The sequence below is a fragment of the Candidatus Centipeda massiliensis genome, assembly GCF_900290285.1.
GTDB lineage: Bacteria > Bacillota > Negativicutes > Selenomonadales > Selenomonadaceae > Centipeda > Centipeda massiliensis.
On record NZ_LT985755.1, the window covers coordinates 194,051 to 251,478 of the forward strand.

General features: G+C 56.3%; 52 protein-coding genes and 4 tRNA genes (2 of these 56 running past the window's edge). 22 read left to right on the top strand and 34 right to left on the bottom strand.

What is annotated here, in order from left to right; genetic code table 11:
- The 3 genes from C8273_RS06845 to C8273_RS06855 form a co-directional block, all read left to right on the top strand.
- Nucleotides 1-810: the 3' portion of a hypothetical protein gene (locus C8273_RS06845; protein WP_106627006.1), read on the top strand. It extends 618 nt beyond the left edge of the window; only the last 810 of its 1,428 coding nucleotides appear in the window; its start codon lies off the left edge, out of view; it ends in the stop codon at nt 808-810.
- 35 nt (nt 811-845) lie between these two features.
- Nucleotides 846-922, top strand: a tRNA-Pro gene (locus C8273_RS06850).
- A 2-nt stretch (nt 923-924) separates the two neighbouring features.
- Nucleotides 925-1,001: transfer RNA gene (locus tag C8273_RS06855), tRNA-Arg, on the top strand.
- 105 nt (nt 1,002-1,106) lie between these two features.
- On the opposite strand, the gene C8273_RS06860 is transcribed toward C8273_RS06855, so the two are convergent.
- Nucleotides 1,107-1,182: transfer RNA gene (locus C8273_RS06860), tRNA-Ala, on the bottom strand.
- A 92-nt stretch (nt 1,183-1,274) separates the two neighbouring features.
- Complete coding sequence (rfbB, locus tag C8273_RS06865) at nt 1,275-2,282, bottom strand: dTDP-glucose 4,6-dehydratase (protein ID WP_106627007.1); 1,008 nt, start codon at nt 2,280-2,282, stop codon at nt 1,275-1,277.
- A gap of 108 nt (nt 2,283-2,390) precedes the next feature.
- Between rfbB and C8273_RS06870 the strand changes: the two genes are divergently transcribed.
- The 6 genes from C8273_RS06870 to C8273_RS06895 all read left to right on the top strand — a co-directional run bounded on the left by C8273_RS06870 (nt 2,391) and on the right by C8273_RS06895 (nt 5,905).
- Nucleotides 2,391-3,908, top strand: coding sequence for a Y-family DNA polymerase (locus C8273_RS06870; protein WP_106627008.1), 1,518 nt, complete (start codon nt 2,391-2,393; stop codon nt 3,906-3,908).
- A gap of 18 nt (nt 3,909-3,926) precedes the next feature.
- Nucleotides 3,927-4,133 (top strand): hypothetical protein, encoded by a 207-nt coding sequence (locus C8273_RS06875; RefSeq protein WP_106627009.1) that lies wholly within the window; start codon nt 3,927-3,929, stop codon nt 4,131-4,133.
- Nucleotides 4,134-4,170: 37 nt separating this feature from the next.
- Nucleotides 4,171-4,247 (top strand) — tRNA-Pro (locus C8273_RS06880).
- A 64-nt stretch (nt 4,248-4,311) separates the two neighbouring features.
- Entirely contained in the window at nt 4,312-4,869 is a 558-nt protein-coding gene (locus tag C8273_RS06885) for a DNA-3-methyladenine glycosylase I (protein ID WP_106627010.1), read from the top strand.
- Nucleotides 4,848-5,576, top strand: coding sequence for an AzlC family ABC transporter permease (locus tag C8273_RS06890; protein WP_234343931.1), 729 nt, complete (start codon nt 4,848-4,850; stop codon nt 5,574-5,576). The genes C8273_RS06885 and C8273_RS06890 overlap by 22 nt, the downstream gene beginning before the upstream one ends.
- Entirely contained in the window at nt 5,573-5,905 is a 333-nt protein-coding gene (locus tag C8273_RS06895; protein WP_106627012.1) for a branched-chain amino acid transporter permease, read from the top strand. The genes C8273_RS06890 and C8273_RS06895 overlap by 4 nt, the downstream gene beginning before the upstream one ends.
- Before the next feature lie 78 nt (nt 5,906-5,983).
- Here C8273_RS06895 and C8273_RS06900 read toward each other — a convergent pair whose 3' ends face one another.
- Both C8273_RS06900 and C8273_RS06905 read right to left on the bottom strand, forming a co-directional pair.
- Nucleotides 5,984-6,730 (bottom strand): DUF4368 domain-containing protein, encoded by a 747-nt coding sequence (locus tag C8273_RS06900; RefSeq protein ID WP_159060743.1) that lies wholly within the window; start codon nt 6,728-6,730, stop codon nt 5,984-5,986.
- Nucleotides 6,731-7,021: 291 nt separating this feature from the next.
- Complete coding sequence (locus C8273_RS06905) at nt 7,022-8,020, bottom strand: IS5 family transposase (protein WP_106627014.1); 999 nt, start codon at nt 8,018-8,020, stop codon at nt 7,022-7,024.
- A 378-nt stretch (nt 8,021-8,398) separates the two neighbouring features.
- Between C8273_RS06905 and C8273_RS06910 the strand changes: the two genes are divergently transcribed.
- The 4 genes from C8273_RS06910 to C8273_RS06925 all read left to right on the top strand — a co-directional run bounded on the left by C8273_RS06910 (nt 8,399) and on the right by C8273_RS06925 (nt 13,780).
- Nucleotides 8,399-9,340, top strand: coding sequence for a CGNR zinc finger domain-containing protein (locus C8273_RS06910; RefSeq protein ID WP_106627015.1), 942 nt, complete (start codon nt 8,399-8,401; stop codon nt 9,338-9,340).
- 97 nt (nt 9,341-9,437) lie between these two features.
- On the top strand, nt 9,438-9,671 hold the full coding sequence (locus C8273_RS06915; RefSeq protein WP_106627016.1) for a helix-turn-helix domain-containing protein: 234 nt from the start codon (nt 9,438-9,440) through the stop codon (nt 9,669-9,671).
- Between the two features lie 3 nt (nt 9,672-9,674).
- Nucleotides 9,675-12,371 (top strand): N-6 DNA methylase, encoded by a 2,697-nt coding sequence (locus C8273_RS06920; protein ID WP_106627017.1) that lies wholly within the window; start codon nt 9,675-9,677, stop codon nt 12,369-12,371.
- A gap of 65 nt (nt 12,372-12,436) precedes the next feature.
- On the top strand, nt 12,437-13,780 hold the full coding sequence (locus C8273_RS06925) for a restriction endonuclease subunit S domain-containing protein (RefSeq protein ID WP_234343933.1): 1,344 nt from the start codon (nt 12,437-12,439) through the stop codon (nt 13,778-13,780).
- 44 nt (nt 13,781-13,824) lie between these two features.
- Here the strand turns inward: C8273_RS06925 and C8273_RS06930 are convergent, their stop codons facing one another.
- The 20 genes from C8273_RS06930 to rsmD all read right to left on the bottom strand — a co-directional run bounded on the left by C8273_RS06930 (nt 13,825) and on the right by rsmD (nt 31,003).
- On the bottom strand, nt 13,825-14,004 hold the full coding sequence (locus C8273_RS06930) for a DUF5049 domain-containing protein (protein ID WP_106627019.1): 180 nt from the start codon (nt 14,002-14,004) through the stop codon (nt 13,825-13,827).
- Nucleotides 13,997-14,224: a DUF4314 domain-containing protein gene (locus C8273_RS06935; RefSeq protein ID WP_106627020.1), complete on the bottom strand. Its 228-nt coding sequence runs from the start codon at nt 14,222-14,224 to the stop codon at nt 13,997-13,999. The genes C8273_RS06930 and C8273_RS06935 overlap by 8 nt, the downstream gene beginning before the upstream one ends.
- Nucleotides 14,217-14,861: a virulence protein gene (locus C8273_RS06940; protein ID WP_106627021.1), complete on the bottom strand. Its 645-nt coding sequence runs from the start codon at nt 14,859-14,861 to the stop codon at nt 14,217-14,219. Before C8273_RS06940 ends, C8273_RS06935 begins: the two co-directional genes overlap by 8 nt.
- Nucleotides 14,862-15,106: 245 nt before the next feature.
- On the bottom strand, nt 15,107-18,298 hold the full coding sequence (locus C8273_RS06945) for an efflux RND transporter permease subunit (protein ID WP_106627022.1): 3,192 nt from the start codon (nt 18,296-18,298) through the stop codon (nt 15,107-15,109).
- 12 nt (nt 18,299-18,310) lie between these two features.
- Nucleotides 18,311-19,450, bottom strand: coding sequence for an efflux RND transporter periplasmic adaptor subunit (locus tag C8273_RS06950; protein WP_407695411.1), 1,140 nt, complete (start codon nt 19,448-19,450; stop codon nt 18,311-18,313).
- Nucleotides 19,451-19,684: 234 nt separating this feature from the next.
- Nucleotides 19,685-20,401 carry a ribonuclease III gene (rnc, locus tag C8273_RS06955; protein WP_106627024.1) on the bottom strand — a complete coding sequence of 239 codons (717 nt, stop codon included), beginning with the start codon at nt 20,399-20,401 and terminating at the stop codon, nt 19,685-19,687.
- A gap of 4 nt (nt 20,402-20,405) precedes the next feature.
- Nucleotides 20,406-21,650, bottom strand: a complete 1,245-nt coding sequence (gene fabF / locus C8273_RS06960; protein ID WP_106627025.1) for a beta-ketoacyl-ACP synthase II — start codon at nt 21,648-21,650, stop codon at nt 20,406-20,408.
- A gap of 31 nt (nt 21,651-21,681) precedes the next feature.
- A complete protein-coding gene (locus tag C8273_RS06965; protein ID WP_106627026.1) occupies nt 21,682-22,629 on the bottom strand; it encodes an NAD(P)H-dependent flavin oxidoreductase in 948 nt (315 codons plus the stop codon).
- A 279-nt stretch (nt 22,630-22,908) separates the two neighbouring features.
- On the bottom strand, nt 22,909-23,145 hold the full coding sequence (locus C8273_RS06970; protein ID WP_006306294.1) for an acyl carrier protein: 237 nt from the start codon (nt 23,143-23,145) through the stop codon (nt 22,909-22,911).
- A gap of 34 nt (nt 23,146-23,179) precedes the next feature.
- Nucleotides 23,180-23,923 (bottom strand): 3-oxoacyl-[acyl-carrier-protein] reductase, encoded by a 744-nt coding sequence (gene fabG / locus C8273_RS06975; protein ID WP_106627027.1) that lies wholly within the window; start codon nt 23,921-23,923, stop codon nt 23,180-23,182.
- Nucleotides 23,924-23,961: 38 nt separating this feature from the next.
- Nucleotides 23,962-24,897, bottom strand: coding sequence for an ACP S-malonyltransferase (gene fabD, locus C8273_RS06980; protein WP_106627028.1), 936 nt, complete (start codon nt 24,895-24,897; stop codon nt 23,962-23,964).
- A gap of 10 nt (nt 24,898-24,907) precedes the next feature.
- On the bottom strand, nt 24,908-25,855 hold the full coding sequence (fabK, locus tag C8273_RS06985; protein ID WP_106627029.1) for an enoyl-[acyl-carrier-protein] reductase FabK: 948 nt from the start codon (nt 25,853-25,855) through the stop codon (nt 24,908-24,910).
- Nucleotides 25,855-26,859, bottom strand: a complete 1,005-nt coding sequence (locus tag C8273_RS06990; protein ID WP_106627030.1) for a beta-ketoacyl-ACP synthase III — start codon at nt 26,857-26,859, stop codon at nt 25,855-25,857. The genes fabK and C8273_RS06990 overlap by 1 nt, the downstream gene beginning before the upstream one ends.
- Nucleotides 26,852-27,865: a phosphate acyltransferase PlsX gene (plsX, locus tag C8273_RS06995; RefSeq protein ID WP_106627031.1), complete on the bottom strand. Its 1,014-nt coding sequence runs from the start codon at nt 27,863-27,865 to the stop codon at nt 26,852-26,854. The genes C8273_RS06990 and plsX overlap by 8 nt, the downstream gene beginning before the upstream one ends.
- Before the next feature lie 27 nt (nt 27,866-27,892).
- A complete protein-coding gene (gene fapR / locus C8273_RS07000; RefSeq protein ID WP_106627032.1) occupies nt 27,893-28,447 on the bottom strand; it encodes a transcription factor FapR in 555 nt (184 codons plus the stop codon).
- A gap of 186 nt (nt 28,448-28,633) precedes the next feature.
- Nucleotides 28,634-28,813 (bottom strand): 50S ribosomal protein L32, encoded by a 180-nt coding sequence (gene rpmF, locus C8273_RS07005; protein WP_006306287.1) that lies wholly within the window; start codon nt 28,811-28,813, stop codon nt 28,634-28,636.
- A 15-nt stretch (nt 28,814-28,828) separates the two neighbouring features.
- Complete coding sequence (locus C8273_RS07010; RefSeq protein ID WP_106627033.1) at nt 28,829-29,329, bottom strand: YceD family protein; 501 nt, start codon at nt 29,327-29,329, stop codon at nt 28,829-28,831.
- Nucleotides 29,330-29,384: 55 nt separating this feature from the next.
- Nucleotides 29,385-29,924 (bottom strand): ATPase, encoded by a 540-nt coding sequence (locus tag C8273_RS07015; protein ID WP_106627034.1) that lies wholly within the window; start codon nt 29,922-29,924, stop codon nt 29,385-29,387.
- A 36-nt stretch (nt 29,925-29,960) separates the two neighbouring features.
- Complete coding sequence (coaD, locus tag C8273_RS07020; protein WP_106627035.1) at nt 29,961-30,455, bottom strand: pantetheine-phosphate adenylyltransferase; 495 nt, start codon at nt 30,453-30,455, stop codon at nt 29,961-29,963.
- The gene (rsmD, locus tag C8273_RS07025) at nt 30,452-31,003 is read right to left on the bottom strand and encodes a 16S rRNA (guanine(966)-N(2))-methyltransferase RsmD (protein WP_106627036.1); all 552 of its coding nucleotides are present in this window, start codon (nt 31,001-31,003) and stop codon (nt 30,452-30,454) included. Before rsmD ends, coaD begins: the two co-directional genes overlap by 4 nt.
- A 123-nt stretch (nt 31,004-31,126) precedes the next feature.
- Between rsmD and C8273_RS07030 the strand changes: the two genes are divergently transcribed.
- Nucleotides 31,127-32,818: a DUF4127 family protein gene (locus tag C8273_RS07030; protein ID WP_106627037.1), complete on the top strand. Its 1,692-nt coding sequence runs from the start codon at nt 31,127-31,129 to the stop codon at nt 32,816-32,818.
- Between the two features lie 225 nt (nt 32,819-33,043).
- Here the strand turns inward: C8273_RS07030 and C8273_RS07035 are convergent, their stop codons facing one another.
- The gene (locus tag C8273_RS07035) at nt 33,044-33,442 is read right to left on the bottom strand and encodes an ExbD/TolR family protein (protein ID WP_006692566.1); all 399 of its coding nucleotides are present in this window, start codon (nt 33,440-33,442) and stop codon (nt 33,044-33,046) included.
- Nucleotides 33,439-34,128 carry a MotA/TolQ/ExbB proton channel family protein gene (locus C8273_RS07040; protein WP_106627038.1) on the bottom strand — a complete coding sequence of 230 codons (690 nt, stop codon included), beginning with the start codon at nt 34,126-34,128 and terminating at the stop codon, nt 33,439-33,441. The genes C8273_RS07035 and C8273_RS07040 overlap by 4 nt, the downstream gene beginning before the upstream one ends.
- A gap of 162 nt (nt 34,129-34,290) precedes the next feature.
- On the opposite strand from C8273_RS07040, the gene C8273_RS07045 reads away from it, so the two are divergent.
- Genes C8273_RS07045 through C8273_RS07065 form a run of 5 tightly spaced genes read left to right on the top strand, consistent with a single transcriptional unit; the run spans nt 34,291 to nt 39,221 of the window.
- Nucleotides 34,291-36,039, top strand: coding sequence for an ABC transporter ATP-binding protein/permease (locus tag C8273_RS07045; RefSeq protein WP_407695407.1), 1,749 nt, complete (start codon nt 34,291-34,293; stop codon nt 36,037-36,039).
- Nucleotides 36,029-36,886 (top strand): N-acetylmuramoyl-L-alanine amidase, encoded by an 858-nt coding sequence (locus tag C8273_RS07050; protein ID WP_106627040.1) that lies wholly within the window; start codon nt 36,029-36,031, stop codon nt 36,884-36,886. The genes C8273_RS07045 and C8273_RS07050 overlap by 11 nt, the downstream gene beginning before the upstream one ends.
- A 15-nt stretch (nt 36,887-36,901) precedes the next feature.
- Complete coding sequence (locus tag C8273_RS07055; protein WP_106627041.1) at nt 36,902-37,249, top strand: hypothetical protein; 348 nt, start codon at nt 36,902-36,904, stop codon at nt 37,247-37,249.
- A gap of 11 nt (nt 37,250-37,260) precedes the next feature.
- Complete coding sequence (locus C8273_RS07060) at nt 37,261-37,986, top strand: TVP38/TMEM64 family protein (protein ID WP_106627042.1); 726 nt, start codon at nt 37,261-37,263, stop codon at nt 37,984-37,986.
- Nucleotides 37,983-39,221 carry a metallophosphoesterase family protein gene (locus tag C8273_RS07065; protein ID WP_106627043.1) on the top strand — a complete coding sequence of 413 codons (1,239 nt, stop codon included), beginning with the start codon at nt 37,983-37,985 and terminating at the stop codon, nt 39,219-39,221. The genes C8273_RS07060 and C8273_RS07065 overlap by 4 nt, the downstream gene beginning before the upstream one ends.
- Before the next feature lie 56 nt (nt 39,222-39,277).
- Here C8273_RS07065 and C8273_RS07070 read toward each other — a convergent pair whose 3' ends face one another.
- Genes C8273_RS07070 through citD form a run of 5 tightly spaced genes read right to left on the bottom strand, consistent with a single transcriptional unit; the run spans nt 39,278 to nt 44,303 of the window.
- Nucleotides 39,278-40,603 (bottom strand): CitMHS family transporter, encoded by a 1,326-nt coding sequence (locus C8273_RS07070; RefSeq protein ID WP_106627044.1) that lies wholly within the window; start codon nt 40,601-40,603, stop codon nt 39,278-39,280.
- 26 nt (nt 40,604-40,629) lie between these two features.
- Nucleotides 40,630-41,496 (bottom strand): triphosphoribosyl-dephospho-CoA synthase CitG, encoded by an 867-nt coding sequence (gene citG, locus C8273_RS07075; protein WP_106627045.1) that lies wholly within the window; start codon nt 41,494-41,496, stop codon nt 40,630-40,632.
- Nucleotides 41,497-41,516: 20 nt separating this feature from the next.
- Entirely contained in the window at nt 41,517-43,076 is a 1,560-nt protein-coding gene (gene citF / locus C8273_RS07080) for a citrate lyase subunit alpha (protein WP_106627046.1), read from the bottom strand.
- Nucleotides 43,077-43,092: 16 nt separating this feature from the next.
- Nucleotides 43,093-44,004 (bottom strand): aldolase/citrate lyase family protein, encoded by a 912-nt coding sequence (locus C8273_RS07085; protein ID WP_106627047.1) that lies wholly within the window; start codon nt 44,002-44,004, stop codon nt 43,093-43,095.
- Nucleotides 44,001-44,303 carry a citrate lyase acyl carrier protein gene (citD, locus tag C8273_RS07090; protein WP_006306250.1) on the bottom strand — a complete coding sequence of 101 codons (303 nt, stop codon included), beginning with the start codon at nt 44,301-44,303 and terminating at the stop codon, nt 44,001-44,003. The genes C8273_RS07085 and citD overlap by 4 nt, the downstream gene beginning before the upstream one ends.
- Nucleotides 44,304-44,487: 184 nt before the next feature.
- Between citD and C8273_RS07095 the strand changes: the two genes are divergently transcribed.
- The 3 genes from C8273_RS07095 to citX are packed head-to-tail and all read left to right on the top strand — an operon-like array spanning nt 44,488 to nt 46,911.
- Complete coding sequence (locus tag C8273_RS07095) at nt 44,488-45,360, top strand: LysR family transcriptional regulator (protein WP_106627048.1); 873 nt, start codon at nt 44,488-44,490, stop codon at nt 45,358-45,360.
- Nucleotides 45,357-46,394 (top strand): [citrate (pro-3S)-lyase] ligase, encoded by a 1,038-nt coding sequence (gene citC / locus C8273_RS07100; protein ID WP_106627049.1) that lies wholly within the window; start codon nt 45,357-45,359, stop codon nt 46,392-46,394. The genes C8273_RS07095 and citC overlap by 4 nt, the downstream gene beginning before the upstream one ends.
- Nucleotides 46,395-46,404: 10 nt before the next feature.
- Nucleotides 46,405-46,911, top strand: coding sequence for a citrate lyase holo-[acyl-carrier protein] synthase (gene citX / locus C8273_RS07105; RefSeq protein WP_106627050.1), 507 nt, complete (start codon nt 46,405-46,407; stop codon nt 46,909-46,911).
- 113 nt (nt 46,912-47,024) lie between these two features.
- Here the strand turns inward: citX and C8273_RS07110 are convergent, their stop codons facing one another.
- From C8273_RS07110 to sdhA, 3 genes are all read right to left on the bottom strand, one after another.
- Nucleotides 47,025-55,514: a hypothetical protein gene (locus C8273_RS07110; protein ID WP_159060744.1), complete on the bottom strand. Its 8,490-nt coding sequence runs from the start codon at nt 55,512-55,514 to the stop codon at nt 47,025-47,027.
- A gap of 547 nt (nt 55,515-56,061) precedes the next feature.
- Nucleotides 56,062-56,814, bottom strand: coding sequence for a succinate dehydrogenase iron-sulfur subunit (gene sdhB / locus C8273_RS07120; protein ID WP_106627052.1), 753 nt, complete (start codon nt 56,812-56,814; stop codon nt 56,062-56,064).
- 15 nt (nt 56,815-56,829) lie between these two features.
- Nucleotides 56,830-57,428, bottom strand: the 3' end of a protein-coding gene (sdhA, locus tag C8273_RS07125; protein WP_106627053.1) for a succinate dehydrogenase flavoprotein subunit. Its footprint extends 1,213 nt past the window's final position; 599 of the gene's 1,812 nt are visible here — the last part of the coding sequence; its start codon lies off the right edge, out of view; it ends in the stop codon at nt 56,830-56,832.

A 57,428-nucleotide genomic window follows, 5' to 3' on the forward strand; every position in this document is an offset into this window, starting at 1 on the left:
TTCTATCCGGGGATGCCGGCAAAAGAGCTGCGCGATGCCATCGCCTACCGCTCGAACGCGCATTATGACAGCGGGCGCGCCAAAACGTCGAATAAATATGTCTTTTCCGATGTGGGAAACCTCCCCTCATTCGCCTTGCATCCGCCCTTGTCCATAGCAGAGGTACACTATGTAACATTCCGAGAAGAACCTGCGGGAACATGGGTGAATTGGGACTACTGGGAGCCCATGTCGAGCGGCATTCACCCGCTCGACACGATTGGATACATCACGCAGGCAGTCTACGCGGATCTCTATCCGACAAAGTACTACGGCTTTACACTGAGAGGACACGCTGAGAAACAAAAATGGATCATTGACACCGTTGATACGAAGCGGCATCCGGAACTCGCGTCAGTTACACCGGGCGATGTCATCAAATCCCTCAATGGGATTCCGGTCGACGGCTATCCGAAATACGTTGCCGAATACCTCATGTTCTACAGCGACCTTGGCGATTTGAACCTCGTACTTGAAAACAAAGAGTCAGGACTCTATGAGGTTACCGTATGCTCTTTGATCCATCTGCCGCTGCCGGCGATTGACTATGCGGCAGAGAACGAAAAGTCAAAGCTCCGCTATACGAAAAAATCAATCACGGAGTTCCGGCCGGACGGAGCCGTCCCCTTTGAGATCTTTGATCCTCTCGGGAATCCCGCCGCTCATATAGAATCTCCGCGGACGGATTGGATTCTCGAACATTTTCATGCACAGAGACCGCACACTATGCCGCTCGGCAAATATTTTGCCGCAGCCGCCCCGCAATATTGACTTTTCCCGCTGCGCTCATTATAATAGTGCGGTATCGGGATGTAGCGCAGTTTGGTAGCGCATCTGGTTTGGGACCAGAGGGTCGCAGGTTCGAATCCTGTCATCCCGACCATTGCACCTGTAGCTCAGTTGGATAGAGCAACGGCCTTCTAAGCCGTGGGTCGAGGGTTCGAATCCCCCCAGGCGCACCATTGAAGATAACCGTATCGCGTGCTGCGATACGGTTTTTTGCTGTGCTCATTTACGCACAAAAAAACGGATGTAAAACCTGCTCTTACATCCGCTGAAATTCAATATGGTGGAGACAAGGGGGATCGAACCCCTGACCTCTTGCATGCCATGCAAGCGCTCTCCCAGCTGAGCTATGCCCCCGCGCATTTCGCGCTGACAAAGGGTAGTATAGCGAAAAGCGCGTGCATTGTCAAGGCTGAATTTTCGGTGCACAGGTGCGCCGATTGCGTCCCTCACCCCTCTGCATTGCGTTTCTCATACGCCCCGCTCAAAATGTCTGCCCACCATGGTTCGTGTGCCTGATACCATGCGATCGTCGCCTGAATGCCGTCGTCGAACTTCGTCGTAGGCTGCCAGCCGAGCGTGCGACCAATCTTCGTCGGGTCAATCGCATAGCGGCGGTCATGCCCCTTGCGGTCGGTGACGTAGGCGATCTGCTCCTCCCCTTTGCCGAGTGCCTTTAGAATCGTACGGACGACCTCGATGTTTGACCGCTCATTGTGCCCACCGACATTGTAGACCTCCCCCTCCGCGCCGCGCCGCATGATTGCGTCGATGGCACTACAGTGGTCGTCAACGTGCAGCCAGTCGCGCACATTCAGCCCATCGCCGTAGACGGGCAGCTTCTCCCCCTGCATCGCGCGGATCATCATGAGCGGGATAAGCTTCTCGGGGAACTGATACGCACCGTAGTTGTTCGAGCAGCGCGAGATCGTCACGGGCACGCCGTAGGTGCGCGCATACGCCTGCACAATGAGATCGGCGGACGCCTTCGATGAGGAATAGGGACTCGATGCGTGGAGGGGTGTTTCCTCCGTAAAGAGGAGATCCGGACGGTCAAGCGGCAGATCACCGTAGACCTCATCGGTCGATACCTGATGATAGCGTTTGATGCCGTACTTGCGGCAGGCATCCAGCAGCACGCTCGTCCCAATGACATTCGTCTGCAGAAAGATCTCCGGATTTTCGATGGAGCGATCCACATGGGACTCCGCCGCAAAGTTCACCACAATATCCGGCTGCTCACGTTCAAAGAGTGCATAGACCGCCGCGCGGTCCGCAATGTCACCGCGCACAAACGAGAACTGCGGATTCTTCTGTGCCGCATCGAGTGTCGCCAGATTCCCCGCATAGGTCAGCGCATCATAGCAGATGATACGATCCTCCGGATGCTCACGCAGTTCGTAGTAGACAAAATTTGCGCCGATAAATCCCGCGCCGCCCGTGACAATAATCTTCATAGATTTTCGCTCCTTTTCTTCTTTAAAGATGATTCGACGCCCTTCCCCTTTTTCCTTTTATTTACAGAACACAAACAAATGTGCTATACTATAACAGGAGGGATGAACATGAAGGAGCGCACATATATCGCCATCGACCTCAAGGCATTCTTCGCCTCGGTCGAATGTATGGAACGCGGACTCAATCCGCTGACCACACATCTCGTCGTTGCGGACGAAAGCCGCACGAGCAAGACCATCTGCCTTGCCGTCTCCCCTGCACTCAAGGCACACGGCATCGGCGGACGCCCGCGCCTCTTCGAGGTCATCCGTGCCGTGGAGCAGGCGAATGCGCGGCGCAAGTACCGCGCTCCGCAGCGTACGCTCGTGGGCGAGACCACGGATGCCACCGAACTGGCAGCGCACCCGGAACTCGGGATTGCCTACCATGTCGCACCACCACGCATGGCACTCTACATGGAGTACAGCATACGAATCTACGAGATCTATCTGCGTCATATTTGCCCCGAGGATATCCATATCTACTCCATCGACGAGGTATTTATCGACGCGACGAGCTACCTCTATACGTGGAACATCTCGGCGCATGACTTTGCCATGCAGCTCATCCGAGAGGTGCTGCGCGAGACCGGTATCACAGCAACGGCGGGCATCGGCTCAAACCTCTACCTTGCAAAGGTCGCAATGGATATTGTCGCGAAGCATATCAAGCCCGACGTAGCCGGCGTGCGCATCGCGCAGCTGGACGAGATGAGCTATCGCAGACGACTCTGGACGCATCGCCCGCTCACGGATTTTTGGCGCGTTGGCAGAGGCTACGAGCGAAAGCTTGAGGAAAACGGACTCTATACGATGGGTGACATTGCGCGCTGCTCGCTCGGAGGTACAAATGCACGACACAACGAAGATTTACTCTATCGTCTCTTTGGCATACAGGCAGAGCTGCTGATCGATCATGCGTGGGGCTATGAAAGCACGCGCATGGAGGACATCAAAAGCTACCGCCCGAAATCACGCAGCATCCACAGGGCACAGGTACTTCAAACACCATATACAGCGCAGAAGGCACGTCTCGTCGTCTGGGAGATGGCAGATTCCCTCTCCATCGACCTTGCCGAAAAGAGACTGACGAGTGATCGTCTCGAACTGACCATAGGCTATGACATCGAGTGTCTGACCCGCCCCGAGATCCGCGCCCTCTATCACGGACGGATCCACACGGATCGCTATGGGCGGCAGGTACCGTATCCATCCCATGGAAGGGCTCTCATCGAGCGCGGCGCAGAAACACAAGCATTTATGACCGCGCTGACAGAACTCTATGACAAAATTGTAAATCCCGCCCTTCTCATACGCCGCATCACCGTCTCCGCACAGAACCTGATGACAGAGGAGCAGCACACCTCCGCCGCCGAACAGCTGAATCTCTTTTCGCCTGAGGAAACGTCGCAGATCGTTCTTACCCCGCAGGAAATTGCTGCACGAAGCAAGGAAAAGGCATTGCAGGAGGCAATCCTTGCCATCAAAAAAACGTATGGGAAGAACGCCATTCTGCGCGGAGCAAACCTCCTCGACGGTGCAACGACGCGTCTGCGCAACAGTCAGATTGGCGGGCATAAGGCATAGAAACGAAAGGACAAGACCATGCAGCGAAGCATCGAGGACTATGCGGACATCATCCATCTGCCGCGCCCCATCTCAAAGACACATCCCCCCATGTCTCTGCGTGACCGCGCGGGGCAGTTCGCCCCCTTCTCCGCACTCACGAGACTGCACGAGGCCGCTGACCGCAAAGCACGGGAGCTGGCAGAGCAATGCGAAGAATACGCCCCGCCCGACTATAGTGCTTGACAAACTCGGAAAAGGTCGTTACAATACTACAGAGCGTCGGGATGTGGCTCAGCTTGGTAGAGCGCATCGTTCGGGACGATGAGGCCGCAGGTTCGAATCCTGTCATCCCGACCATTTTGAGAGATATATGAGCCGGAGTCCAAACGGACACGGCTTTTTTATTGTTCGGAGGGAACTTATGGAAAATGGGCGAAAGCGGTGCAGCTGGGTCAAATTGGACGACCCTATCTACGTGAAATACCATGACGAGGAGTGGGGACAGCCGCTCCACGATGATGATGCACTCTATGAACTGTTTATTCTCGAAACATTTCAGGCGGGGCTGTCGTGGGCGACAATCCTCCACAAGCGCGAGAACTTCCGCCGTGCATACGAGGGCTTTATCCCCGCGCGCGTCGCCGCATTCGATGCGGCAAAGGTTGAAGAACTAATGCAGGACGCAGGGATTGTTCGCAACCGCCGCAAAATTGAGGCGAGTATCCGAAACAGCCGCGTCTTTCTCGATATCGTGAAGGAATTCGGCTCGTTTGACCGCTATATCTGGAGCTTTACGGATGGAAAATCCGTGCGTGAGAGCTGTGAACTGCGCACAACCTCACCGCTCTCGGACACCGTATCAAAGGATCTCAAAAAGCGCGGCATGGCATTCGTCGGCTCAACCTGCATCTACTCGACACTCCAAGCCATCGGCGTACTCGCTGCACATACGGATGAATGCGATTGGAGCAAGGCATGACGCGCACGCACAACTCTTGCAGTGCCGCTCTGTGCGCAGCTTTCCCCCATACGGTTCCAATTCTCGCGGGTTTCCTCTTCCTCGGGCTTGCCTACGGTATCTATACGAATGTCTCGGGGTTCTCGTTCTGGTACCCAATGGCGATGAGTGCAATCATCTTCGGCGGCTCGCTCGAATTTATTGCGACAGCACTCCTCCTCAGTCCCTTTGCCCCCATGCAGACCTTTCTCCTCGCACTCATGGTGCAGGGGCGGCACATCTTCTACGGCATCTCCATGTTTGAAAAATATCGCGGCACAGGCTGGAAAAAGCCCTACCTCATCTATGGCATGTGTGACGAGTCCTTCTCCATCAACTATACGGCAAAAATTCCGCAATGGGTCGACGCAGGCTGGTTCATGTTCTTTGTCACACTTCTCAACCAGCTTTACTGGGTCGCGGGCGCAACCATCGGCGGACTGGTTGGTACGCAGCTCCCCATCAATACAGACGGCATAGAGTTCGCGATGACGGCACTCTTCGTCGTCATCTTTATCGAGCAGTGGCTGAACGACCCGCAGCACTATACAGGAATCCTCGGACTTGCCGCAGCAGGGATTGCGCTCGCAGTCTTTGGACGTGATGCGTTCATGCTTCCGACCATGTTCATCATCCTCGCTGGCTGCCTTGTACTGCGCCCCTTCATCGAGAGGAGGGGGACGGCATGACGTTCATCGAGCAGTGTATCACCATCGGACTCTGTGCGCTCGCCAGTGTCCTCACACGCGCCCTCCCCTTCCTCCTGCTCTCGGAAAAGAAGCCGACGCCGCCCATTGTCCGCTACCTCGGCAACGTCCTCCCCGCCGCCGTCTTTGGAATGCTCGTCGTCTACTGCCTCAAGGATACAAACTTCCTTGGCGGCACACACGGGCTGCCGGAGATCGCAGGAATCCTTGTGACGGCGATGCTGCATCTGAGATTTCGCCAGATGCTCCTCTCCATTGGGGGCGGAACGGCGGTCTATATGATACAAATTCAATACGTATTCATCCCATAAAAAAATTCCCCATAATGGCGGTGCAACTAAGGGATTTTAATCCCGGAAAGAATATCGGCATAGTTTGGAGAAATCCGGCTATGCCGATTTTTCGTCTGTCTTGGGCTGCGGTGGCGGCATGAACTCGCCGATGCAGTTCCATATGATACGCATTCTCTGAATCTTGTATCCGTTCATCCGCTCCGGTTTGTAGATTTCGACACGGTCTACGAACTCCCGGATAATCTCCGGCGTCAGTTCCGGGACATCCGTGTACTTGCGTACCTTGGCAATAAAAGTATCAACATTGATATTGCTTTCCTGCTGAGAGGCAATCTGGCTGCGAAGCTCCGCCACACGGCTTTCGAGCGTTTTCTGCTCGGCTTCATAGCTTTCGGACATTTTGACGAAACGCTCATCAGAAATCTTACCTTCGATGTTGTCCTCATAGAGCCGCTGGATAATTTCATCCAGCTTGTGAATCCGTGCCTGTGACTGCTCCAGTTCCCGCTTGCCATCGCGCAGGCTCCTGTCAACCTCGGCTCTGGTTTTCTTGGTAATCATCTCCACGAAATTGTCTTCGTACGATTGCACATAGCTTACGATTTCCCTGATACCCGCAAGCAGATGTTCTTCAATCACACGGTTGCGTATCTGGTGTGACGGGCAGATGTCCTTGCCCTTTTTGCGATAGGTGGCGCAGACCATGTACTCACTCTGCGGAAGATTCCTGCCGCGTACCTGATACATTTTCGCTCCACAATCGGCGCAGAATACCATGCCGGATAAGGCGGGCATCTCGCCCATAGGCGTTACCCTGCGGCTGCCGTCACGGATGCGCTGCACGATGTCAAAGGTCTCTTGGTCGATGATTGCCTCGTGGGTATTCTCGAAAATCTGTCAATTCGCAGGATCGTTCTTGAGCTGCTTTTTCTGCTTGTAGGATTTGCGGTAGGTCTTGAAATTCACCGTATGCCCTAAGGAAACGCTGATAAAACACGGATAACAAGGCTTGCGTTATCCACAGGCATCAGTTCTACAGTTTCCCATGCAAAAAGTGGAAAAGCATGCCCATATCTCTTTCTTTCCTTCCCCGAACCTCCCGTTTGAACGGGATTTTCGAGAAAAAGGGCACACTTATCCCGTTGTCATGCAAAACGCTCTCTGCCTTCCCGCCCGCAGACACATAACGAGATTCGCCGACGCAAAGAGCAGATCGTATTGCAGAAGGTTCTTCCTGAGTCCGCGATACCTTGTCTTACCCGCATGAAACAGACGCTTCACAATGAGAAAAGGATGCTCCACCTTGCTGCGAACCGAGGCTTTCGCATGCTCGATCTGCCTGTCCCAATTCGTCCCTTTGTATTCTTTCGTCATGCGGTTCTGCGAGGGTCTTTGGGCAATGCGGTAGTCCACGTCTGAAAGCTCGGACCTCTCTCGGATTTCCGTGCGTTTTTCCACACCGAGATACCCCGAATCCCCATAGACCGTATGATCATCTTCGCGGATCAGCGCATGGGTTTGGGTAATGTCGTGCACGTTGGCGGCGATCGCTGTGATCGTATGGACGTAGCCTGTTCCGGCATCCGCACCGGAATGGATCTTCATGCCGAAGTACCACTGATTCCCCTTCTTCGTGGAGTGCATCTCAGGGTCACGGGACTTTGTCGCGTTCTTGGTCGAACTCGGTGCATGAATGATGGTTGCATCAACAATTGTGCCGCCGTGCATGATGAGTCCAGACGCGTCTAGGCGTTGTTTCACATCATCGAAAATCTTGCGGGCGATGTCGTGCTTTTCCAGCAGATGCCGAAAATGCAGAAGTGTCGTGGCATCGGGTGTTTGTTCTGTGGAAAAGTCAATCCGCAGAAAGTGTTTCATGGCATAGCTGTCGTAAATTGCATCCTCGATTCCCTCATCGGAAAGACCGAACCAGTTCTGCATAAGGTACATACGCAGCATGGTTTCTAGGGGGATCAGTTTTCTGCCGCGCTCTTTCTGGACATAGTACGGCGCGATGAGTGCCATCCATTCGTTCCAAGGAATGATGGATTCCATGGCTTCCAGAAAGGCTTCACGCCGTGTTGTTCTCTTGCGGTTTACGTACTCCATGTCGGTAAAGGTTTGCTGCACCATGATGTTGCCTCTCTCTCGTCGTGTTGCTGTTTTCCTCTATTGTAATATTTCGGAGCTCAATCGTGCAACAAAAGAATTTTTCAGCGATTCCTTAAATCCTTGTAGCCGTAATTGCTGTATTTATCCAGCTTTTCCTCGTGATGCTTTGCTTTTCGGTTAGCCCTCTGTCTCTTCCTGTCTTTCATACCGATACCTCCAATCTCTCCTGATTCTGGATAGACTGCTCCCTCGGTTGCGGGAAACAGCCTGTCCGGTTGACGTCCGCCGATACAAGAGGTTGTAGAATTTGCTCTTGTATTTAATCACATTATAGACCATAATATTACCGAAGTATATTTTCATCGGTAAGACTAACGGTAAGAAACGAGGCGTTTTCAAATGAAAGAAATCCCCACCGATTTTTATACATTTACGGAGATTGGCGGCGTAGGCGAGATGGTCTACAAGGCTGTGAAGTTCGCGGAATATGTGCCGGAGTATAACCACGCCACAAAAGGAGACGAGATAAAACCGCTGTTCACATTTTTCGGGCATCCAACAAGCGGAACAGACTACTCACTAACCGAGCAGGATTTGCTGGCAAGTCTGTGTAACCTATATAAAAGAATAAACGCTCCCGACAGTGCCGAGAGCGCAACAGACCTTGTGTGGGAATGGTGCAGAAACAACATCCATCCCTACGATATTGATAACTTATGTCAGGAGATAGAGGATGGGAACTTCCTTGATCTCTATTTCTATGAGTTTTTACAGAACAGAGCCACTTTTGACGCGAGAGATTTCGTAACAGACCTGTGCAAGCTGGGAACGGCATTTGAATACTACGATGTGCTGCAGAAGGTCAGAATCGAGCATGATGTATCTGCCGGACGTAATCTCTACTATGAAGGGAATATCTGTGACAGTCTGCCGTTTCTTGAAAAATACAGACGGTACACGGGTGATGCGGAATATCTGGAGCATTTCAATGCGGATTACAATGACCGTGTCTTCGACTTGCTCGAAATGTTTCCAGACTTCAAGCTACGTGTAAAGCAGAATCCGAAAACGCATAAGGCAGAGATGATGGCGGAGATACACTCCGTATTTGATATTGCGTGGTACTCCTTTGCCCGGATGGTGGCGGATGTTGCTCCTCCGGCCGATGACGATTTGAACTATATGTTCTCGCAAGGCTCCATCCTGACGTGTATGTGCTGCGGAGAATACTTTGTCCGGCATTCCAGTCGACAGCGGTACTGCGATAATCCTGATTGCAAAGCGGATCGAAATAACCGTAAGTCAAGAGCATATTACAAAAGGAAGAAAGCGGAATCATAATCGCCCATTTGCTATGTGAATTTTTCATAACTGCTTGAAAAATTCACAATTTCGTGATATACTGGATTAGTACACCGTGATGAAGAGGAGGCGTACTATGGCTGTAAGCTACAAGAAATTATTCCATATGCTGATAGACAGAAATATGACGGCTGCGGAGCTTCAGAAAGAAGCCGGGTACAGTGCCAATATTTCAACACGAATGCGCCGGGACGAGTATGTGTCCCTTGATTCGATAGAAAAAATTTGCCGGGTACTGAACTGCAAGGTAGACGATATCGTGGAGTTCGTGCCGGAGGGCAATAGTAAAGAAACCAATGTGGAGGATTAACTCATGGAGATCAAAGATATTTTAAAGCCTGTTGAACTGCGCGATTTAAAGCAATTTTCAGCGAAAGAGCAGGAATGGCTGAATAAACGAATCCAAAACCGTAAAGATGGTAAACCGGGCGTGGAATGTGTTGTTCGCGGCTTGAACAGTGATGGCGATTTCTTTGAGTTAAAACCTGAGGAAATCGTAAGGCAGCTATATGCGCATAGGCTTATTGAAGAGTATGGATACTCCAAAGACCAGCTCGAATTTGAGGTTCAGGCTGTCTACGCTGGGCGCGAAGTAGTAAAAGACAAGAGAATTGATATTGCTATCTATTCGGGTTCCGATAAGAAAAAACTTGATATCGTTATAGAGGTGAAGCGGCCTGAAGTTAAAGATGAAAATGCCGTTTATGAAGGAGAATCTTCTACGCCAAGACAGCAGATGGAGTCATACTGCCTTTTGAAAAAAGCACAGGTGGGAGTTATAGCAAACGGCTCCAACCTTCTAAAATTTTACGCTGCTCCGGATTTTGACAATGCTCTTGTGATAGACAGATTTCCTCGTCAAGGGGAAGACATCAAAGAATGGATTGAAAACCGACGTTTCACTTTAAAGCAACTGATGCTGTCTGACAGATTGCAGACAGAAACGCTCAAGGATATTATTCTTGCCGTTGAACAGCGCTTCGGTGCAAATGATTCCAGCGATAAAGCCTTCGAAGAGATATTTAAACTCATTTTCACGAAACTTTATGACGAAAAGATGTCCAGTGATGACGCAGATGAAATAGCAAATCAGATTAAATATACGGGTAAGAAGCTGTCAGAAATCGATGACAGCACATTCCGTGTTCTTGAATTCAGAGCTAAGGACAGCGAAACACCGGATGACATTTATAAGAAGATCAGCGATCTGTTCAAAAAAGCAAAGACCAAATGGCCGGGCGTATTTCAGGCGGATTCCGTTCTCAATATGCAGAAAGCCACTGTTAAATCCTGCGTAAAAGAACTTCAGAATGTAAAGATGTTTAACTCTAATCTGGAAGTGGTTGACGATGCTTTTGAACATCTTGTTAATCAAAACCAGAAGGAAGGCATGGGACAGTATTTTACGCCTCGTTATGTTATAGATATGTGTGTTCAGATGCTCAATCCCACGCAGGAGGAAAAAATGATAGACCCTGCTGCGGGTAGTTGTGGTTTTCCTATGCACACTGTCTTCCATGTGTGGCAACGGTTGAATCCTACAGCACCTAATCTCTTTACCACCAATAAGCGTACGCAGGCAGAAACTGACTATGTCCAAAGTAATGTTTTTGGAATTGATTTCAGTGAAAAAAGTGTTCGTGTCGGCAGGATGCTTAACATTATCGCTGGAGACGGCCACACCAACGTAATAGAGCTCAATTCTCTCGATTACAGAAACTGGGAAAAAGATTATCTAAAAGATAAGAAATGGGATGATAAATACCACGATGGCTTCAAAAAACTTGAAGGTATGGAGCACAAAGGTGATCGTGGTGAGCGAAAATATGAGCCATATAAATTCTTCGATTTCGATGTGCTGATGGCCAATCCACCTTTTGCCGGAGATCTTGATAATCAGGAACAGCTTTCACAATATGACCTGAGCCTTAACGCAAAAGGGAAAAAACAAAATAAAGTAGGTAGAGATATTCTGTTTATCGAGCGTAATTTGAACTTCCTGAAACCCGGAGGGAGAATGGCTATTATCCTTCCACAGGGACGTTTTAACAATTCGAGCGATAAGTACATTCGTGAGTATATCCTGACACAGTGCAGACTTCTCGCTGTTATCGGACTTCACGGAAATGTGTTTAAACCTCACACAGGGACAAAGACCAGTGTTTTGCTCGTGCAAAAGTGGACTGACGAAAACTGCGGCTATCCGAACATCTGCCCGAAACCTGCTCCAGACGAAAATGGAAATATTGACTATCCTATTTTCTTCGCGACCATGCAGGAACCGAGCAAGGATAATTCCGGCGATAAAATTTATGTAACAGAAAATTATGTTTCATGGACAAGCTATGCCTATACAACATTAGAAGTCTATATTCGCAAGGCCGATAATGTTGAGGTTCCAAAGACGGAATACGATTCAGCAGCAAAGAAATCTGCTTACAAAGTAAAAATAGAAACACGCGTTGAAAAAACCGAGCACACAAATGCTGATGGCGACACCACTTTCATCAAAGATCTTTTCGTCGATGAGCATGGTGACGTTGATAGCCATAAAAAGTGGATCAGGAAAAATGTATGCTTTGTCCTGAAAAACAAAAAGGCGAATCCATCAATGCCCGCTGAGATTACAATTGATGATTACCTTGCACTTGATCCCGATAATCAAAAGCTTTATAAAGAGACACCTATCCTTGGCGATAACAACAATCCTGTAATTTCAAAGGATGACTATGATGCAATCCCAGCTGAAGAAAAGAAGTTTTATCTTTTCGCTGAGGAAGTTAAGGAATGGTCTGAGCGTGTGAAGGATGCACACGGCCATATCTTTGTTAAGCACGATCTTTTCAATCAAGACCCGCAACTACCGAACAGAAATCCGCACAACATCTATGCCCAGAATGGTATTGCCGAGGCATTCGCCAAATTCGCATATGATGAACGCTTAAGCTTTGCACCATCTGAAGAAGAATTGCAACGAATCCTTCATCCGGAGAACGAACTCCCTTTTTGATTGGCCTCTCCAATGATGACGTGTATAAGGATTTGTTGGAGAGGCTAACAATAAAAATTGTTCCTATGTCTAAGGTTTCTAAGAATAATGATCTTAGAATAGAAGCTGAATTTTATAACGCTAAACGGGCAAATTTCAATAGCGTAAAGGGAAGTGTAATAGAAGCATATAGTCAGTATGGAACGTCAAAGGGACTTAATGAAGATGGGTATGGATATCCAGTCCTACGCTTGAATGAATTTGACTCATTTTTCATTCATGCTCCAGCAAAATACTGCAATCTTATTGATGCCGAAACATACGAGTCATTAAAACTAAAAAAGAACGATGTTTTAATTTGTCGTACTAATGGAAATCCTAAATATGTTGGAAAATCCGCTCTTGTTCCGCAGGATTATGAATATGCATTTGCATCTTATCTTTATAGGATTAGGCCGGATGAAAAATACATAAACCCCGCGACTCTTGTTGCATATTTAAATTCCACATATGGACGTTCAGAAATAGAGCGTCTTGCAATGGTCGGAAATCAAGCTAATTTTAGTCCTGCTAAATTTAGACAGATAGAAATTCCTGTGTTCGGAGTAGCTTTTAGAAAAGCGATTACCTCAATCGTAGAACTTGCTTATACCAAGCTTAATGAATCTCGTGATAAGTACGAAGAGGCAAGTGCTCAGTTGTCATCAGGATTGGGCTTCGACACATGGTTACTTTCACAGCAGCCCTTGTCAATTCGCAGTTTTATGCATGTATTGAATACAGAACGCATAGATGCGGAGTATTATCAACCGAGGTATGACGAACTGATTGCTAAAGTTAAGGCTTTAGGCGGAGGAATAGTTGAAACCGAATGCAACTTATACGACAAGAATTTTAATCCAGAAAAATCTGTTGAATACAAATACATTGAACTTTCTAATATCGGGAATTCTGGCGAGATCAATGGATTTACGCTCGATTTAGGTTATGAATTACCGACGCGAGCAAGAAGGATTGTTCATACTGGAGACATCATTATCTCTTCGCTTGAAGGATCTTTACAAAGCTGTGCTCTCATTCCAGATAGTTTTGATGGCGCATTATGTTCAACGGGTTTTTATGTGTTAGATTCTGATAAAATCAACAGTGAAACGTTGCTGGTACTGTTCAAATCCGCTCCAATTCAAGCGCTCTTGAAGCAACAATGCACTGGCACTATACTTACTGCATTTGGCAAGGATGGCCTGTTATCAATTCCTATCCCGCATATAACCAGTGATTTACAGCACAAAATCAGGGATAGCGTAAAAGAGTCATTTGCATTAAGGCAAAAAAGCGTAGATTTACTTGAAGCTACTAAGCATGCCGTAGAAATTGCTATTGAACAGGATGAGGCAAAAGCGATAGAATACCTTGAGTCAGCAAAATAAGAACAAGGCCGCATCAGGGAGGAATCCCCGGTGCGGCTTTTCTGTTAGTCTGTTTTTCCGGTCAGGATGAACCGGGCATATTCTTTCCTGTGATCTTCGAGCCACAGCACCAGCTCATAAAAATTCTGCTCGTAGGAAAGGCGCTGGACGGTGTTCACATCGAACATATTCGTCAGGCCTGTATCCCGGATGGCGATGATTTGCTCTCGGACGGTATCATTCATTGGAATCCACCACCTTCCTGATTCGGTCTGCATCCGGCACTATGTTCAGCGAGGAGCCGTTATCCCAGTCTACCAGAATGTCACCGACGTCATCGACTCCGGTCACGGTGCCTTTCGTGCCGACCGGCGGCGCGGCAAGATCGTCCATTTGCAGCAGCTCAATTCTTGTACCGACCGGGTATCGGAGACGGAGCGCCTGAATCTGTTCTCTCTTAAGCATCAGCGGTCTCCTTCTCCGGTGCCCCGTTCCTCCATGCGCTGTTCCTGGAAAGGTTACGGAGCAGAATCCGGCGCGTGGTTTTGAACTCGTCCCCGATAAATCCGAGCCGGAGCAGGAAACAGCGGAAAGCGTACTTCTCGTTCTCCACATCCTTTTCGGTAGCAATGATGCGCTTCTGCCGTTTGACCATATCCACAAGGGCTGTAATAAAGGCGGTATAGGCTGCGGTTTCCTCGCTCTCGTTGCCCTCCGTGAGCGCGAACCAAGGGAATTCAACCTTGTCCTCGCTGACCACGATTTCAAGGCTCTCTGTGCCGACAGCCTTGCGGATAAGTGCGGCTTTGCTTGTTACAAGCCGTTTCAATTTGTCCAGCTCCGTTTCTGTGAGCGTGTTGGGTATCTCGATTGTCAATTCCGTCTGCTCCGGTTCTGCCGTAAATCCCATCTCCGCAAGCCGCTCGATGATGTCCGAACCGTCCGGGAAGTCAATGCTGCCGTCTTTCAAGATTGTGATTTCTCCGATGTCGTAGTTGCAGGTCGGCATCTTGCGGTAGACCGCTTTCTCAGCAGTCAGTTCCTCGATTGCGGCTACGAGAGTCTTTCTGGTTCTGCCGTCCAGATTCATTTTTCGTACCATGTCGTGTACCTCCTTAATTTTTGGTAGGTACATATATCCCTCTTTCCGGGCAGAATAGCAAGCGTTATGTGCGATATAAATTGATAACTTTCTGTGTCCATCCGGGCATAAAGAAAAAGCCCATGCAGGAGCATTTCTACTCTTACATGGTCTTTTCTGTTGTCCCGCTTGAAGAAGGTCGGCTTAAATTTGCTTGTTTTGACAAATCCCTAAGTTCAACCCTCTAAAGGGGAGTTTTTTTATGATTACATATAATCATCCGCCGTGCGGGTCTTTGCCTTCTTGCCGAGGCCGAGCATACGCGAGATGCGGTCGACGATGACATAGAACACGGGAATGAGGAAGATGCCGAGGACGGTGGCAAAGAGCATGCCGCCGACAACGGCGACGCCCATGCCGTTACGCGCCGCAGCGCCCGCGCCGGATGCCATGCAGAGAGGCAGACAGCCGATGATGAACGCGAACGAGGTCATAAGGATCGGTCTGAGACGCAGCCCCGCCGCCTGAATCGCCGCTTTGAGGGGATCCATGCCGCGATCGACGCGCACCTTGGCGAACTCGACAATCAGGATCGCGTTCTTTGCCGCAAGACCGATGACCATGATGACGCCGATCTGCATATAGACGCTGTTCTGATAGCCCGCTGCCGGAATGCCGATCATGCCGAAGATCGTCGCGAGGATGTACTCGGAGAAGAGTGCCCCGAAGATGCCCGTCGGCACGGTAAAGAGGACGGCGAACGGTACGCTCCAGCTCTCATAGAGTGCCGCAAGGCAGAGGAAGACGAAGACAAGGCAGAGTGCAAGCACCTGCATGGTCGAATCCGCCGACTTCTGCTCCTCCCGGCTCTGCCCCGACCACTCGATGCTGAATCCGGAGCCTGTGTGCTTCTGGACAATCTCGGTGATGGCTTTCATCGCATCGCCCGAGCTGTATCCTGTCCCCGCACTGCCTTGGATTTGGATGGAACGCGCACCGTTGAAACGGCTGATCTGCGTCGGTCCCGTTGTGAGTTTCGGCTTGAGGAGGGTATCAAGCGGCACCATGCCGCCCTGCGAGTTCTTGACAAAGACAAACTTCGCTGCCTCTGCCTCGGTGCGATAGGTCACGTCGGACTGCAGCACGACCTTGTAGGTGCGCCCAAACTGGTTGAAGTCATTGACCTCATAGCCGCCGAAGTTGACCTGCAGTGCCGTAAATACATCCGAGAGCTGAACGCCGAGGTTCTTGACCTTTTCGCGGTCGATCTCATACTGATAGCTCGGTGCGTTGATCTTAAACGTCGAGCGCACGCCCCGCAGCTCGGGACGTGTATTCGCCTCGGCAAGAATCGCATTCACGATGTCGTTGAGCTCGGTATCGGAGTGACCGGTCATGTCCTGCAGCTGCAGCGACCAGCCGCCGACATTGCCGAGACCCGGCAGCGCGGGCGGATTGATGGCGATGACGAGTGCCTCGGGCGCCTCCATTGCGCCGGCGCGGAACATGGTGCCGACCGCAGCGGCAACGGACTCAGCCAGTCCTGCACGCTGCGACCAGTCCTTCATGCCGACAAAGACGACCGCGCCGTTGGAGTTCGCACCGCCCGCGAGGATGTCAAAGCCGTTGATGGACATGACGGCGCTCTGCCCCTTGATCTCACGCTGTGCCGCCTGCTGGATCTTGTCCACGGTCTTCTGCGTCTGGTTCGTGGACGTACCCGACGGCAGCTGAATCGCGACCATCAGATAGCCCTGATCTTCCTCGGGGACAAACGTGGTCGGCAGATTCCGATAGATGATCGCCGTGAGCCCGCAGACGATGAGGAGGAAGATAAATGCAACCCTCGCCTTGCGGATAAACTTGCTGACGATGCCGACATAGCCCTTGCGCGTCGCATCAAACCAGTTGTTGAAGCGGTCAAAGAAGCGATCGAGAACGCTCTTTGTCCCATTCTCTTTCTTAGGTTTGAGCATGAGCGCACAGAGCGCGGGCGTCAGCGACAATGCGACGAAGGCAGAAATCGCCATTGAGATTGCAATCGTGAGCGCAAACTGCTTATAGAGCACGCCCATCATACCGCCGAGGAAGGCAACGGGGACAAAGACTGCCGCAAGCACGAAGGCAATCGCGACAACAGGCCCCTGCACCTCCGACATCGCACGCTCCGTTGCATCAATCGGCGTGAGCCCGCTCGCCATGTGGTGCTCGACGTTCTCGATGACGACGATTGCGTCGTCGACGACGAGACCGATCGCAAGCACCATTGCAAAGAGGGTCAGCGTATTGATGGAAAAATCCAGCAGAACGAACGCGCCGAATGTACCGATGAGGGACACGGGCACGGCGAGCAGCGGGATGAGTGTCGCGCGCCAGCTCTGCAAAAAGAGGAAGATGACGAGCACGACGAGCAGCAGTGCCTCAAGGAAGGTATGCACAACCTCCTTGATGGACGCATTGATGTAGTCCGTGCTGTCAAAGACCGACTTCATCTTGAGTCCGGGCGGGAAGGTCTTTTGCGCCTCCTCAAGGATCTTGCGCACCTCGGCAAGCGTAATCATCGCGTTCGCGTCGGAGGTCAGCTGAATGCCAAAGCCGACGGCGGGGTAGCCGTTAAATTTCGCAACAATATTATTTTGACGCTGCCCCGTCTCAATGCGTGCGACATCCTTCAGACGGACAAACGAACCGTCCTTGCCCGAGGCGATGATGACGTTGCCGAACTCCTCGGGCGTTGTGAGGCGCCCCTGCACCTTGCCCGTGAACTGCTTCTCCTGCCCGTTCTGCGTCGGCATACCGCCAACGGTTCCGGCAGGTGCCTGTACGTTCTGCTCGTTGATTGCCCGTGTAATGTCCGCAACAGTCAGACCAAGCTCTGCGAGGCGGTCGGGGTTCATCCAGACGCGCATCGCATAGTCCGCACCGAATACCTGCACCTCGCCCACGCCGCTGACGCGCTTGATTGCATCGAGGAAGTAGAGCGTCGCATAGTTCTTCATGAAGGCGCGGTCGTATGTACCGTCCTCGGAGTAGAGTGAGACGAAGTACGCCATCTGTCCCGAGGATTTGCGCGTTGTAACGCCCGCCGCCTGCACAGAGGACGGCAGGCTGGCATTTGCGCCCGCCGCATTGTTCTGTACCTTGACGGCATCCATATCGCCGTCCGTGCCGACATCGAACGTAACAGAGAGACTGTAGCGCCCCGTATCATCGGAGGTGGAACTCATATAGTCCATCCCCTGCGTGCCGTTGATTTGCTCCTCGATGACCTGCGCCACCGTCTCATTGACAACGGCAGCACTTGCGCCCGTATAGTTTGCCGACACTGCAACCGTAGGCGGTGAGATCTGCGGATACTGCGCGATTGGCAGCGAGAGCCCCGCAATCGTGCCGATGATGACGATCATCACTGCAATGACGATCGCAAAAATCGGTCGATGGATGAAAAATTTTGCCAAAGGGTCTCCTCCTTACTTCGCGGGCGTGAGCTCACGCGTGTTAAAGTTGGAGGTATCCCCCTCAAGCGAGAATCCCATCTCGCCTGCCGTCACCATCGTCACGGCAAGATCGCCGCCCTCCTGAAGGGTCGTGAGCCCCTCGACCACGACGATGTCGGAGGTATCAAGGCCGTCCTTGACCACATAATAGCTGCCGATCTTATCGCCAAGCGTGACGGTACGTGCAACCGCCTTGTTGTCAGGCCCCACGAGCATGACAAAGGACTTGCCGAGAAGCTGCTGCACGGCGCGCTCCGGAACAAGGATTGCGTTCGGAATCGTGTCCCCGATGAGGCTGACGCGCGCGAACATCCCCGGCAGGAGCAGCCCGTCCGGATTGTCAAAGAGCGCCTTGATCGTGAGCGTTCCCGTCTGAGCCGCAAGCGCGCGGTCGGAGGTCACAATATGCCCGATAATCGGATACTTCGAGCCGTTCGAGAGCGTCAACTCCACGATGGTCGCACCGATCCCGCCCGTCTTTACCGCCTGTTCCACAAGATCCAGATACTCGTTCTCCGAAAGGCTGAACTGGGCAAAGATCGGATCCGATGTCCCCATCGAGACGAGCGTCGTCGTTCCCGCCGAGACAAATGTGCCCATCGCCACATCATCCACCGAGAGCTGTCCCGACATGGGCGCATAGATGACAGTATCGTCGAGGTTTTCCTGTGCCTGACGCACGAGTGCCGCATTCGCTGCCACAGCAGCCTCGTATGCGTTCACCTGCGCCTGCTGCGTGGAGAGCATCTGCTCGGAAACTGCCGCGTTCGCATAGAGCTGCTGATAGCGCGCGAGATCCGTACGCGCATTGTTCAGCGTTGCCTCGGACTGGGCGAGGTTTGCCTGTGCCTGAAGGAGCGCACTCTCATACTGACGGGAGTCAATGCGGTAGAGCGGCTGCCCCGCCGAAACGGACTGTCCGCCCACAATGTATTTCTCAACAATATTTCCCGAGACGCGCGACTGGATCTTCACTTCGTCCGTCCCCATGATCTGTCCTGCATAGACGTGCGTGATCGGCGTATCCTGCCGCAGAACATTCATCGCCTTGACTGCCGTCGGACGTGCGCCGCCTGCCTGCTTGCCGCCGCAGCCAGACAGAAGTGTACCCATGACAAAGATCGCAGCGACCAGGACACCAAGACCTCTTCTGCTTTCAAACAAATAAAAAACCTCCTCTTCCCATTCCCCACTTGCATGGTGTTTCCCAACGCATAGATGAAGAAGGGCAGGGTTCCGCATGGAATCCCCTGCCGTAACAAACTCATATTATCGAAGCAACTCCCAAAAGTCAAGAAATGATATGTTCGCCAACGAAAAGTTTAACTAAAATCTAAGATGATGTATTCATCCATGCTGGATGCGGCTAAGAGCAGCAGCCGCCGCCTGCTGCTCCGCCTCCTTCTTGCTGCGCCCTGTCCCCTCCCCCATCGGCTGTCCGCCGATGAGGACACGTGTCGTAAATCGCTTGTCATGATCCGGCCCTGACTCATCGACCAGCTCGTATGCGACGCTCGCATGACGCTTCTGTTGGACATGCTCCTGCAAGGTCGTCTTGTAGTCCCGCATGACATGCGTACGCTGAACGAGCTGCACCTCGGCGGCAAGCTGACGCGCAACATAGTCCTGTGCCGCCTCCCAGCCGCCGTCCAAATAGACGGCACCGATCACCGCCTCGAACGCGTTCTCAAGGTTGTTCTGGCGATCAGCGCCCCCGTTATGCAGCTCCCCACGCCCAAAGCGAAGGTAGCCGCCAAGATCGAGCCGTCGCGCAAGGCGTGCAAGCGTCTCACTCTGCACGAGACTCGCGCGCATCTTCGTCAGCTCCCCCTCCGAACACGCCGGAAAATGCGCATACAAATACGTGCTGGAGGCAAGCTCCAGCACGGCATCGCCCAGAAATTCCAGACGTTCGTTATGCGGCATAGCGACCTTCGCCTCATTGGTATACGAAGGATGCGTCAGCGCCTCGTCCAAAAGAGAGAGGTCGCCGAAGGCAACGCCCATTTGTTCAGAAAGACACACGAGCCGCGCGTGCCTCTCTGCTGTCATTCCATACTTCATCGTTTTACTTCTGATACTTCTTGACGACGAGGCAGGCATTGTGTCCGCCAAAGCCGAAGGAGTTCGAGATCGCCGCGCGGACGGTCTTGGCGCGCGCCGCATTCGGCACATAGTCAAGGTCAAGCCCCTCATCCGGCGTCTCGTAGTTGATCGTCGGCGGAAGCATATCGTTTTCGACCGCCATTGCCGACGCAATCAGCTCGACACTGCCTGCCGCCCCAAGGAGATGCCCCGTCATCGACTTGATGGAGGAAACGGCAACCGCCTTTGCCGCGGAACCCCAGACCGTCTTGATCGCCTCCGTCTCACAGAGATCGTTCATGTGCGTCGAGGTGCCATGTGCATTGATATAGTCGATATCCTCCGGCTTCAGTCCTGCATCATCCAGTGCAGATTTCATGCACTTCGCCTGATACTCACCATGCGGCGCAGGGCTCGTGATGTGGTAGCCGTCCGAGTTCGAGCCGTAGCCGACAAGCTCGGCGTAGATGTGTGCGCCGCGCGCCTCTGCGTGTTCGAGCGTCTCAAGCACGACAAGACCCGCGCCCTCTCCCATAACAAAACCGGAGCGGTTCTTGTCAAACGGACGCGAGGCATGGGCAGGATCGTCGTTGTGATCCGTACAGAGCGCCTTCATCGCCGCGAAGCCCGCACTCGCAGCCTCGGAGATGCTCGCCTCCGTACCGCCCGCAAGCATGATATCCGCCTCACCGCGCTGCATCACGCGATAGGCATCACCAATGCAGTTCGCCCCCGTTGCGCACGCCGTCACAACGCAGGATACGGGACCGTGCAAACGATAGTTGATGGCAACCTGACCGGCTGCCATGTTGGCAATCATCATCGGGATAAAGAAGGGGCTGACACGCTCCGGTCCCTTGTCAAAGAGGCGCTCGTACGTGCTGTGCATCGTTTCAATCCCGCCGATGCCTGCGCCGACATAGGCACCGATCCGGTCGCGATCCTCATGGTCGAGGTCAATCCCCGCATCGGCAATCGCCATACCAGCCGACACCACGGCAAACTGGGCATAGCGATCCATGCGCTTTGCCTCTTTCTTGTCGATGTAGCCTTCGATGCTGAAATCCTTGACCTCGCCTGCAATCTGCGCGGCGTAGTTCGTTGCATCAAAGCGCGTGATCCGCTCAATGCCATTCTTGCCCGCAAGCAGCGCCTCCCAGAAGGCGTCCTTCCCGATGCCGATCGGCGTGATCGGGCCAACCCCCGTAACGACAATTCTCTTCTTCAAACCAACCGACTCCTTTCCTAGAGTTTCCACCCTAGTTCGCTGCTTCGAGCTGCGCTTTCAGCTCCTCAAATATCTCATGAACAGTCAAAATCCGATCAATGCGCGGCATGAACTCGCCTGTAAAGACAAGCCCCGTCTCAAGATCTCCCTGCTGCGCACGCGAGAGCGCACGGATGATACAGAAGTGATGATCACACTGCTTGAGGCAGCGGTCACAAACCGTCGGTGGAACGGGGCCATCCATGATCCGTTTGGAGAATGGCGTACGTACGGCACGCCCCGGCAGTCCCACAGGACTGTGGATGATGACAATATCATCCTTCTTCGATTTCAGATAATACTGTTTGAGCGACGGTGCTGCATTGGACTCCACACACGCCGCAAAGCGCGAGCCAAGCTGTACGCCATCCGCGCCCATCTTGTGCAGATCGGCAATGTCCTGCCCCGTCAGCACGCCGCCGGCGGCAAAGACCGGGATTTTCACCGCTGCACGTACATCGGAGATGATGTTCCGCACAGACTGATCCGTCCCAAGATGACCACCCGCCTCCTTGCCCTCGACAACAACCGCTGCCGCGCCAAGTTTTTCGGAGATCTTTGCCAGCTTTGCCGTGGAGACAATCGGCACAATCGGCGTGCCGGACTCCTTGCCAAGCTGGAACATATCGCGGGAAAAGCCCGCACCGGCGACAACGAGATCAATCCCCTCGTCAATCGCAATCTTGACGGCATCGGAGAAATCGCTTGCCGCGACCATCTCATTGATGCCGATAATCCCATTGGGAGAAAGTGAACGTGCGAGCCGAATCTCATAGCGCAGTTCCTTCGGCTTCATGCCGGAGGCGGCGATGAGTCCGATCCCGCCCTCGTTTGCAGCAGCGGCTGCGAGTCGCGCCGTTGTAATACGAATCGCCATACCGCCCTGAATGATGGGGACGGTTGCAATTTTATTGCCGATCCTCACCTCGGGTAGTCTCATATAAGCCCTCCAATCGGGAGAGATCGCTACACAGCACGTGCTCATCGAACACCGTTCTCTCCGCAAGAAGTTTTGGCTCCCCTCCCGTCCGCAGTTTCATCGGCACCCTGCCGAGTCCGAATGGAAGGCGAATCTATGACAGCAGGGCATACACCTGCCCTGATTTTATGCAAAGTCAATAATACTACCTTTTGAGAAAAATCCCGTGCGCCTGAGCTGTCACGGGATTTCCCTAAAAGGCCGGATGTGTGCACGATTGCGGTGGAATACCGCAGCGTCCTACTTGTTTTGATGCTGATCGATGTAGTTGACGACATCCTGAACCGTTTTAATCTTCTCAGCAGCCTCATCGGGGATTTCTACATTGAATTCCTCCTCAAAAGCCATGATGAGCTCAACAATGTCGAGCGAGTCTGCGCCAAGATCGTCAATAAAGGTGGACTCGAGGGTGACTTCATCCGCCTCCGAGCCGAGCTGTTCCACGACGATGTCGCGAACCTTGTCAAACGTTGCCATGCGTTCTCACCTCCTTTAATAAATTGATTGTATGCTACATAACCATGCCGCCGTCTACATTCAGGATCTGGCCGGTAATGTACGATGCTGCATCACTTACAAGGAAGAGAACAGCATCGGCAACATGCTCTGGTTTGCCGAGCGCCCCGAGGGGAATCCCCGCAATCAGTTTCGTGCGGATCTCCTCTTTGAGAACCGCTGTCATATCGGTGTCAATGAAGCCGGGCGCAACCACGTTGACCGTAACCCCGCGTGCCGCGAACTCCTTCGCCGCCGCCTTTGAAAAACCGATCACGCCCGCCTTTGCGGCAGCGTAGTTCGTCTGTCCAATGTTGCCGATCTCACCGACAACAGAGGAGAGGTTCACAATGCGTCCACTGCGCTGCTTCGTCATGAACTTCGCGGCAGCCTTCGTGCAGGCGTAAATCCCCTTGAGATTCGTGCCGATGACCGCATCGAAATCCTCGTCCTTCATACGAACGAGGAGCGCGTCACGCGTAATGCCCGCATTGTTGACAAGAATGTCAAGCCCGCCGAGTTCCTCGTGCACGCGCGCGACCATTTCAGCGGCAGCTGCGCTGTCCGAAACGTCCGCTTGGATGAGGAATGCCGTGCCGCCCTGCTCCTCAATGATCGCCTTGACCTCTTCGGCGGCGGCTTTGTTTCCTGCATAGTTGACGGCGACCTTTGCGCCCTCCTGTGCAAGCCGAATGGCGACCGCACGACCAATGCCGCGAGAACCGCCCGTAACAAGAGCAACTTTTCCCTCAAGAAGCATACGGATCCTCCTTCATCACAGCCGAATTCATTTAAACATTACTTCTTTAGTGTGTCAAGTGTTTTTTGCAGTGATTCTACATTCTCGACGTTCAGACTCTTCAGAGCCTTGTCGATGCGCTTGTTGAATCCCGCGAGCGTCTTGCCCGGACCGCACTCGACATAGGTGTCCGCACCGAAGTCACGCATCGTATTCACGCACGCAATCCAGCGCACGGGATGATCCGCCTGCGCCACGAGGTTCGCCTTGATCTCCGCAGCACTCTGCTGGAGACCGCCCGTATAGTTCGAGACGACAGGGAACGCCGCGTCATGCAGCTCCACCTTGTCAAGCTCCGCCGCGAGTTTCTTCGCGGCAGGTTCCATGAGCGTCGAGTGGAACGGCGCAGAGACAGGCAGGATGACCGCCTTTTTCGCTCCCTTTTCCTGAAGCAGCGCGACGGCGTTTTCAACGCCCTTTGCCGTCCCCGCAATGACCGTCTGTCCGGGGCAGTTGAAGTTGACCGCCTGAACAGCACCAACGGCGCTCGCCTCGGCACAGGCGGAGATGATCGTCTCATCATCGAGCCCGATGACCGCAGCCATTGCACCCTCGCCCACGGGGACAGCCTCCTGCATATAGGCACCGCGCTTGTGGACGAGCAGAACCGCATCCTGGAACGAGAGCACGCCCGCCGCAACGAGCGCCGCATACTCACCAAGGCTGTGCCCCGCAGCGATCTCCGGCTCGATGCCCTCCGCGCGCAGGAGCTCTGCGGCAATGACCGCCACCGTGAGGATGGCGGGCTGCGTATGCTCCGTCAGCTGCAGCTGATCGGCAGGTCCCTCAAAGCAGAGCTTGCTGATGGAGTAGCCGAGTGCCTCATCCGCCTCGGCAAAGCGCTTTTTCGCAAGATCATAGCGGTCAAAGAAATCCTTGCCCATGCCGACGACCTGTGCGCCCTGTCCCGGAAACAGAAATGCAAGTTTTCCCATTGTGAACACCTCACTCACAGGTCTTCTGAGCAGCGCCGAATGCCCCTGGAAGACCGTTGACAATATCCTCGATGATCCGCGCAACGGGCTTGATATCCGAAAGCATGCCAGAGATCTCACCGATCATGACCGAGCCGTTGTCCGTGTCGCCCTCATGCGTTGCACGGTGCAGACTGCCGACACCGAGCTGCTCAAGCTCCTCATTCGAGGCACCTGCCGCCTCCATCTCCTCATACTTGCGCGAGAGCTTGTTCTGAAGGACGCGTGCGGGGTGCCCGAGCGAGCGTCCCGTGACAACCGTCGAGCGATCCTTTGCCTTGAGCACGGCGTTCTTGTAGTTTGGATGTGCAATGCACTCATCGCTCAGGACAAAGCGCGAGCCCATCTGGATCGCCTGTGCGCCGAGTGCGAATGCCGCCGCCATGCCGCGCGCGTCGCCAATGCCGCCCGCACCGATGACAGGCACATCGACCGCATCCACCACCTGCGGAAGAAGCGCCATCGTCGTGATCTCGCCAATGTGTCCGCCGGACTCCGTGCCCTCGGCGATCACGGCATCCACGCCCGTGCGCACGAGGCGACGTGCCAGAGCCACAGACGCCACAACAGGGATGACCTTCGATCCGATCTCCTTCAGCGCCGGCACATACTCGCCGGGATTGCCCGCGCCTGTCGTGATAACGGGAACACGCTCGTCGAGCACAACCTGCATGACTTCCTTCACGAAGGGACTCATGAGCATGACATTCACACCGAAAGGCTTATCTGTCCAGCCCTTCGCCTTGTGAATCTCGTTGCGCAGCGCATCCGGGGGCATGTGTCCGGCACCGATCAGCCCGAGCCCTCCGGCATTTGAAACGGCGGAGGCAAGCTCGGCCGTACCGATCCATGCCATACCACCCTGGAAGATTGGATACTTGATGCCAAGCATCCGACAAATCGGATTGTTTTCAAACATTAACCGTTTTCCTCCTTCGCCCATTTCATAATACACGATGCCCATGTAAGTCCCGCGCCGAACCCTGCGAGGGCAATGTTGTCTCCCTTTTTGAACTGCTGCGCGTGCGCCGCCTCCGCGAGGGCGACAGGGATGGATGCGGCAGACATATTGCCGTAACGATGAATATTTATAATTACTTTGTCCATCGGCATCGCAAGTCGCTTCGCTGCCGCCTGGATAATACGGATATTCGCCTGATGTGGGACGAGGTAGTCCAGCTCCTCACGCTGCATTCCCGCTCGTTCGAGAGATGTTTCCACCGTCTTTCCCATGACCTTGGTCGCAAAGCGGAACACCGCCTTGCCGTCCATGTGAACGAAATTGAGACGCTGTTCGATCGTCTCGGGTGTCACAGGACAGAGGCTGCCGCTCGACGGAATATCGAGGGTATCGCCGCCCGAGCCATCGCTGCCAAGATCGAACGACAGCATACCATAGCCGTCCTCAACGGCGCCAAAGACAGCAGCGCCCGCACCGTCACCAAAAAGGATACAGGTATTGCGATCCTGCCAGTCAATGACCTTCGACAGCGTCTCACCGCCGATCACGAGAACGTGACGATAGACACCGCTCTCGATGAACTGGGTCGCAATCGAGGACGCATAGACGAAGCCGGAACACGCCGCCGAAAGATCAAAAGCCGCCGCCTTCTTTGCGCCCAGGCGATCCTGAAGCACACACGCCGTCGACGGGATAATGCGATCCGAGGTAAGCGTCGCCATGATGATGAGATCGAGATCTGCCGCATCGACCTGTGCGTCACGCAGCGCCATCTCTGCCGCACGCTGCGCGAGCACAGAAACCGGCTCGCCCTCGGCAGCAATCCGCCGCTCATGAATGCCCGTGCGCTCAACAATCCACGCGTCATTTGTCTGAACCATCTTCTCAAGGTCGAAATTCGTCAGCACCTTCTCGGGAACATAGTAGCCTGTTCCGAGGATGCCCGCACTGATCTTAGGCATGATCCTTCTTCCTCTCCTTTGCCAGAGCATCACGGATCTGATCCAGCACCTTCCCGTTCACGTAGTCCACCGTGACGCCAATCGCGCTGGCGACGGACTTGGCGTCCGATGAACCATGCCCGATCACGCAGCAGCCGTTGACACCGAGGAGCGGCGCACCGCCGTACTCCCTCACATCCAGCCGCTTGCCGAGACGACGCAGCGTCGGCATGAGGAGCAGGGCGCCGAGTTTTGCCATCAGCCCCGCCCCGCGAATCTCCTCCTGAATGAGTCCCAGAATGGTTTTCGCAAGCCCCTCTGCAAATTTTAGCACAACATTGCCGACAAATCCATCACAAATGACAACATCGAAATTTCCCTTGGGTACATCACGCCCCTCGGCGTTCCCGCAAAAGTGAATATTCGGCTCTGCCTTGAGCAGCGAATGGGTCTCCTTCGCCTGCTCGTTGCCCTTCGTCTCCTCCTCGCCGATGTTGAGGAGTCCGACGCGCGGACGCTCGATCCCGAAGACGTACTGTGCGTAGAGTGACCCCATCACCGCACTCTGCACGAGATGTTCGGGCTTGGAATCGACATTCGCTCCTGAGTCGAGCATAAGCGTCACACCGTCGGGCGTCGGCATCGGCGTTGCAATCGAGGGGCGCCCAACACCGCGAATGCGCTGCAGGATCAGCTGCGCAGCCGCAACGGCAGCCCCCGTCGAACCGGCGGAAAAAACCGCATCACACTGCCCCTCTTTGACGAGGCGCGTTGCAACCACAATGGAGGAATCCTTCTTGGACCGCACCGCCTCTGCCGGGTGCTCGTTCATGCCGATGACCTCGGAGGCGTGCACAATGGAGATGCGCAGTGCCGTCGGATCCGCTCCGTGCAGCTCCGCGCGAATCTGCTCCTCATCGCCGATCAGCACAATCTCACAGTCGTACTTCTTCGCTGCATCCACCGCGCCCCGCACAATCTCCTTCGGTGCAAAATCACCGCCCATCGCGTCGACCGCTATACGCATCCTGCACTCCCTTCCCCCATACGTTTGTCACTGCTGTAAAGAAACCACGATAAACTTTGCGCGAAAGACCTCTTTGTCCTCGCGATAGGTCTTTACCCAGACGAAAATCTTATTGCCTCTCTTCTTCACAATCTCCGCATGTGCAATGACCGTATCCCCCCTGTGGATCGGCGTCTTGTACTTCACATTCGCGACCCCCGTCATCGCGACAGGAGCATCGATGATCGCGAGCGCAAGCGAGTTTGCCTGAGAGAAGAGCGCCGTCCCGCGCGCAATCTCCGAGTCTGCAAAGAGAAGATCGTCCGTAACCCTGAGTGCCGATGTCCCCCGCAGCCCGAGTTCGAGCGACAGGAGATCGCCGATCACCTCGGTGTGTGGAATGGCGCGAACCTTCTCCCGCGCATTCTCCGCGAGTGTACGCACGCGCGCGCGCAGTTCCGGAATCCCAAGCTCCGTACGGTCGAGCCGCACCGTCTGCACGCTCACCGCAAGCTTTTTGGCGAGTGCCTCATCCGTCAAAAACGGCTCCTTCCGCACTGCCTGAACAAGCGTTTCCTGCCGCCGTCGCTTCTTCTCCGTCATCACACCACTCCTCTCCCGAACTCATGCACAGCGCGCGTGTTCACAAATTCATATTATTAGCACCTGCTGCTATCAGTATGCGCATATTATACTAGGTGCTAATTTTTTTTGCAAGAGGATTTTGAAAAAAAGCAAAAGAGCTGCTGCAAAAAGTCAACGACTTCTTGCAGCAGCTCTGCGTGGTTCTCATTCAGCCGCCTCGGCCACAGGCTTTCCGTCATAATAGCCGCATTCCATGCACACATGGTGTGGGAGCTTCGGCTCATGACACTGCGGGCACGATACATAGTGCGGCGCTTCGAGCTTCCAGTTCGCACGACGACGGTCACGGCGTGCCTTCGATGTTTTTCTCTTTGGTACTGCCACGTTGGATACACCTCCTTAATCGTTTTTGAGTAGGCTTTCTAAAGCCGCCAGACGGGGATCCGGCACGAACGAATCGCAGCCACAGGTTCCCTCGTTCAGGTTCTGCCCGCAGACCGGGCAGAGCCCCTTGCAATCAGACTTACACAGCTCACGCAGCGGCTCAGCCACAAGGAGGGTGTCACGCACGAGATCGTCCAGCATAATGGCATCGCCATCATAGCGTACGGCCTCATCCGTTTCTCCCGGAGTCTTCGCATAGTCCTCAGAAAAATCAAGCGCAATCTCCCGCTCCCCTTCCGCGAGGCAGCGGTCACAGACAAAGCGTCGACGTGTGCGCACCGTTCCTGCAACGCGCATGGACGATCCCGTATTCATCACCGTGCCATCCACGCGAACCGCCCCATCAAAATGGTGTGCAGCCTCCCCCATATCAAGGGAGTCCGGCGTGACGGCAAACGAGAACATACGGCTCTCGCCGAGGGAAAAGGAAGATCCCTCCACATCCAACTTCATCATGACGCATGACCTTTCACATTATAGCGGCGGTTTTCGGCGTTGTCAAGGAGCGTTTTCAGAGTTCCGCCACCTCATCCTGCGGAGCATTCATCTGCGCCTTTGCCGTACGCAGCACATTCATCGCCTGATTCAGCCCCATCTCCGCCTGCTGCACTCCCTTGAACGTGCTGCCGACATGGGCGATCAGCTGCTCAAACACCTGATTTGCATAGGCATCTGCATCACTCTGCAGACGCGTAGCACTCGACTGCGCCTGCTCCATGATCTCACGCGCCTGATCCTGTGACTGCTGCATGACCGCACGGGCGCGCTCCTTCGCCTGAATGACGATCTCACTCTCCTCAAGCATCTGGTTGGCACGCGCCTCGGCACCGGCGATAATCTCCTTCGCCTCCTCCTGCGCGCGTGCGATGATGTTCGCCTGTTCCTCCATGATCTCCTTCGCGCGGTTCAGCTCCTTCGGAAGATCCATGCGCAGCTCCTCCACGAGGTGCACAATCTCATCGTCATTCACAAGCGCCTTGTCGCTAAACGGAAGGTGAGAGGCCTCTGCGACCAGATCTTCCAACTTTTTCAGCGTATCAATTACTGCCATAAATCTATCTCCTTTTCCTGCGCAGCCGCGTGCGCCTTATCCCAAAGGGAGTTTTTTGCCATACAGCTTCAAGATAGCCCGCTCCACCGACGGCGGTACAATCCCCTGCACCGGCCCACGAAAGCGGATGAGTTCGCGCACCCCTGAGGAACTGACAAACGTCAGATCGGGGCGCGTCAGCAAAAAAATCGTATCACTCTCCGGCATGAGGTGGCGAACCATCGCCGCATGATTCTCCTCATACTCGAAATCCTTCACCGAGCGCAGACCACGCACCACCACGTGTGCGTTCTGCTGCTTCATGTAATCCGTCAGGAGCCCCGAGAACACATCCACACGCGCGTTCGCCACATGTGCCGTCGCCTCGCGCAGAAAGTGAATGCGCTCCTCCAGAGGGAAACAGCCATCCTTTTGGACATTGTGAAAAATGCAGACAATAAGCTCATCAAACATGGACGCCGCACGCTCCACAATGTCGATGTGCCCCATCGTCACGGGGTCAAAACTGCCAGCAAAAACAGCTCGTCTCATTCCTGCACCGCCTTCGTATAAAAGCACACACGCGCTGCACCGTAGCGCCGCTCGCGCATGAGCAAAAAGCTGCCGCTGTGCTCAATCAGCGGCTCAGCCGCCCCCTGCTCAAGGACAAGCAGACCGTCTGCAGCGAGCAGCCCCTCATCCACCGCAGACAGAACGCGGGCATTATCACCACGTGCATACGGCGGATCGGCAAAAACGAGATCGAACGTGCGCCCCTCACGCGCAAGTGCTGCGACCTGCCCATAGACATCGCCACGGCGAATCTCCGCGCGTGCCGCAAGCTTCGTTCGCTGCGCGTTCTCCGTGAGAATCGCGTACGTCGTACGATCCACGAGGACAGCGTGTGCCGCCCCGCGCGAGAGAGCCTCAAGCGCAAGTGCCCCCGTCCCCGCAAAGAGATCGAGCACACGCGCCTCATGGACACGCGCCCCAAGCATACTAAAGAGAGCCTCACGCGTACGGTCAGCCGTCGGGCGCGTCCCTTCCCCCACAGGGGACTTCAGACGGGTGCCGCGCGCACTGCCCGTAATGATCCGCATCACATTCCACCCGCCATTCTATATGCTTTCCTATTCTACCACAATTTGCATTTGCATTTCAACCTGTCGCCCGCACGGAAAGCTATGTTATAATACAAAGACTACGAAAAATGGAGATCTTCAATGAAAAAACATCTTCCTGTAATCGGATTGTATCTCGCGCTCTCCCTCCTCCTCTTTCACTTTGTCTTTCACCCCACATACGCGGGATCGTGGCGCACGCTCCCCGCCGCTGCGGAAAATGCTGCAGCGCAGCGCCCGCTCCTGCTCGTGCCGCTCGACTCACGCCCGCCGTGCCGGGAGTTCGTCGTAAACGGCGGCAGGATCATCGGTCGCGATATCGTAACGCCGCCGACGGAGTATATGGACTACTACTCGAAGCGGGGCGATACGAACGCGATGCGCCAATGGCTCACAGAGAATATGGGCAGCGCAGATACCGTGATTCTCTCCGTCGATCAGCTGCTCTCGGGGGGACTGCTCGCCGCGCGTGAGGCACATATCTCCGGTGCCGACATCGACGCGCTTGCGGCATATCTGCGCACGCTGCATACGGCGCACCCAAGTGTGCCCCTGCACGCGTTCTACATCCTGCCGCGTGCGATTCCGCAGGACGGGATTGAGGGCTGGCGCGAGCGGCGCGCCCTCCTCGCGTACGCGCGCCTTCTCGGACGTGCGGGCGCGGGACTGCCCGTCGATACGGAGGAGATGGAGCGGCTGCGCGCGCAGTTCCCCGACGAATATTTACAAAAGTATCTTGCCCACTTCGATGAGAGTACGGCTCTCGCCGCCATGCTCATCGGACTGACGGAGGAGGGTGTGCTGACACGCCTCGTCCTCGGGCAGGACGACGGCGAGGAATACTCGGTCGGCAATCTAAAAAAATCGGAACTCGCCGCCCTGATGCGGGAAAAAAACATCGCCCCGGATCGGGCGATGATCGTGCACGGTGCGGATGAGATTGCACTCTCGATGCTCGCGCGTCTTGCCGTGGATGAGCTGTGTGCAGCGGGCGGCGCACAGCCGCAGATTGCGCTGCGCTATGCGCGTGCGGACATGGCGGATATGGTTTTCCCGTTTATGGCCGTTTCGAACGATGTGACGGCACGCGAGAAAATTGCAATGCTCGGCGGTGCCTTGGCAGAGGAAGATGCGCCGCGTGATCTGACGCTCTTCATCGCGGCAGGTGACAACGCGGCGGACACCCTCGGCACACGAGCCCCTGCGGCGACCGACATCAGCGCGATGCTTGCAGCAGGTACAAACGTCGCCCTCGTCGATCTCTCGCGCCATTTCCATGCAGAGGAAACCCTGCTGCCCATTCTGCTCGAAAAAAATGTACCCATAAACGCACTCACAGCATACGCGGGCTGGAACACAGCGAGCAACGCCATCGGCACGGCACTCGCACAGGGCTTGCTCTCCCACTGTGCCATACAGAGGGCGACAGATGCGACAGAGCGTGAACGCATCATTGCCGCAAATCTCGCATTTCTCACGGGTCGCATCGCCGAGGACGAATTTTACCTCAAGGAGACAATCGACCGCGTGAACAATCGGCTCCGCATCGCGGGCTATCAGAACACCGCCGATCTCGATCTCACGCGCAACTGGCGCTGGGCAAACGATCTCCTGATGAACGATCTGAGCCGCCGCATACACAGCTATGAATCCACCGCCGCATTCCGCGCACCGTTGGAGCAGCACGATATGCGTCTGCGCGTCGCGCGGAGCAATATCACGGCATACTACCCGTGGCCGCGCACGTTCGAGGTACGGATGGAAGCTCAGCCGACCATCGCCTTTTCTCCATAACAAAGGGGCTGTTGTACGAAGCTGGAAAGCTTCATGCAACAGCCCTTGTCATTATGTCAGCGATATCGCCACAAGCGCCCCTTCCACCACTCACGTGGTCCCCCTCCCCCGTACGACACGGGGGAGGCTAGGATTGCGGCATCTTAGCTTCCCCCGCCAGAGCGGGGGAAGTGGCGAGCGCAGCGAGCCGATAGGGGCGCTCGTGCAGCAGTCTCTTTTACATACTTACTCCGCCGCAAGACCGAATCGCGTGATTCCTTCCTTGCGGAACTTGTCCAGCAGCTCCATGACACCGCTGTAGTTCAGATCCCCGTCTGCACGCACGACAACGGCAAAGCGCTGATTCTTCTGACTCTCGGCACGCGCACGGCGCAGGAGGGTCGCCTCGTCGATCTGCTTGTCCTCAAGCCAGAGCGAGCCGTCCTTGCGCACGGTGACGAGATAGGTCACGTTCAGCTGCGTCTGCGCCGTCTGCGCCTTTGGCAGATTCACGTCCACAGTCTTGAGGTTCACCATGTAGAGTGTGCTCATGATAAAGAACACGAGCAGAAAAAACATGATGTCGATCATGGGGATAATCATGACCTCGGGTTTTTCAAACGCCCTTCTGTCGCGCAGCCTCATGCCTCATCACCTTCCGCCGTTTCTCCGGTGCGCGGAGCGTTCTCGACCACGCCCTTGACCCCTGCCGCGCGTGCCAGTTCCACGCGGCTGCTCTCAGCAGCGGAGAAGCACATCTCCATATCGGTAACGATGTTCTCAATGCGCTGGGAGAAATACGCGTGTACGGAGAGCGCGATAATGGCAACGCACAGACCCATCGCCGTTGCAATGAGCGCCTCACCGACACCGCCCGTGATCGCACTCGGCTCGCCCGCCTCAAGATTGAACACGCTGAACGTCGAGATCATGCCGCTGATCGTGCCGAGCAGGCCGAGCAGCGGCGCCATGGTGACAATGACGCTCAGATAGTACATACGGCTGCGCAGCTTGGAGAGTGCGATGCCGGACTGAATCTCCATGTAGGAGGACATCTTGCGCGAGTTCTTACTGTTTTTCGTAATTGCACTGAACAAAATATCCGCAATCGCGCCGCGCTTCTCGTCCGTCCACGCAACGGCTTCCCGATAGCGCTCGTTCGCAATGTGCAGCATAAACTCCCGCGCAAACGCACGACCTGCGTCCATCCGTGTAAAGTAGAAAGCACGCTCTATACCGATAAAGACGACAAAGATCGACGCCGCGAGCAGGAAGTACATGACAATACCGCCCTGCCGAAAAAACTCAAACCCCTGTGAAACAAATTCCATTCTGTGACCATTCCTTCCCTTCTGGACTGCGATGACCCTCGTCATCTCCTAATAAGCGCCCCCATTCTACTACATATTTCTATTTGCGTCAACGATAACAAGTATCATTATATCGTTTTATCAACGCCGAATGCCTTGCGGACGATGGGAAAAAATATTATAATGAAATCCGTTCTTTCTGATGAAGGAGGCTATGGATTGAAGTTACCTATTGTACGCGGCTTCTGGCAGCTGTTCAAAGGATATTGGAGTTCCCCCGAGAAATGGAAGGCGCGCGGACTGCTTGCCGCAGTCATTGCGCTCAATCTCATCATGGTGTATCTGCTCGTTCAGATCAACGACTGGTACCGCGTGTTCTACGACGCGCTGCAGGCATACGATTGGGATTCGTTCTGGCCGCTCATCGGCAAATTCACCGTACTCGCCTTCATCTATATCATCATCGCCGTCTACGCCGTCTATCTCCGTCAGATGCTGACAATCAACTGGCGTACATGGATGACGGAGCAGTACCTGGCGCGCTGGATGCACGGACAAGTCTACTACCGCCTGCAAGTCCTGCGCAGCGACACGGACAACCCCGACCAGCGTATCAGCGAGGACATCAATCAGTTTGTATCGCTCACGCTGACGCTGCTCGTCGGCATCCTCAAGCAGCTGACGACGCTCGGCGCATTTGCCGTCGTACTCTGGAACCTCTCGGGCGCGGTCACCGTTCCCATCGGCACCGCAGAGTTTACGATCTACGGCTATATGTTCTGGCTGTCCCTCCTCTACTCGGGGCTTGGCACGTACTTCGTCCACATCGTCGGCAAAAAACTCATCGGTCTGAACTTCAATCAGCAGCGCTACGAGGCGGACTTTCGTTTCAGTATGATGCGCGTGCGCGAGAACAGCGAGAGCATCGCATTCTACCGCGGCGAGATGGCGGAATCGGTCGGCTTCAAGGAGCGTTTTGCAAACGTCATCAAAAACTACTGGGGACTCATGCGCCGGACGAAGCTGCTGAACTTCTACGTCAACGGCTACGGTCAGCTCGCGATCATCTTTCCGCTCATCATGGCAGCGCCGCGCTACTATGCGGGCGAAATGGCACTCGGCGGACTCATGCAGACGATGTCCGCGTTCGGCCGCGTACAGGACGCACTCTCCTTCTTCGTCGATTCCTACAGCTCCATTGCAGAGCTTGCCGCCGTCATTCAGCGACTCTCCGGCTTTACGGAGCATATCGCGGGAGCCGCGCAGGTGACCAGCGGCATTGCACGCACCGAGGGAAGCGGCAGCACACTTGCGCTCGACGATCTCACGGTCACCCTGCCGGACGGCGCTCCGCTCCTTACGGCTTGCACACTTTCTCTGCCGCAGGGCAGCCGAACCCTCGTGACGGGTGCCTCGGGTGCCGGCAAGAGCACGCTGCTGCGTGCGCTCGCAGGGCTATGGCCGTACGGCAGCGGAAGCATCAAGCTGCCGCAGGGAGCAAAGCGCCTCTTTCTCCCCCAGCGCCCCTATCTCATCCTCGGCTCGCTGCGCCGCGCACTCTCCTATCCGCGCACGGCAGGTGCGCCGGATGGAGAGATCGCACGCATTCTGAGCCTCGTCGGACTGGAGCACTTCGCTGCACGCCTCGATGACGTGGACGACTGGAGCCGCATCCTCTCACTCGGCGAGCAGCAGCGCCTTGCCTTTGCGCGTATCCTGCTCATCCGTCCCGACTGGATTTTCCTCGACGAGGCGACCTCTGCCCTCGACGAACCGCGCGAACGCGCACTGTATGAACGACTGCATCAGGAACTCCCCAACGCCAGCATCATCAGCGTCGGCCACCGCTCGACACTCTTTGCCCTTCACGATACGGAGCTCCACCTCACAGATCAATCGTATTCCTATCAGGAGATCTCCCATGAACCGTAGAGAATTTCTGCGCCAGCTGGCACTTGTCGGCATCGGCGCCGCCGTCTTTCCCTTCTTCCCCGCCGCCGCTGAGGCATCATGGTACATTCCGTCGGCACTTCCGGGTGTGGCAGTGCGACAGACCCATCTGAGCTTCGGTGCGCTCGAAAATCGCTTCGTGACAGACTGTATCGTCGTCCACCATATTGGCATGGCAAACAATGATGATGTCTCGGCAGAAACGGTTCACCAATGGCATCTGAACAACGGCTGGTCGGGCATCGGCTATCACTTCCTCATCCGTAAGGACGGCACGATCGAGCAGGGGCGTCCGCTCGGCACGGTCGGCGCCCATGTATACGGTGAAAACCGCCATACCGTCGGCATCAATCTCGCCGGCAATTTCGAGATGGGCACACCGACCGATGCGCAGGAAATCTCTGCGGCGCATCTCATTGCCGCACTCTGCACCGTCTATCAGCTCGATCCGCTGTGGCAGGTCACGGTGAAGGGGCATCGCGACCTGAACGCCACCGCCTGCCCCGGCCGCTATCTCTACGCCGACCTGCCTGACATCGTGGAGCAGGCACGCATTTACTACGGCTCAGAGGAGATGCAGGCGGAGCGGCTGCGCATTGCACAGCACGAGCGCGAGGAAGAGGATCTGCGGCGTGAGCGCCTCCGCGCACAGATCGAGGAAGTGCAGCGCAAAAACGGCATGGCACGTCCCTCGCACCCGGCACCGAGCACACCCAATCCGCCCGTACAGCCTCCGCCGAAAAAAGCGGAGCTAAGACCGAACAAGCGCCCCGATCTCCCAAAGCCGCCCCCGCAGCCAAGACCCGAGCAGCGGCGCATTGCAACGTAGAGGAGGTGAAGAACGATGGGATTCCACTATCGATGGTTCGACCGCGATCAGGAGAAAGTAGACGAGATGGGCATTCCCCTAACGCGTGCCCAGATTGACGCACGCGCCCGCGAAAAAAAGCTGGAACGCCTCTTTTCGCGCGGTGAACAGACCGGCATCGTCCTCACCGCCCTGATCTTTGCCTACGGTTGGACGGAGGACGATCTCTCGCTCATCTTCTTCTGCCTCTCCTTCCTGATCTTTGAACTCCGAAAGATTGCCGCACATTTTTCCAAGACTTACGGCAAGAGTATTGCAAACGCCATGCAGGGCTTCAGCATCGCACTGGTCATCGGCGCACTCATCATGGTACTCAGCACCTAGGAGGCATTTACATGAAGCAGCAAATGGGTATGGGCGTCCTCAAGATCGGCGCGGCTCTCGCGATCGTCCTGCTCTTCGTCATCATTCACCTCATTGCACCGGATTTTCTGCCCGAACTCTTCACCCTGCTCGCCAGCGGCGACATCCCGGCGACGGTAGAGTACATTCGCTCATTCGGGGAGTGGGCCGTCGTCTTTGCCTTCCTCCTCACCCTCTTTACGAATGCGCTCGGCTTCCCGCCCGCCGTCATCTTCTCGACGGCGAACGTCATCCTCTTCGGCATCGTGCCCGGCATCATCCTCTCCTGTGTCGCGGAGACGGTCGGCGTAACCATTGCATTTCTTCTCATGCGCTTCTACTTCCGCGAGGCAGCGGAAAAGGCGATTGCAAAGAGCCCCTTCCTCGCAAAGATCGACCGGTACAGCGGAAACAAAGGCTTCTTCATCATGCTCATCGGGCGCATGGTGCCCTATCTCCCCTCTGCCGTCATGAATGCCGTCGGCGCACTCTCGTCGATCCGTTTCCGCGACTACGTACTCGCGTCCCTCGTCGGCAAATTTCCCTCGACAGGGATCGAGGCGATCATCGGACATGACATCATCATGCAGCAGGAGGATCATACGCGCCTCGTCATCGTCGTGATCTGCGCCGGCATTCTCATCTATGCCGCCATTCGCTACGAAAAACGGCTCATGCGTGAAGAGGCTGTCCCACAGGAAATGGAGAAGAACGAATGACACGACGTACATTTTTACAGACTGCCGCCAAGACCATCCTCACAATGGGCTTCGGCGGTCTCTTTTCGTCCCGCAGCGCACACGCCGCCACGGACGGTATCCAGCATCTGCGCCAGATTGTGACGGCGCAGCCCGCGCGCACGCGCATGATCCAGTGGGACAGCCCACAAGTGCTTGAAAACGTGTGCGTCGAACTGCGCGACGTGCGGGGTCAGGTGGAACGCCGTATCCCCGCCTATACCTATCTCTCGATGGATGACGAGGTGCAGTTCATCTATCATGCGGAGATTCCGTTCATGGAGGGATCTTCCTACCGGATCACGCATCCAGCCGGTGCAACGGATTGGATCCCCCTCCTGCCGATCCATCAAAGTGATCGGGTATGTGCCCTTCTCTTCTCGGACAGTCAATGCGGCGAGAGCTACGACGTGTGGGGCGCGACTTATCAAGCGGCATGGCAGCGTCACCCGAATGCGGACGCCGCCGCCATCGTCGGCGACCTCACGGACAACGGGGAGTCCGCATGGCATTGGCGCGCATTCTTTGAGGCAATGGAGGCAGGGACAGCGCTCGCACGGCATCCCCATATCCCCGTCCTCGGCAACCACGAATACTACGGATTGCAGTGGACGGCAGTGCCGCCCGTCCGCTATCTCCGCACCTTTGCCCTGCCCGACAACGGCAGCCGTGATTTTCGCGGACACTACTACTCCTTTGATCTCGGCGCGGTGCACTGCATCGTTCTCGATACCCAGTTCCTTGAGGCGGAGGAACGCGGCGCGGCGCTGCGGGCAGAGCAGATGGACTGGCTGAAAAAGGAGGCTGCGGCAAGCACAGCACCGTGGAAGCTCGTCCTCATGCACAAAGATATTCTCGCCTACGGTGACTATCAGGTCGAGCAGAATACAAATCACGGCATCAGCGACGTGGGACAGATTTTCTTGGACACATTCGATGCGCTCGGCATCGACCTCGTCGTCTCAGGACACGTTCACGCCTACCGCCGCCGCCAAATGCGCGCGCGTCAGACCGACAGGAACGGCACCCTCTACCTCCTCACAGGACCTGCGGGGAACGAGTACTTCAACGTCCCCGCAGAGACATACGACATCGTCGCCGGCCCCGATCCCACGCCGTCCAACTACCTCTATCTGGAGGCGGATGCGCATCGGCTGCACATCCGATGCGAAACAACGAGCGGAGCGGTACTCGATACGGTCGACCTGCAAAAATAAGAAAGACAGACGGCGCAGAGATTACGCTGTCTGTCTTTCTTATTTTTGAACTTGGATTATATGGTCACAATCCCCAAGACAATGGCAAAGAACAGAGAGATGATCGACAGTCCCCAGAGCCACGGCGTACAGAAGCGCAGCAGCTCCTTGATGGAAACGCCCGCAAGTCCGCAACAGAGGAATGTCGTCGCCGCGTGCGGTGTGACGAGAACGGCAAAGTTCTTGCCGACAAGCATCGCATTCGACATATTCTCCGGGGTAATGCCGTACTGCTCACCGACACCAATGGCAAGCGGCATAAGACCGAAGAAGTACGGACTCGTACCGAGCATCATACCGATTGGTACGGCAAAGATCCCCATGATGATGTGGAAGTACGGGCCAAGCACGGTCGGAATGAGCATGACAAGCGTTTCCGCCATTGCATCCATCATCTTTGTGCCCGTGAGAACACCGAGGAATACACCGGAGGCGAGCAGGATCATCGGTACGCCGAGCGCCTCGCCCGCATGCGCCTTGATGCGCTTGCCCTGCATCTTCGGATCGGGAAAGTTCACGATGAGTGCAAAGGAAAGACCAATCATAAATGCGGCGTACAGCTGAATCTTCGTAAAGCAAAGGAGTGCGACCACGCCGACCGTGAGGAGAAGATTGAACCAGAAGAGCTTCGGACGCTTGAGTGCCGCAGCTTCCTCATCGGAGATCTGATGTGCCGAGGACGCATCCTCATCCAGCTCCGCCGCCTTGCCGGTCGGGTGCACGCCCGCGCCGCGTCGCTTTTCCAACACGCCCATAAATGCGGCAAAGACAAGCACCATGACAATGCCGACAATCTGCAGTGGGATGAGGGTGTGCCAGAGCGCATTGACATCCGTGTTCAGGATAACACCGACACGCGCAACGGGACCGCCCCACGGCAGGAGATTCATGATACTCATTGCCGCGCCGATGATAACGCAGAGCACAACGGGGCGAATATGCAGTTTCTTGTAAATCGGCAGCATCGCGGGAATTGTCACAAGGAGTGTCGCGGCAAGCGCGCCGTCGAGGTGGGCAATCGTCGCAATACACGCGGTCGCCACCGTAACGAGGATGACGTTGGAGCCTGCGCGTTTCACGAGGAAGTCGACGAGAGGGTCGAAGAGCCCGACCTCCGACATGATCGAGAAGTAGACAATAGAGAAGATAAAGAGCACAGCGACCGGCATGGTCGTCGTCACACCCGTTTTCATGAACTCCGCAATCTGCGTGAAGTCAAAGCCGCAGACCACAGCACAGAGAATCGGGACAATGACAAAGATCGGCGTCGGATGCGCCTTGGACTGCAAGAGCAGAAAGATGATCAAAAAGATCATCACAAAACCGGTAACAGCGAGTAACATGAAAAACCTCCATTCCCAAAGTGGTTTCACATTGACCTGAGCATATCGGACTGTTCCATTTCATAGAGGAAATACGTGACTGCAACGAGATCCGCCGAGCCGCCGGGACTGATCCACGCATCGATCAGCTGTGTGTCGAGTGCCGCAGCCGCCGCGCGTCCCGCCGCCGTCCCCATGCCCCCCAGCGTGAGGATGCGGGCGGCTTCGCGCTGAACCTCGCGGAGCGCGGCGAGATCACGGCGTCCGAGGATATTCGTATCCATATTGTGCGCCATAAGTACGAGGAGAACATCGACGAGTGCATCGTTCAGCGGGGTATGCGCTGCCCTGCGCGTGCGGTAGAGCGGCAGGGCATACGCCCGTACGAGCGGGAACCCTGCCTCCGCCTCGCCGCGCACGCCCGTCAGACCGTACGCGAGATACGCTGCCTGCCCCTTCGTTGCGGGCACGGCATCCTTTGCGAGTGCTCCATAGTCCGCGCGGCAAAGTCCCGTGCAGATCGTTTTCGCCGCATCCAGAACGGCATCGGCGGTCAGACGCCCGCCATGCGCCATGAGCCACCCGACCGCACCGAGCAAAACGCCAAAGCTGAACACCGCTCCCTTGTGCGTATTCACGCCCCCCGTGCGTCCATACATGGCGGCCTCTGCACAACAGCCAATCGGACGCAGCTGCGCGAGCAGGGTGTCAAGGTGCTCATGCCCCGCACCCGCACGCGCGAATTCCGCAAAATACGGAGCGAGCACCGCCGCCGATACCTGAAAGGTAAAGAAGTCCATATCGTCGTGCGCCCCATTATTCGCACGATCGACAAGCCCCGGCTTCGGCGTTGCCGCCACCTCGGCGAGCAGCGCCTCCACGGCGAGCGCGGCAACGTGATCCACACCCTTCATGTTCCCATCCAAGACCGCATTCAAAGCACGAGCGGTTTGATCTTGCGTACGACATCGAGAATCGTACCGTCACGCGCCTCCAGAACGGCGATCACCGGATCCTCCCATTCGAGTTCGTCCGGCTCACCGACAAGGCTGTACGCCTTCTCTTGGAGCGCCTCAATCGTCGTATGGGCAATTCCCGCCGCGTCGAGGCACGCGATCAGATCCCCGCGTGCGGGATTGACGGCGATGCCGTAGTCCGTCACGAGCACATCCACACAGTCCCCCGGCGTCGTCACGGTGACGACCTTCTTGCAGACCGTTGCCATGCGCCCGCGCACGAGCGGCGTGACAATGATGCAGCACTTGCTCCCCGCCGCCGTGTCCGGATGCCCGCCCGGCGCACCGCGCAGCACCCCGTCCGAGCCGGTCAGCACATTGACGTTGAAATCCGTGTCAATCTCCAGCGCCGCAAGCACGACGAAGTCGAGCTTGTTGACGTATGCGCCCTTGTTCGCGGGATTTGCGTACTCGCTCGTGGAGATCTCAAGATGCTTGTCGGGATGCGCCGCAAGATGCGCAATCGCCTTTGTGTCGAAATCCTGTGTATCGAGCAGCTTGCGCACAAGTCCCTTGTCCATGAGGTCGCAGATATTGCCGCCCATACCGCCGAGCGCGAATCCCATCACAATCCCCCGCTCGCGCATATAGTCCTCAAGATAGCGGTTGACCGCGAGCGACGGGCCGCCGACACCCGTCTGGAACGAGAAGCCGTCCTTAAAGTACGGCGTCGCCGCCATGATCTTCGCACAGTTCTCCGCCATCATGAGGTTGCGCGGATCCTCGGTGACGCGCGCCTCCTTCGTGCCGATCTTCTTCGGATCGCCGATCTCATCCACAACGACAACATAGTCCACGTCGATGGACGGAATGGCGGCGGGCATATTCGGGAACGGGACGAGCGTGTCCGTCACCACGACGACATTGTTGGCATAGCGCGCGTCCGCGACGGCATAGCCGAGCGTACCGCAGTTGTTCTTGCCGCCCGTACCATTCGCATTGCCGTAGTCGTCCGCCGCCGATGCCGCGATAAACGTGATGTCGATGGAGAGTTCCCCCGTCTCGATGGCACGCGGCCGCCCGCCGTGACTGCGGATGATCGCGGGCGTTTTGAGCTTGCCCGCCGAGATGACCTCGCCGATCCGTCCGCGCACACCCGAGGACTGGACACCGATGATCTTGCCCTCCTCGATGTAGTCCGCAAGGAGATCCTGCGCGCTGCCGAGGGAGGTCGTCGCAACCGTCAGATCCTTCAGCCCCATCTCCTCGACGAGCACCTTCATAACCATGCTCGTCACATAGTCGCCGTTGCGAAAGGCATGATGGAAGGAAACCGTCATGCCGTCATGCGCGCCGCATTTCTCGCACGCCTCACGGATCGAGCCGACCACCTTCGACGCCTGCGGCTTCTCTGCGCGCCGTACGGTCGCTCCCGCCTTTTTATAGGGCTTGCCGTCCATATAGAATTTACCCTGATAGACCTCCTTGCCCCCTGTGAGGAGGTCATCGGGAATCTCTCTGCCCACTGCATTTTTCATATCACTGCACCCCCTTTTACAAATCCCCGTGGTAGACGCCGCACGCCTTCGCAAGGGCGAGTATGCGCCTTGCGTCCTCGATGAAGGCAATGTCGACCATCTTGCCGTTCACCGTGTAGACACCGACGCCCAGCTTCGACTGCTCCTCGTAGCTGCGCACATAGAGTTCCGCCGTTGCGATCTCCTTCTCCGTCGGGGCAAAAGTCTTGTGCACGTACGCAATCTGGCGCGGGTTGATGAGGCTCTTGCCGTCAAAGCCCATCGCGTGATCGAGTTCCACCTCCGCGCGAAAGCCCTCCTCATCGTCGAGTGCGGTGAACACCGTGTCAAAGCACTGAATGCCCGCCTCACGCGCCGCGAGCAGCATGAGGCTGCGCGCCGTATTGATCTCGATGCCGCTGCGCTCGGGGCGGACGTGCATGCTCTTGCGGAAGTCGCCGCCCGAGATCGCCACGCCGAGCATACGCTCCGACGCCTGACAGATCTCGCGCGCATTCAGAATCCCCTTCGGGCTTTCGAGCGCCGCCATGAGCAGCGTCCGCCCCTCCTCGACGCCGAACTCCTTCTCCGCCGCAAGCACGTGCTCCTCGATCAGCCGCACATCGTCCGCACTCTCGCATTTGGCGATGCGTACGCCGTCCGCACCGCCCGCAACGCAGACGCGCACATCCTCCTGCCAATGCGGCGTATCAAGCCCATTGATGCGTACAATGACCTCGGTATCACCGTAGTCGATGCTCTTCAGCGCATGATAGAGAGAGAACCGTGCCGCGTCCTTCTGATTCTCCGCCACGGCATCCTCAAGATCGAGCATGATGCTGTCGACGCCGTAGATATACGCGTCCTTGATGAGTCCCGGCCGCTGCGCATTCATGAACATCATCGTGCGGCGCAGACGAAACCGCTCCGGTCTGGGTCTTGGAATCACTGAATCACACCTCCCCACGGAACATTCTTGTCCGATACACCCGCACTGCGGAATACCGCACACTCCACACGCGCGCGGATCGTGCAGTCCAGTGCGCCCTTGTCCACCACCTGCACACGCGCGGACGAAACGCCGAGGCGTTCCAGCGTTTCGAGCACGGTCTTTTGGATGGCGCGACCGTACTGGTTCATGACGCTGCTCTCCAGATGAAGCTCGATGCCGCCCGTGCCCGGCTCGACCGTGACTTGCGCATCGCTGGACTCCAACGTCCCCGCCATCGCCATTTTTTCGATCTGCATAACGCTTCCTCCTAACTTTCAATTATGATATCATAATAGCAGGAGCGATATTCCCTGTAAACGCCTCCATTTTTCCGCCTGCACCATTCCATAAAAGAATGTTAGTCTTGCGTTTTTCAATCGTAAAAGCGATGATAGTCATGGTATAATAAACGCATCGTATTCTCTGATGGGAGGGAAGCCGATGGATACGCAGGATATCCAGCTGCTCATGACGCTGCACCGCACAAGCAATATCACGCGCACAGCCGAGGAACTCTATACGACGCAGTCCTCGGTGTCAAAGCGCATCCGCCAGCTCGAAAAGGAGCTTGGCATCATCCTTGTCCTGCGCTCACGGCTCGGCATCCAGTTCACGCCGGCAGGTGAGATCGTGCTGCGCCACGTCAATGCGATCGCGCGTGAACTTCGCACGATGAATCAGGAACTCAACGACACGCAGGGCATTATCTCCGGCACACTGCGCGCCGGCGTGTCGATCAACTATGCGATGTACCGCCTGCCGCCGCTGCTCCAACGCTATCAGGAGCGCTACCCGCTCGTACATACGCAGACAATCATCGAGGTCAGCCAGAAGATCTACTCCATGTTCATCGCGGGACAGATGGAGCTTGCCGTCGTACGCGGCGAATACTCGGACTGGGACGGGCCGCGCCTCCTCTTGGGGCGTGAACCCGTCTGCGTCATCACCTGCCCCGAGCATCGTGACCGTCCGCTGAGCGAGCTGCCGCAGGTCATCCGCAAGGCGGACACGGAGATGGAGCGCGACACAGCGCTCTGGCGCAGAGAGAACAAGATCCCCACGGCAAAGAATCAGGTCTTTGCGAACAGCACCGCTACCTGCATCGAGATGGTACGGCAGGGACTTGGGTGGGGCATTGTCCCCGAAATCTGTCTCGCGCACTTCGATGGCTGCGTGCGCCCCATGCACTTTGCGGACGGACGTCCGCTCGTGCGCTCCACCTATCTCCTCTACACGGAGCAAACCGCCGCCCTGCCGCAGATTCGCGCCTTTATCGACCTGCTTGCCGAAACAAAGGAGAACCAGAACCTATGATCACGACCATCTATCCATCCGACCGCACGGGCATGGAACGCGTGCGTGCCCTGCTCGAAAAGGAAAACCTGCGCATGGACGCAAACCTCGACTATACCTGCGCAATCCTCGACGAGGCGTACAATCCCATCGCGACGGGCAGCTGCTGCGGCAATACGCTCCGCTGCTTCGCCGTCGACCATGCGCATCAGGGTGAGGGACTGCTGAACGAAGTTCTCTCCCATCTCATGACAGTGCAGCAGGAGCGTGGGAACGCCGCCGTCTTTCTCTATACGAAGGGCAGCTCCGTCCGCTTCTTCCGCGACCTCGGCTTTCATGAGATTGCCCGCGTATCGGACATGATCGTCTTTCTCGAAAATCGCCGTTGGGGATTCTCCGACTATCTGAGCGCACTGCAGCGCGAAAGCCCCGCAGACGCGAAAAACACGGCGGCAGTCGTGATGAACGCGAACCCGTTTACGCTCGGACATCTCTATCTCGTGGAGCAGGCTGCTGCGGAAAATGAATGGGTGCATCTCTTTACCGTCAGCGAGGACGTGAGCCTCTTCCCCTTCGCCGTGCGCGAGCGCCTGATACGGGAGGGAACGGCGCATCTCAAAAACATCGTCTATCATCGGACGGGCTCCTACATCATCAGTCAGGCAACCTTCCCCAGCTACTTCCAAAAGGACGAAGACGCCGTCATACTGAGTCACGCACAGCTCGACATTGCCGTGTTCTCGCGCATTGCACAGGCGCTCTCCATCACGCGGCGCTACGTCGGTGCGGAGGAGGCGAGCCGTGTCACACGTCTCTACAACGAAACGATGTTGAAGGAACTCCCGCGTACAGGCATTGCGTGCAGGATCATCCCGCGCAAGGAGCACGCGGGCGCACCGATCAGCGCCTCCACCGTGCGCCGCGCAATAAAGTGCGGCGACATGAGCATCCTCCCCTCCCTCGTGCCGCCCACAACGCTCGCCTTCCTCCAAAGCGAGGAGAGTGCCGCCATTCGCCGAAAGATTGCAGAGACGACAGATGTCGTCCACTACTAAAGGAAGCATTATGTTCAGCGGAATCCCCGTAGAACTCCCCGCCATGCTCGCCGCACGCGAGGAGCGTGCGGCACGACAGGACGCATGGCTCGAAAAATACGATTGTCCCCTCCTCTCCTTCACGCTCAACATCCCGGGTCCCGTCAAGACATCGCCCGATCTGCGCCGTGCCTTTGAGGCGGGACTCCTTGCATTGGAGGGCGCACTGGAAGCGGCAGGGCTGTCCCCCACGGCGCGGGCAGAAATCCATGCGCCGACGGGCGATGAGGCACTGCTTGCCATCGACGGCGATGCGGCGGCAATCAAGGAGATTGCCACGCGCATGGAGGAGGAGCATCCACTGGGACGGCTTTTCGATATGGACGTTCTAAGCGCGGACGGCACAAAGCTCTCGCGCTCCGTCCCGCGCCGCTGCCTCCTCTGCACGGAGCAGGCACAGAGCTGTGCGCGCAGCCGCCGTCACAGCGTTGCGCAACTGACAGCGGAGATCGAACGCCTCCTAGCCGCATATCTATGACAGGGGCTGCTGTACGAAGCAAAACATCGTACAGCAGCCCCTATTTTATTGCAAAAAAAAGACTCTGCACAGGAAATCCCGTGCAGAGCCGATAGAAATCTACCTATTAAATTTTAGAACATCCACTTGACGCCAAGGTCGCCGCTGAGGCCGCGACGCTTGCCCTGCCATCCCGTGAGCCGCAGATCGTAGCGCATCCTGCTGTCTGCAGGGATAAAGCGGTAGCCGAGTTCGAGCATTCCGCTCGACCCCTTGAGGCTCGGGCTAGGCGTATCATAGCCCTGATAGGACGCATGTGCGCTGCCGCTGAACTCGTACTCCCATGCAAGTCCCGTATAGAACTCGCCGGCTGCCTCGTTCTGACGCGTGTAGCGGAAGCCGAGGCGCGTTCTGTGCGAGGTGACCTCGGAGAAGTCATAGTCCTCATTCGTGTTCAGATGCGCCGTTACACCGCCCTGATGCGACCAGAAGTAACGCAGGTACGGCGTGATCTTCGCATCGTCCTTGAGCTGAATATCCTTGCCGGCACCGAGATGACCTGACCAGTAGGTGTTTGAAACATCATACGACGAATTGACACCGGCGTAGATGCTTCCGCTGTAGTCACTCTTCACGCGACCACCCTGCAGCGATCCCTCGTACCACATGCCATCGTTCTTCTCGAACCGAGCCATGACGCCAAGACCAAAGGTGCGGAACTTGCCGCTGCCGTGCGTATTGTCGTTGAGGTAGGAGTCATAGCTGCCGTTGCCGTAGGAGAGGAAGGGACCATAGACCGCCTTGCCATCCTTCAGCGCATTCTCACGCGCCCAGCCGACACCGACATTCCAGCCGTTCGTCTCGACGTAGGAACCGCTCTCAGAGTGCATGCGGTTGCCGCCGATGCCTGCCCAGAGCTGATAGCCCTTGGGTGCAGTCGCCTCATCCGCCTTTCCGGCAGAAGCAGCGTCCTTCGCTGCCTGAATGTTGTTGGCAACGAGGAAGTCCACGCCCTGATTGATGAACGCCGTTGCTCCGGCACGCGTCTCAACAAAGGACTTCGTCTGCTCGATCAGCTCTGCCTTCTTGACAACGGCAGAGACCTCGTTCGTCGCCGTCTGTGCAACATCGAACTCATAGCGGAGCGATACGCCCTGCATCGCCGACGACGTATTCCGGATCGTGGGATCGGTCTGGATCGTGCCGCTGGGCGCCTTGATGAGGCTGAACTGCTCGTTCACACGGTACGCAGGATGTGCGCCGTCGATAACGCCGACGCCGATGCCTACGCCCTGCAGATTCTGCGTCCCCGTCGTGGTGAGTTCGAGAACCGGAGCCGTCTTGTCATGCGTATCATCGAGGAAGAAATTGATGTTCTGGATGCCCGCAAGGCTCTGCGCCTTCGATGCGCCGGGATGAACGACGAGCGTGTTGCCCGTACCGGACGCAGCCGTGCCGCCCGTGATATTGCCCGTGACGGTCGTCTTGCTCAGATGGATGATATTGTCCTCCGTCGTCGCGCCGCTGCCGCCCGTGACATTGCCCCCGACCGTGATATTGTCAAGGCTTACGACGTTCGCCGAAGCCGCGCCGCTCGTGGACACAGAGCCTGTCACGTCGCCCGAAACATTGGACTTGACGTTGACGGTGTTCTCCTTTGCATCGCCGGTGGAATAACCGCCGACTGCATTGGCAACCGTGCCGCTTGTGATGTTAACCGTGTTCTTGGTCGCCTTGCCCGTCGGCGATGTTGCATAGCCGCCGTAGACAGTACCCACCGTGGCGCCATCAATCGTGACACTGTTGTCATGGCTGTCATTCTTCTCTGCCGACAGAGCTTTTGCATCCGTGCCGGACAGGGGAACATCCGTGTAGCCGCCATAGGCATTCGTGTAGCTGCCGCTCGACACGGTGATATTGTTCTCGCGCGTTGCGTTGCCCACCTTCGAGATGCCGCCGTAGACATCCGTCGAACCCGACGGTGTCACAGGAGCCGTCACGCCTCTGTACTGATAGCTCTGCGCAATGACCTTCGTATCCGATGCGGTACGATTCTCCGTGTCGATATTGTACTCGGTCGTATCGTCCCCATTGATCTTGCTGCGCGCACCGTCATAGGTGCCGCCGAAGGAAATACCTGCGCCGTTCTCCATCAGCGTGATCGGGGTCGTCGCTATGCCGGTCGCATCCAGCGTCTGCCAGTCGAGCGCATTTGCGCCGCCCGTAAACGTGAGCATCGAAGTTCCCGCATTCGCCGTGGAGGCATCGAAGTTCACGTGCTGGAACGCCGTGATATTGCCGGCGCTGTTCGTGCCCTTCACTGTCAGCGTATTGCCCGAGGTGGCATTGCTGCCGCCGGAGATCACGCCGTTTACGGTTGTGCCTTCCACATTGACCGTGTTGTCATTCGTGTCAGTGCCCTCACCGCCGGTGACATTGCCCCCGACCGTGATATTGCTAAGGCTTACGACGTTCGCCGAAGCTGCGCCGTTCGTGGACACAGAACCCGTCACATTGCCCGTGACATCGGACTTGACGTTGACGATGTTCTCCTTTGCATCGCCGGTGGAATAACCGCCGACCACGTTGGCGACCATGCCGCCCGTCACATTGACCGTGTTCTTTGTCGCCGTACCCGCCGCCGCGTTCGTGTAGCCGCCGTAGACGGTGCCGGAGACGTTTGCGCCGGCAATCGTGATCGTATTATCGTGGCTGTTGTTCTTCTCTGCCGAGTTTGCCTTCGCATCCGAGCCGGGCAGCGGCGGAACAGAGTCCGTATAGCCGCCGTAGGCATTCGTGTAGCTTCCGCTCGACACGGTGATATTGTTCTCCCGCGTCGCGTTGGCAACCCGCGAGATACCGCCGTACACATCCGTGCCGATCGAGGTCACGGCGTTCGTCTGTCCGCGATACTGATAGCTCTGTGCAATGACCTTATTGTCCGAAGCCGTACGGTTCTCGGTGTCGATATTGAACTCCGTTGTATCGGCAGAGTCAATTCCGCTGTGCGCGCCATCATAGTTGCTGAACGAAATGCCCGCGCCGTTCTCCATCAGTGTGACGGGACCTGCGGTCGTGCCGATTGCCTCAAGCGTCTGCCAGTCAAATGCGGATGCACCGCCCGTGAGCGTGAGCATCGGATTCGTCGCCGCAGTGCCGACATCGAATTTCAGCTTGCCAAAGCCCACGAGGCTGCCCGCCGCGTTCGTATTCCTGACCGTCAGTTCATGACCCGTGCCGCCCGCAGAGCCGCCCGTGACGGCGCCGGTAACGGTCGCACCTTCCAGATTGACCTTGTTATCCGTTGTGGTCGCACCCTGACCGCCGAGGACACTGCCCACGGTCACGCCACCCTTGAGCGTAATCTCATTGTTCGAGGCTGCGCCGCCCGCAGAGTAGCCGCCAACGATATTGTTGACCGTACCGCTTGTGACTTCGACCTTGTTCTTGGTCGCCGATCCCGTCGTCGATGTTGTATAGCCGCCGTAGACCGTGCCGGAGACGTTTGCGCCGGCAATCGTGATCTTGTTGTCGTGGCTGTTTTCCTTCTCCGACGACTGTGCCTTGCCGGAACCAAACGAGGGAACTTCCGTATAGCCGCCGAACGCATCCGTATAGCCACCACTCGACACGGTGATCTCATTTTCACGGGTCGCATTGCCCACCTTCGAGATGCCGCCGTAGACATTCCCCGGAGCGAACGCTGGTGACACCACGGGATTTGTCTGCCCGCGATACTTGTAGCTCTCGGCGATGACATCGTTGTCCGAAGCCGTATGGCTTACCGTATCAATGTTGAACTCCGTCGTATCATCCGAATCGCTGCGGCTGTGTGCGCCGTTATAGGTGCCGCCGAACGAGAGCCCCGCACCGTTGTGCATCAACGTAATGGGACCTGCAGATGTGCCGGTCGCCTCAAGCGTCTGCCAATCAAGGAAAGATGTACCGCCGTTCAGTGTGAGCATCGGATTCGTCGTTGCGCTGTCCGTGTCAAAGATCACCTTGTTGAACCCTGCGATGCTGCCCGCCGTGTTCGCACTCTTGACTGTCAGCTTATTCCCCGTGCCGCCCGCAGATCCCGCCGTAATGCTGCCGGCTACGGTCGTTCCTTCCACGTTGACCTTATTGTCGTTCGTTACGGTACCCTGACCGCCGAGGACATTGCCCGCAATGTATACGGAACCGAGGTTGATCGTGTTATCCGAGGCTGCGCCCGTGGACACAGAGCCCGTGACATTCGTCACGTTGCCGCTTCTCACGTTGACCGTGTTCTTCGTCGCATCGCCGATGGACTCACCACCCACAACATTCGTTGCCGTGCCGCCCGCGACATTGACGGTATTGCCCGTCGCCTTGCCGCCCGCCGAGGTGGTGTAGCCGCCGTAGACATTCGTGATCGAGCCGCCGTTTAGGTTCACCGTGTTGTTCTTGCTGTCAAATCTATCCGCATGCGGTGTCGTGGTGGAACCGGTCGACGTCCAGCCGCCGTAGGCGTTCGTTCCCGTGCCGCCCGTTATGGTCAGCGTATTGTCCTGCGTCGTGTTGCCGCGCTTGGAGCGCCCTGCCCACGTATCATTCGGATCTGCCAGAGTGGTGACATTGGCGTTCTTGAACTGATAGTCGTCCAGGTTGATCTTCGTTGCGCCGGTAGCCGTATGCGTGTCGGTATCAATGAAGTATTCGTGCTCGTCCGTCTCGGATACAAAGGTTCCGTCGATCGTGTATCCGGAGATACCGAAGCCGCTCGTGTTCGACAGAAGCGTGCGTGCACCCGTCGCCGTGCCGGTTGCTTCAAGCGTAGTCCAGTCGATACCGGTGGAACCGCCCGTGAGGGCAAGCATTGCATTGGCAGGAGTCGATGCGCTGTCGAGGTCAAACTTCACCTTCTGGAACATTGTGATGTTGCCCGCAGTGTTGTTGCCCTTGATCGTCAGCGTGTTGCCCGTACCGACCATATTAGCGCCGCTGAGGATGCCCGTTACCGTGGTATTGCCTTCCAGCGTGACCTTGTTGTTGTTCGTTGCGGTTGCACCCGAGCCACCCATGACATATCCCGTAACAACAGCCCCCGTGCCAAGCGTGATCTCGTTGTCCGAGGCTGCGCCGCCCGTGGAGATCGAGCCCGTGATATTGCCCACGCTGCCGCCCGTAACGTTCACCTTGTTCGCCGTTGCACTGCCCGCAGAGTACGCGCCGACGACGTTCGCCGCAAAACCACCCTTGATGTTGACCGTGTTGTTCGTCGTCGTACCCGTCGGTGCCCACGTATAGCCGCCATAGATGGTATTCGTAATGTTGCCGCCGGAGAGGGTAATCTTGTTGTTATAGCTCTTGTCCCTGTCCGACTTCGTCGTACCCGTGCCGACCAGAGGAACGTCCGTATACCCGCCGTAGGCATTCGTATAGCTGCCGCTCGATACGGTGATGTCGTTCTCGCGCGTCGAGTTGGCGACCTTCGAAATACCGCCGTAGACACTGCCCGGATCGAACGACGGTGTCACAGGAGTGTCCTGCAGACGATACTTATAGCTCTCGGAGACGATGCGCTGATCCCAGCTGCTGTGGTTCTCCGTGTCGATGTTGAACTCCGTCGTATCATCGGAATTGCTTACGCTCTTTGCGCCCGTATAGCTGCCGAGCGAAATCCCAGCACCGTTTTGCATCAGAACGAGCCGGTTGGGCTGCTCCGCGTTCGACACTTCGAGTGCGCCCCAGTTAAATGAGGTTCCCCAACCGTTCGTAATGTTCAGCATCGGATCGGTCGTGGATGCTGTGGAAAGGTCGAAGCTGACCTTTTGGAAGCCCGTGATATTGCCGGCTCTGTTCGTGCCCTTCACCGTCAGCGTATTGCCCGTACCGCCCGCAGCGCCGACCGAAATGACACTGCCGACCGTGGAGTCATTCATATTGACCGTATTGTTGTCTGCCGTGCTTCCCTGACCGCCAACAACAGATCCAGAGACCGTTACGGCACCGAGGTCAACCGTGTTCCCCGAGGCACTGCCGCTTGCATTTCCGCCAAAGACATTGCCCGTAACATTCTTCTTGACCGTAACGGTATTCGTATCAGCAGCCCCGCTGCCCGCCAAACCGCCGTACACAGTCGCATTGATCGTGCCGCCCGTCAGCTCCACGGTATTCGACGATGCCGCGCCCGTTCCGGTATTGTATCCGCCAAGGATATTGCCGCCGACCGTACCGCCCTTAATCTCGACCTTGTTCCCCGATACCGTACCCGAGCCATAGCTCAGACCACCGGTAACGCCGTTCACAGACGAACCGCTTGTCATCTCGACCTTATTGTCCGAGACAGCGCCCGCACCGCCCGTACGACCGGCTGTGATGCTCTGGGCGGATGCATCGGCAAATGTCACATAGTTCTTCGTGGCACTGCCCGAAACGGCAGAGCCGCCGTATACATTGGTGAGGCTCGTACTGCCACCGCTCACAACGGCACCGTTCTGGACGGCATCGCCCGTACCGTACGTGATACCGCCATAGCTGTCGCCGCTGACCGTGCCACCCGTGACCGTCAGTGTGTTGTCCTGCACGGCGCCGGTCGCAGCACCCTGAATCTCGGCACCTGCCGCAGCGCCCGTCACCCAGCCGCCCGCAATCGTTGCCTCGTTATTGATGGCACTGCCCGTGCCGCTTCCTGTGATGCGTGCGCCCCGCACGTTGGTCACCGTCGCCTGTGTAAAGTTGGCTTTATTCCCCTCGGCATTGCCCGTCACGGACTGCCCGCCGACAACATCATTGGCGGTGATGGAACCGCTGATCGTTGCCGTATTGTTCTTCGCCGCACCCGTACCGTTCGTGATGCCGCCATAGATGCTGCCAAGGGCAGCGCTCGCGCCGCTGACAACGGCGTGGTTGTCCGAAGCCTCGCCCGTCGCTCCGGTATCACTGATCAAAGCGCCTGCAATAAAGGCACTTGAGCCGCCCGACACCTCGGCACGGTTGCCCGATGCCTGACCCGTTGCGCCGACGCCATTGACCACACCGCCGATGAGCCGAGCCGCCGATCCGGCGTTCATATATGCCTTATTGTCCGTAACGTCGCCCGCCGCAACGTCGTTCTGTCCACCGACGGCAACACCGGACACCGTCGCGCCGCTCGCCTCAATGGTCAGTTCGTTGCCCGTGACATTGCCGCCGCTCAGAACACGACCGCCATACGCATTCCCTGTGATACCGGCGCTGTTCTTGAGGAATACCTTATTCGCATCTGCGCCCGCACCGCCGCGTCCGCCCGTAACCACACCGGCAAAGGAGATGCCGCCGACAGTCGCCGTATTGCCGGACGCCGTCCCATTGACGCTGTAGCCGCCGTCAATCGTAGTACCGCTGAGCGCACCGCCCGTGATGGTGACCTCGTTCGCCGATGCCGTCCCCGTATCTTCGGCAAACCCACCGATGATATTATCCGAGAGTGTACCGTTCGTGACGTTGACCTTGTTGCCCGACACCTCGCCCGCATGAGTACCATGACCGCCCGTGACAACGCCCGTGATCGAGCCGTTTGTAATGTGGATCTCGTTCCCATCAGCCTTGCCCGTGCCCATATTGTGGCCGGCAGTGACTGTCCCGCCAATGGTACCGCCATTGATGTTGACAATGTTCCCGGAGACGTTTCCGGTCGCCGAGGGTGCAATGATCTCGCCGCCGCGCACATCTTGACTGACTGTACCGCTCGTAACGGTGACGGTATTCGTCGCAACATTGCCCGCCGCATTCGTGCCCGCAACGCGACCGCCGATCAGGTTGTCCGCCGTCGCACCTTGGAAGTTCAGGGTATTGGTCGAAGCATCGCCCGTCAGGGAGCGTCCGCCAAGGACATCATGCACTGAGCCTCCGCTGATTGTGACCGTACTGCCCGTCACGGAACCCGTGCCCTGCGTCAGACCGCCGTACGTTGTCCCGTTTACGGTACCGCCCGAAATGTTCACGATGCTGCCCGAGACATTGCCCGTCGCCTGTGTGCTGGAATTGTACTCCTTGATGAAACCGCCCACCACGTCGTTGTTCACGGTGCCGCCCGAGAGGTGTGCCTCGTTGCCCGCAGCATTGCCTGTCGAGTTGGGACCCACGACAAGACCACCATAAAGCATGGTCGCCGTCCCGTCGCTCATAATCGCCTTGTTCTGCCCGGCATTCCCGGTCGCCCCATCGGTCAGACCGCCGACCACATAAAAGCCGGTGGCATTCGTCATCGCTCCGGAAATATTGATTTCGTTGCCGGTGGCATCGCCGCCGCTGCGCGTTCTGCCGCCAATCGCGAATCCGGTGATATTGGCACCGTTCTGGAGGAAGAGCTTGTTGCCCTGCACATTGCCCGTGCCGACGGTATCACCGCCCAGAACAGTTCCGCCCGTATACGATACGCCGTCCATCGTCAGCGTATTGCCCGTGACGTTCCCCGCATCCGAAAGCGAGCTGATCGCGCCGCCCGTGATTGCGGGATAGCCCAGCTCCGGAGCCGACGAGCTGTTTACTGTTACATTGTTCCCCGTTACATCGGCAGCGAATGCGTGCGGCATGACCGGAAACAGTGCGCCTCCCCCTGCGGACAAAGCGACTGCGACGGAAAGAGCCAACCGACGCGTTTGCGAGTTTCTCGACATAAGAATTCCTCCCTGCATATTGCCACCATCCATGATAGAAGCAGATGAAGGACGCACAGATCAATTCAGCCCCATCATCTTGACAGACTTCATTTTATCAGTGATTCCTTAACATAAACATCTGCTGCTAACCACCACTTAATCAATGGTCTTTATATTTTATCACAGCGCAGGGTGGATTTAAATAGGACTAATATCTTATGTGGCGTTTAAGAACGCTGATAAATCAGCGCTGCGGTCTAAGCGCATCTTCTTTGTCCGTACTTCGGCGGAAAAGGGGCGTTTGGGAAGCACTGATAAATTCAGCCGCGCCATCTTAGCGTATCTTTTTTGCCCGCTTTTTGTCGGCAAATCCTCCACATAGCTTTGGCTATGCGTCCGGTTTGCCTCCTCAATCGGACAGAAAAATCTACGCCAATCTGACGGACTTCATTTTATCAGCGATTCCCTTGCAGCGATATTGCTGGCATAATAATAGGGGCTGCTGCACGAAGTTAAAAAACTTCGTGCAGCAGCCCCTTGCCGAACCGATCCCTGCGGGGTCGGTTCAGTGGTTGAACATATTGCGCAGTGCCTGCTTGTTGACCTCGCGGTTAAGCTGTGCAAGATGCTGCGTGAGCTTGATGCTCTTCGGGCAGACGCGCTCGCAGTTCTGGCTGTTGCCGCAGCTCGTGATGCCGCCCTTCTCCATCAGCGCGTTGAGGCGCTTCGGCGCGTCGAACTTTCCGAGCGGATGGAGGTTGAAGAGAAGCGTCTGCGCCGTCGGTGCGGGTCCGATGAAGTCGGACTGCGGGCCGACGTTCGGGCACGCCTCAAGGCAGCAGCCGCACGTCATGCAGTGCGACAGCTCGTAGCACGTCTCCGCCGTGTACGGATTCTGAATCGGGGCATCCTTGTTGTCCCATGTACCGTCCACCTCGACCCAGCCGTGAATGCGCTTGAGGCTCTCGAACATGACCGAGCGGTCGATGAGAAGGTCGCGGATCACGGGGAACGTACGCGCCGGCTGGACGCGGATCGGCTGCGTGAGGTTGTCGACCAGTGCGCAGCATGCCTGCTGTGCGTGGCCATTGATGACCATCATGCACGCACCGCAGACCTTCTCAAGGCAGTTGCACTCCCAGACCGGAGGCGGAACGCGCTTGCCGTCCACCGTCACGGGGTTCTTCTGGATCTCCATGAGGGACGCAACGACGTTGAGACCGGGACGATAGTCGACGTCAAACTCCTGCGTATAGGGGTTCTCGTTCGGTCCATCCTGACGCTCGATGATAAAACGAACTTTTTTCTGTTCTGCCATGACTTCTATCCTCCCTTACTCCTTCTTGGCGACGGCGTAGTTACGCGCACGCGCCTTGATGAGCGAATGCTCGAATTCCATGTAGCTGACCTGCGGTTCCTCGGTCTGCGGATCGTAGTCCACGATGGAGGTCTTCATGAAGCGCTCATCGTCACGACCGTAGAACATGAGCTCACCATCGGCATCCGTCATACGTTCGCCCTTGTCGTCGAGCAGGATCTTCGCATGTGCGCCGCGGCTCTCGTCACGGCAGCGTGCCGCCTTCGTAACCGCCATCGCATAGAGGATCATGTTGCGGAGCTGACGCACGAACATCGCTTCCTGGTTCGCCCATGTGCCATGATCGGTCACGCCAATATCATCCCAACGCTTGAGGATGCCCTTGAGCTTTTCAAGGCAGATATCGAGTCCCTTGTTGTCGCGCTCGATGGAGACGTAATCGTACATGATCTCGCCCATCTCCTGATGGAGTTTGTGCGCATTCTCGGAGCCTGTCATGTTGCGGATCTTGTCGAACTCCGCGACACACTCCTTGCGTGCCGTCTCGAGTTCTTCCTCCGTGAGTGCCGCACCAAGTTCGCCGCTGCGTGCCCAGCGGAGCGACTCAGGTCCTG

What these genes read in the sequence shown, in the direction of transcription:
- citC (WP_106627049.1), top strand. Translation starts at nt 45,357, where the DNA reads ATGATCACGACCATCTATCCATCCGACCGCACGGGCATGGAACGCGTG.
- C8273_RS07015 (WP_106627034.1), bottom strand. Translation starts at nt 29,924, where the DNA reads ATGGCAGTAATTGATACGCTGAAAAAGTTGGAAGATCTGGTCGCAGAG.
- C8273_RS07060 (WP_106627042.1), top strand. Translation starts at nt 37,261, where the DNA reads ATGAAGCAGCAAATGGGTATGGGCGTCCTCAAGATCGGCGCGGCTCTC.
- C8273_RS06915 (WP_106627016.1), top strand. Translation starts at nt 9,438, where the DNA reads ATGGCTGTAAGCTACAAGAAATTATTCCATATGCTGATAGACAGAAAT.
- C8273_RS06905 (WP_106627014.1), bottom strand. Translation starts at nt 8,020, where the DNA reads ATGGTGCAGCAAACCTTTACCGACATGGAGTACGTAAACCGCAAGAGA.
- C8273_RS07065 (WP_106627043.1), top strand. Translation starts at nt 37,983, where the DNA reads ATGACACGACGTACATTTTTACAGACTGCCGCCAAGACCATCCTCACA.
- C8273_RS06885 (WP_106627010.1), top strand. Translation starts at nt 4,312, where the DNA reads ATGGAAAATGGGCGAAAGCGGTGCAGCTGGGTCAAATTGGACGACCCT.
- C8273_RS07110 (WP_159060744.1), bottom strand. Translation starts at nt 55,514, where the DNA reads ATGTCGAGAAACTCGCAAACGCGTCGGTTGGCTCTTTCCGTCGCAGTC.
- rsmD (WP_106627036.1), bottom strand. Translation starts at nt 31,003, where the DNA reads ATGCGGATCATTACGGGCAGTGCGCGCGGCACCCGTCTGAAGTCCCCT.
- C8273_RS07050 (WP_106627040.1), top strand. Translation starts at nt 36,029, where the DNA reads ATGAACCGTAGAGAATTTCTGCGCCAGCTGGCACTTGTCGGCATCGGC.
- C8273_RS06870 (WP_106627008.1), top strand. Translation starts at nt 2,391, where the DNA reads ATGAAGGAGCGCACATATATCGCCATCGACCTCAAGGCATTCTTCGCC.
- C8273_RS06950 (WP_407695411.1), bottom strand. Translation starts at nt 19,450, where the DNA reads ATGGGTACACTTCTGTCTGGCTGCGGCGGCAAGCAGGCAGGCGGCGCA.
- C8273_RS07055 (WP_106627041.1), top strand. Translation starts at nt 36,902, where the DNA reads ATGGGATTCCACTATCGATGGTTCGACCGCGATCAGGAGAAAGTAGAC.
- fabD (WP_106627028.1), bottom strand. Translation starts at nt 24,897, where the DNA reads ATGGGAAAACTTGCATTTCTGTTTCCGGGACAGGGCGCACAGGTCGTC.
- C8273_RS06930 (WP_106627019.1), bottom strand. Translation starts at nt 14,004, where the DNA reads ATGAATGATACCGTCCGAGAGCAAATCATCGCCATCCGGGATACAGGC.
- fabK (WP_106627029.1), bottom strand. Translation starts at nt 25,855, where the DNA reads ATGTTTGAAAACAATCCGATTTGTCGGATGCTTGGCATCAAGTATCCA.
- C8273_RS06910 (WP_106627015.1), top strand. Translation starts at nt 8,399, where the DNA reads ATGAAAGAAATCCCCACCGATTTTTATACATTTACGGAGATTGGCGGC.
- plsX (WP_106627031.1), bottom strand. Translation starts at nt 27,865, where the DNA reads ATGCGTATAGCGGTCGACGCGATGGGCGGTGATTTTGCACCGAAGGAG.
- rfbB (WP_106627007.1), bottom strand. Translation starts at nt 2,282, where the DNA reads ATGAAGATTATTGTCACGGGCGGCGCGGGATTTATCGGCGCAAATTTT.
- rnc (WP_106627024.1), bottom strand. Translation starts at nt 20,401, where the DNA reads ATGAAGTATGGAATGACAGCAGAGAGGCACGCGCGGCTCGTGTGTCTT.
- C8273_RS06990 (WP_106627030.1), bottom strand. Translation starts at nt 26,859, where the DNA reads ATGCCTAAGATCAGTGCGGGCATCCTCGGAACAGGCTACTATGTTCCC.
- C8273_RS06970 (WP_006306294.1), bottom strand. Translation starts at nt 23,145, where the DNA reads ATGGCAACGTTTGACAAGGTTCGCGACATCGTCGTGGAACAGCTCGGC.
- fabG (WP_106627027.1), bottom strand. Translation starts at nt 23,923, where the DNA reads ATGCTTCTTGAGGGAAAAGTTGCTCTTGTTACGGGCGGTTCTCGCGGC.
- C8273_RS07095 (WP_106627048.1), top strand. Translation starts at nt 44,488, where the DNA reads ATGGATACGCAGGATATCCAGCTGCTCATGACGCTGCACCGCACAAGC.
- C8273_RS06935 (WP_106627020.1), bottom strand. Translation starts at nt 14,224, where the DNA reads ATGCTTAAGAGAGAACAGATTCAGGCGCTCCGTCTCCGATACCCGGTC.
- C8273_RS06940 (WP_106627021.1), bottom strand. Translation starts at nt 14,861, where the DNA reads ATGGTACGAAAAATGAATCTGGACGGCAGAACCAGAAAGACTCTCGTA.
- sdhB (WP_106627052.1), bottom strand. Translation starts at nt 56,814, where the DNA reads ATGGCAGAACAGAAAAAAGTTCGTTTTATCATCGAGCGTCAGGATGGA.
- C8273_RS07040 (WP_106627038.1), bottom strand. Translation starts at nt 34,128, where the DNA reads ATGGAATTTGTTTCACAGGGGTTTGAGTTTTTTCGGCAGGGCGGTATT.
- C8273_RS06925 (WP_234343933.1), top strand. Translation starts at nt 12,437, where the DNA reads ATGTCTAAGGTTTCTAAGAATAATGATCTTAGAATAGAAGCTGAATTT.
- C8273_RS07010 (WP_106627033.1), bottom strand. Translation starts at nt 29,329, where the DNA reads ATGATGAAGTTGGATGTGGAGGGATCTTCCTTTTCCCTCGGCGAGAGC.
- C8273_RS07070 (WP_106627044.1), bottom strand. Translation starts at nt 40,603, where the DNA reads ATGTTACTCGCTGTTACCGGTTTTGTGATGATCTTTTTGATCATCTTT.
- C8273_RS06920 (WP_106627017.1), top strand. Translation starts at nt 9,675, where the DNA reads ATGGAGATCAAAGATATTTTAAAGCCTGTTGAACTGCGCGATTTAAAG.
- citG (WP_106627045.1), bottom strand. Translation starts at nt 41,496, where the DNA reads ATGAAGGGTGTGGATCACGTTGCCGCGCTCGCCGTGGAGGCGCTGCTC.
- citD (WP_006306250.1), bottom strand. Translation starts at nt 44,303, where the DNA reads ATGCAGATCGAAAAAATGGCGATGGCGGGGACGTTGGAGTCCAGCGAT.
- C8273_RS06890 (WP_234343931.1), top strand. Translation starts at nt 4,848, where the DNA reads ATGCGATTGGAGCAAGGCATGACGCGCACGCACAACTCTTGCAGTGCC.
- C8273_RS07030 (WP_106627037.1), top strand. Translation starts at nt 31,127, where the DNA reads ATGAAAAAACATCTTCCTGTAATCGGATTGTATCTCGCGCTCTCCCTC.
- C8273_RS07035 (WP_006692566.1), bottom strand. Translation starts at nt 33,442, where the DNA reads ATGAGGCTGCGCGACAGAAGGGCGTTTGAAAAACCCGAGGTCATGATT.
- C8273_RS06875 (WP_106627009.1), top strand. Translation starts at nt 3,927, where the DNA reads ATGCAGCGAAGCATCGAGGACTATGCGGACATCATCCATCTGCCGCGC.
- C8273_RS07045 (WP_407695407.1), top strand. Translation starts at nt 34,291, where the DNA reads ATGAAATCCGTTCTTTCTGATGAAGGAGGCTATGGATTGAAGTTACCT.
- fapR (WP_106627032.1), bottom strand. Translation starts at nt 28,447, where the DNA reads ATGACGGAGAAGAAGCGACGGCGGCAGGAAACGCTTGTTCAGGCAGTG.
- citF (WP_106627046.1), bottom strand. Translation starts at nt 43,076, where the DNA reads ATGAAAAATGCAGTGGGCAGAGAGATTCCCGATGACCTCCTCACAGGG.
- C8273_RS06895 (WP_106627012.1), top strand. Translation starts at nt 5,573, where the DNA reads ATGACGTTCATCGAGCAGTGTATCACCATCGGACTCTGTGCGCTCGCC.
- C8273_RS06965 (WP_106627026.1), bottom strand. Translation starts at nt 22,629, where the DNA reads ATGAGACTACCCGAGGTGAGGATCGGCAATAAAATTGCAACCGTCCCC.
- citX (WP_106627050.1), top strand. Translation starts at nt 46,405, where the DNA reads ATGTTCAGCGGAATCCCCGTAGAACTCCCCGCCATGCTCGCCGCACGC.
- coaD (WP_106627035.1), bottom strand. Translation starts at nt 30,455, where the DNA reads ATGAGACGAGCTGTTTTTGCTGGCAGTTTTGACCCCGTGACGATGGGG.